A 57,305-nucleotide genomic window follows, 5' to 3' on the forward strand; every position below is an offset into this window, starting at 1 on the left:
ATTCAACAAAATTGTTTAATGATTCTGTGGAGGAGGAACACCATGCAGAAACCTGACATCGTGTCCGCGGCCGAATGGGATGCCGCCTGGCAGAAGATGCTGGTCGCTGAGAAGGAATGGACCCGTCAACGCGACCAGTTGGCGGCGATGCGGCGCCGCATGCCGTGGACGCCGGTCACCAAGGACTACAGGTTCGTCGGCCCCGACGGTGAGCTGAGCCTGACCGACATGTTCGGTGGGCGAAGGCAACTCGTCATCTACCGCGCGTTCTTCGAGGAAGGGGTGCAGGGCTGGCCTGAGCATGCGTGCCGCGGTTGTTCGATGATCGCCGACAACGTCGGGCACGTCGCGCACCTCAACGCCCGCGATACCACCCTGGCGTTCGCCTCACGCGCGCCGCAACCCGACATCGCGCGGATGACGGCGCGGATGGGTTGGGAAATGCCCTGGTACACCATCACCGACGACTTCGACGTCGACTTCGGTGTCCACGAGTGGCACGGCACCAACGCCTTCATCCGCGACGGGGACACCGTCTACCGCACGTACTTCATCAACAACCGCGGTGACGAAGCACTGGGTACGTCGTGGAGCTATCTCGACATGACGGCGCTCGGTCGCCAGGAGACGTGGGAGGACTCCCCGCCCGGGTACCCGCAGGACCCGCCGTACGAATGGTGGGACTGGCACGACACCTACGGTGAGCATCAGCCGTCGCGCTGGTTCGGTGACCCTGACCCCAGCAAGCCGGACGATCCGCGTCCGCCGCGCAAGGAAGGGTGCGCCTCCTGTGAGCGATGAACCTGATCTCGCGAATCTCTACCGGCAGACGATGGACCGCATCACCGAATTGGTCAGTGCACCAGATGTTTCAGTGGACACCGCGGTTGCCGCCTGCCCCGGCTGGTCGGTGCGGGATGTGCTGGCCCATATGGCCGCCGTCGCGCAGGACTGGGCGGCGGGCCGACGGGCCGCGCCACCGAACGATGAGCAGACGGCGGCGCAGGTGGCCCGGTTCGACGGGCGTGGCCTGAACGACATCCTGACCGCGTGGGCCGAGGCGGCGACCGAAATCCCGCGGCTCGCTCGGGAGGGCATCGCGCCGCCGCTCGGCGACATCGTCGTTCACGAGCACGACATCCGTGACGCGCTCGGCCGGCCAGGCGCGCGGGATTCGGCTGCGCTGCAGCGTGTTTCCGATCAACTGCTGCGCATGCTGGTCACGCCCGCACCGGTGCGGGTCATCGTCGAGGACGGTGAGTACCGCTGCGGTCCGGACGGGAACTCCGTGATCGATCTGAAGACCACGCGATTCGAAGCTGTCCGCTGGCGCACGGGCCGACGCAGCCGCAGTCAGATGGCCACCATGGCCTGGTCCGGTGATCCGGGGCCGGTGCTCGACTCCCTCTACATGTTCGGACCCGCAGCCGCCGATCTCATCGAGTGACTACGGCCGCGGCTGACTCAACAATGCGACGACGGCATCGGTCAGCGCCGCGCGGGCGACGTCGAGGTCGGAGGTGAAACCGATCTGCCGTTCGTTGCTGAGACCACGGATCGCGGCGGGAAGCAGGCACCGCACTCGGTGCAGCTGTTCGGGGTCGACGTCGAGCCCCTCCATCAGATAATCGAAACCCTGAATCCAGTCGAGTTCGCGGGCGGCGAAAGCTGCTGCGGTGCGTGGATATTCGGCGGCGATGTCGGAGCGTCGCGCCGGCAGTGACGTGCGCAGCGCGGTCAGGGCCCGGCCCTCGGTGGTATCCAGGTAGCGCCAGACGGATTCGATGGCCCCTTCCACCCGGTCCCGTAGGCTGCCGCTGCGCGGCGTGTCCGGTCCGGAAGACCAACTCCGTGAGTGGATTTCGGTGATGACCGCGACCCAGAGCCCGTCCAGGTCAGCAAACTGGTGCTGCACCGTGCCCCAGGTGACGCCGGCATCCTTGGCGATACGGTTGGCCGACACGGGCTCGCCACCGCTGTCGGCGAGGCAGCGGATGGCGACGTCGAGCAGGCGGGCCCTGGTTTCCAGGCCACGCTTGTTCAGCTTGGTGCCGGCACCCGACTCCGTGACGACGGCCTGCCACTGCTCCCGGGCAAGGGCGGCCTGCGGGGAGTCCCGGGCGGCGGGCTCAGGCAAATCGGCCCGGATTCGCCGCGACGGCCCGGTGCAGCGTCGGCCGGTCGGCGCGGTATGCCTCGACCACGGGCGCCAGTTCATGCGGGCTGGCGCCGTGCATGATCACCGAGTGCACGCCCAGATCATACTGGCGGGCAATGGTTTTCGCGCAGTCCTGCGGTGAGCCCTTGGCGACCGCGTCCAGCCATTCGGTGGGGATCAGCTCGGCGATCCGCTGCAGCGTCTCGAACGAAGCGCTGGCATCGATGGGTCCGGCGGTCGCCGCATCGGTGAACAGGTCGGACTGCCGGATGCGATCCCACGTCGTCCGATCCCAGCCGTTGGCCGAGACCAGGACATCCGGATATGCCTGCAGGTAGGTCGCAAGCCGGCCGACGCCACGCCGGATCCGGTCGTCCTCGGACAACGCGTCGGGCACTGTGGCCAGACAGGCCCAGATGCGGACGCTGTCGGGGTCGCGGCCGGCCTTCTCGGCGCCCCGGCGCACCGCCGCGACCGACTTCTCCGTCGCCTCGTCGGAGAAGAACGTATGCAGCACAACGAAATCGGCGATCTCGCCGGCGAGCTCCATGGTCTTGGGGCCTACCGCGACCAGGCCGATCGGCGGACCGTCCGCCAGACCGTTGACGTGGCGCAGCATGGGCCACTTACCGGCCGGGCCGTCGTGATCGAGGATCATCTCGCCGGCCCAGAGCCGGCGCAGGATGCCGAAGAAGTCACGCAACCGCGCCTCAGTGACGACGGGCAGGCCGATCGCCTGCCAGTATGGCCCCATCCCGCGGCCGAACGCCATGGCGAACCGGCCCTCGGTCATGGCGTGCATCGTCGACCCGATGGTCGCGGTGACGGTGGGGTGTCGCGTGTGGTGATTGGTCGACGGCGCGATGCCCAGGGTCGTGCTGGCACCCGCCACCGCGCCGCTGAGCACCCCGGCGTCCTTCATCGTGAAGCGCTCACCGATGTGGCACGAGCCCAAACCGAGCGCTTCGGCGTCCCGAGCCTCGGGCAGCACCACCCGGGCGTCCGCGGGATGCCGGGTGACGGCGTAGTAGCCGAGCTCGTTGAGCTGGTCCTGCGTGCTCATGGGTGCGCCTTTCATCGGAGACGCTTAGCACTGTTAACCATCTGGGGAGCAATTGTCAATGAGGGTTCTCAATAACTTGGGGCATCCGCCGATGTGCCCGCCGCATCGATGCTCGGGAACCTGGCGTGTAGGCGATCGATCAGGAACCGGGCCTCATCGAGGTCGCGCCGGAGCTCCCGGGCACGCCGGCGCATGGACCGCGCCCGCTCCGACCATGCGGTCGCATCGGGCAGCGACTCAACCCGGGCAAGTCGGGAGGCGAGGTCCCAGGCATGCCTGCGCAGCTCTGCGCGCAGCGCTCGGGCCTGTGCCACATCGGCGTCTTCGGTCACGCCGCTCATATTTACACGACGGTCAATTGGGTGCATGGCCAATTGGTTAGTTCGGCTTCGAATCGTGTCCTGGAGCGCGCGGATCACGCAGGGTTGGGGGACACCTTCTTGTGGCTTGATATCGACACCGTCAGGACGATGTCGACGATGGCGTCGAGGAACGTGTCGTCTATCGGTTCGCCCGTCACGATCACCCGATGGTGAATCGGGCCGACGAGCCACTCGGCCAGTGCGGCCACGTCGGTATCGGGGGGCAGCTCGTTGCGTTCGATCGCGCGAAGGAACGGTTTCTGGTCGCGAGTGCGCTGGTCGTCGAGGTAGCGGGAACGAAATGTCCGCGCCAATTCCGAATCGTGCTGGGCTTGTCCGATGAGCGCGCGGTAGACGACGCCCGCGTCGTCAGTGGTGAGGAAGTGCGCGGTGGCGCGCAGATGTGCGCGCAGATCGGAGCCCAGGTGGCCGGTATCGGGTGGCTCCAAGGCTGCGGCGGCATCTTCGAGGAACGCGTCCATGAGGACTTCCGTCTTGGAGCTCCACCAGCGATAGACGGTCTGCTTGGCGACCCCTGCCGCTTTGGCGATGCCTTCGATGGTGACGCCGGAAAAGCCCTTTTCGGCCAGCAGGTCATCAGCGGCGCGCAGGATGGCCTCCCGCGCAGCTTCGCTGCGACCGTGCCGGTTCCCGTGGTGTGGTTGCGCACCTGCCATGGCTCGATTGAACACCATCGTAGACCTACGGTAGACGCAACGGTGCGTCTACCGTAGGTCGCATGACCACAACTTTGAACCGACCGGAATACGCCGCGATCATCGATCGCCTGTTCGCCGATGCGCAGCTGGATGACCAACGGCGGCAAGGGCTTTCACCCGTCGACTACGACATTGCCGAACGTGCCGACATCTGCCAGGACTTCTACCTCTCGGTGGCTCCTGATTCGGGCCGGCTGCTTTACAGCCTGGTTCGCGCGCTGAAGCCCTCGACCATCGTGGAGTACGGGATGTCCTATGGCATCTCGACCCTGCACCTGGCTGCGGCAGTCCGGGACAACGGGGCCGGGCGGATCATCACCACGGAGATGAGTTCGCAGAAGATATCGGCCGCCCGCGCGACGTTCGCCGAGGCGGGAGTTGCTGATTTGATCACGATCCTCGAAGGGGACGCCCGCGAAACCCTGGAGACCGTCACGGGCCCAGTGCAATTCGTGCTGCTCGACGGCTGGCCCGATCTGGACTTGCCGGTGCTGAAGATCCTGGAGCCGGTGTTGGCGCCGGGCGCACTGATTCTCGGCGACAACGTCAGGCTCGACCCTGAACACGTCTACCGCGACTACGTCAACGCGCCGGCGAGCGGGTACGTCAGTGTCCCGATTCCCCTCGACAAGGGTATGGAATTGACCGTTCGGGTGTAGCAACGTGCCTGCCGCCGCGGCGAACCGTTTGACGTCCACCCCGACCTACAGCGCGCGGATCACCCGGGCCGGGGAGCCGACGGCCAGCACGCGCGGCGGCAGGTCGCGAGTGACAACCGAACCCGCACCTACGACGGTGTCGGCGCCGATCGTGATGCCGGGGCGCACGATGACGCCGCCGCCCAGCCACACGTTGTCGCCGATCGTGATCGGCTCGGCCGCTTCCCACTTGTCTCGGCGGGGGCCAGGCTCCAATGGGTGCGTGGCCGTCAACAACTGCACGTTGGGGCCGATCTGGACGTCGTCACCGATGGTGATCCGCGCGACGTCGAGCAGGATGAGCCCCCAGTTCGCGAACGTGCGTGCACCGATGGTGGTTTGGTAACCGTAGTCGCACTGCAGGGGCGGACGGATCTCACTCCCGTCGCCGAACGCGCCGAGGAGTTCGCGGAGCAATCGGTTTCGTTCCCCGATGTCGGTGGGGTCGAGCGCGTTGATCCGGTGGGTGAGCTGCTGCGCACGCTTCGAGTCGCGGATCAGTTCGGGGTCATCGGCGAGGTACAGGTCACCGGCGAGCATACGGTCGCGCATTGAACGAGCCATGACACCACGTTAGGTGCGTCCGGCTACATGAACCTTTTTGACGGCTGATTCGTTCAATTGATATGAGCATCATCGACTTCCGCCGCCGGCGCCCCACCGCGCCGACATTCGTGGTGGTCGACCGTCTGCACGGCCGGCGTGCCGAAGAGGTACCCGGGGAACAGATCGCCGCCACGGTGTCGTCGTGGCTCGCCGAAATGGGCGTGGAGAGCCCGCTGATCGATGCGCTGGAATCGGCCGCACAGAGTCAGGATTGGCCGACCGTCTATGCGCTCGGGGAGCGGCTGTCGGTCGACGTCATGGTCGCTTAGCTGAAATCGGCCCGCAGTCGTCCGCCGTCGCGCACAGTGGGTGCATGACAAAGTTGCGCATCGGGAATGCCTGTGCCGCACTCGGCTTGGCGATGTTGTCGGCGCCCGTCGCGGCGGCGACGCCGCCCGAGGGTGACGTCGTGCGGACCGACCTGGCGCGCGGCGACACCACGGCACCGGTTGAGATCGTCACCGGCGGCGCACCGTCGACCCTGATCGTGCAGGGCTTGAAACTGGCCCCGGGCGCGAGCAGTGGCTGGCACACCCATCCCGGGACCGAGTATTCGGCGATCAACACCGGTGGTGTCGTGCTGCAGACCGCCGACAACTGCGCGGGGGCCGAATTCGGCAGTGGCCAAGCAGTTTTCATTCCGGCCGGCGTACCGCACCGGGTTGCCAACGAGGACGCCGGTGCCGCCGAAATCGTCGTCACCTACACGGTGCCGGCGGACGTACCGCTGCGGATGGATGCCCCCGACGCCTGCGCCGGCTGAGGTCAGCCCAACGCCAGCTTCGTCGGCGCGCCGTCGATGCTCGACAGGTTCTTCTGCTGCCAGTACTCGGCGACGCCCTCGGCCCCCTTCTTCTCGGCCCAGGTGTCGAGCAGGACGCGCTCGGACTCGACCGACGTGAGGGGCACCCCGAAACCGCATGAGGTTTGGACGATGTCCACGCTCAGGTCATAGATCTGACGAGAGCTGATGTGGGGTGGGAACTGGCGGTAGAGCTCGTCCCAGTCCGCATCGCCGGGTGCGACCTCGCGGGCGGTGCCGTACAGGCGCAAGATCATGGGTTCGCGGTCGAACGAGCAGAACATCAACGTCATCCGCGGGTTGTCGAGCAGATGCGCCGACGTCTCGTTCCCGCTGCCGGTCAGGTTCAGCCAGGCCACGCGATGCGGCCCGAGGACGCGTAGCGAGTCCAACCCCTTCGGGGAGAGGTTCACCCGGCCGTCGCGCGCCGCCGTCGCCACGAAGTACATGCTCTGCGCGGCGATGAAGGTGCGGAACCGATCGTTGATCTCCGGGAACTGCTTGGCCATGTGGGCATGCTTGCACGCCGGAGAGGCCGCGGGCGAGCGAGTTTCAGATGCCGGGACGGCCAGCGGTCCTCGGCTACGGAGCTGTGTTGGCGGCTGAGTCGTGATGCATCTGGACCGCGGGCGCGACCCAGCGGCGGAGGAAGGCCCGTAGCTCCGCGCCGTGTCGATCGGGACCGCCGGGATCCAGGATGAACGACTGCAGGGTGCGCAGCATGAACTCGACGAGTTCGTCGAGTTGCCGGCCGCTGAATCCGGCTGCGGGCCAATCGACTTGGAAACGTTCGAGGATCGATCGACCGAATGAGATCGCCGTCTCGGAGGTGACGCCCGCAGCGAACGCGCTCGCCCTGCCGGGCTGCATGACCAAGCTCAGGTAGCGGTCGTTCGGGAGCTGTTCCAAGGTGTAGGCGATGCCTTCGATCACGGCGTCGGTGGGGTCCGTGATCGACTGCAGGTCGTCGGCCAAGCGGTCCAGGAAACCTTCGACTGCCGACAAGGCGGTGCCCGCCATCAGTGCGTCGAGCGTCGGGAAATAGCGATACACGGTCTGCCGGGTGACCCCGAGTTCACTGGCCACATCGGACACGCTCACCGAACCGCGCGCGTCGATCGATGAGCGCGCGGCACTGACGATGCGGCGAACCGCCTCCTCGTCGTCGACGGGGATGTCACCAGACCAGCCATGTCTGCGCATCACCGCATACTTCCATCCCGCTGCGATACGGAGGGCGCCACCAACTCTTGACCATACATAGCACCACTGATGTATGGTCCGAATATTCCCGAACGTGAAATGAGGTCAGCATGACGGCGATCGCCGAAGGACCGGTCAGCAATCAGGACGTGGAACTGACCAGGCGCGCCTTGCGTCACGCCGTCGACAAGACGACGGACATGGCCGACCGTGAGCTGCGGGTACCGCTGCACTACTACCGCGATCCGAAGATCACCGAGATCGAGGAGTCGCAGGTGCTGCGCCGCGTTCCGCTGGCGATCCTGCCGTCGGCCCAAATCCCCAACGTCAACGACTATGTCGTGCGCTCGGTGCTGGGTGATTCGCTACTGGTGACCCGCGACCGTGACGGCATCAGTCACGTGTTGCTCAACTACTGCCGGCATCGCGGCGCGAAGCCGGCCTGCGGGGCCGGTAACGCGGCCCGGTTCACGTGCCCGTACCACGCGTGGAGCTACAAGAACACCGGCGAACTGTTCACCGTTCCCGGCAAGGCGGGATTCGATTCGATGAACAAGGCCGACTACGGACTGGTCGAGCTGCCGAGTCAGGAACGGCATGGCTTCATCTGGGCCGTGCTGACTGCCGGCGCCGACATCGACGTCGATGGCCATCTCGGGGCGATCGGGCCGGAACTCAAGCTGATGAACTACGCCTCGTACGGCTATCACACGGAGAAGGAGTTCCAGTCCCAGGTGTCGTGGAAGGGTGCCCTGGAAGCGTTCGCCGAGGGCTATCACTTCCCATTTGTCCACGGCGAGAGCGTGATCGGGCAGAACACCCTGTCCAACACCGGGGTTTACGACGAGTATGGCAAGCACCATCGCATCGGCTTCCCCTTCAACTGGGTCGCCAATCTCGCGGACGACCCGACGGGGTCGTGGGACCCGCACCAGAACATGGGCGTCATCTACTGGATCTATCCCAACCTCATCCTGGCGAACAGCCCGATCGGGGTGGAGATCATCGACATCCTGCCGGCCGGCGCACCGACCCGATGCTCGGTGCGGCACAGTTGGATGGGACGGGTGCCGGCCACCGACGACGAGATGCGTGCGGTCTATGACCAGGTGTACGACAACGTCCACGCCGCAGTTGTCGACGAGGACTTCGCCATGCTGCCTCAGTGCGGCGAAGGTGTCAGGCGCGGCCAGCACGACCACATGATCATCGGCCGCAACGAGATTGGTGTGCAGCACATGATCAGGGTGTTCGCCGATGAGCTCGGTGTGGCGCTCGGATAAGTACGCGCAATCCGCCGTCCTGCGCGCTTCCGAGCGCTAGATTCGGTGCCAAACCCGGACCGAAGAAGGTGCCCATGCCGAACTCTCGCGGCCTGCTGCTCAACCCGAACGACTTCGACCCCCAGAAATTCGACCCCGAGACGCGGCGTCAGCTACGGGCGCTGATCGAGTGGTTCGAGGATCGCGGCAAAGTGCGCTTGCTGCGCGACGACCTGGATGCGACGTGGGTCGCCGACTTTCTCGAATTCATCAAGCGGGAGCGCGTTTTCGCGACGTTCCTGACGCCGTCCGAGTTCGCCGACGGTGACTCGAACAAGCGCTGGGACACCTCACGCAACGCCGTGCTGAGCGAGATTCTCGGGTTCTACGGGCTCGCGTACTGGTACGCCGAACAGGTCACCATCCTCGGCCTCGGCCCCATCTGGCAGAGCGACAACATCAAGGCCAAGGAGCGGGCTGCCGCGCAGCTCGAGGCCGGCGGCGTCATGGCGTTCGCCCTGTCCGAGCGTGAGCACGGCGCCGACATCTACAACACCGACATGCTGCTGACACCGACCACCGACGAGGGGGTGGTGTTCCGGGCATCGGGGGAGAAGTACTACATCGGCAACGGCAACGTGGCGGGCATGGTGTCGGTGTTCTCGCGCCGCACCGACGTCGACGGACCCGAGGGCTACGTCTGGTTCGTCGCGGACAGCGGCCATGAGAACTACGAACTGATCGACAACGTCGTGCACGGCCAGATGTTCGTCAGCACCTTCCGGCTCAACGACTATCCCGTGCACGAGGAAGACATTCTCTGCACCGGTCCCGAGGCGTTCTCGGCGGCGCTCAACACCGTCAACGTCGGCAAGTTCAACCTGTGCAGCGGCTCGATCGGGATGTGCGAGCACGCGTTCTACGAGGCGATCACGCACGCCAACAACCGGATTCTCTACGGCAACCCCGTCACCGACTTCCCGCACGTGCGTGCGTCATTCGTCGACGTCTACGCCCGGTTGATCGCGATGAAGCTGTTCAGCGACCGCGCCATCGACTACTTCCGCAGCGCCGGCCTCGAAGACCGCCGCTACCTGCTGTTCAACCCCGTGACCAAGTCGAAGGTCACCTCCGAGGGTGAACGGGTCATCACCCTGCTGTGGGATGTGCTGGCCGCCAAGGGGTTTGAGAAGAACACCTACTTCAACGAGGTCAACCGGCTGATCGGCGCGCTGCCCCGGCTCGAGGGCACGGTGCACGTCAACGTCGCGCAGATCCTGAAGTTCATGCCGAACTACATGTTCAACCCGGCGAGCTACCCCGAGATCGGCACCCGCGACGACGCGGCCGACGACGTCTTCTTCTGGGCACAGGGGCCCGCGCGAGGCGCATCGAAAGTGCAGTTCGCGGACTGGGCGCCGGTCTACGAGCGGAACCTCGAGGTCCCGAACGTGGCTCGCTTCTACGAACAGGTGCAGGCCTTCAAGGACCTGTTGCTGACCGCGGCACCCGACGCCGACCAGCAGCGCGACCTCGACTTCGTTCTCGTCGTCGGGCACCTGTTCACGCTCGTCGTCTACGGACAGTTGATCCTCGAGCAGGCCGAACTGACCGGGCTCGACCACGACCTGCTGGATCAGATCTTCGACTTCCAGATCCGTGACTTCTCGTCGTATGCCGTTGCGCTGCACGGCAAGCCGAGCTCGACGGTGGCGCAACAGGAGTGGGCGTTGTCGGCGATCCGCAAGCCGGTTGCCGACGTGGGACGGTTCGACCGGGTCTGGGAACAGGTGGCGGCCTACGACGGTGCTTACGAGATGCGGCCTTAAGGCAGCGGGCGGAACACTGGCAGCGCCCGGTACCGCACGGTGAAGCTGGCCTCGCTGAGCGCCTCACCGACCTCGCCGTCGTAGGCGACGGTGGTCGGTCCGTCGACGGCGGTGAAGCGGAACTCCGGCACCTGCAGCTCGTGATACAGGGGGCTGCGCTCGAGCCGTCCCAAGAGGACGGCTGTCGCGATGCGCAGCCGGCTGAACCGTCGCCCGGTTTCCAGGATGCGCACGTCGATCAGGCCGTCGTCGAGGCGCGGCCGCACCGACGGGGCGAACCCGGACGGGAAGTACGTCGAGTTGCCGAGGAAGAAGAGTTCGGTCTCAAGTGTCTTGTCGTCGTAGTTGATTCGCACGGGCGCTTCCTTGCGCAACGTCAGGTACAGCGCGTACATCCCGGCCAGGCGTTTGCCCATCCGGCGCTCGAGCTTCTCGCGCGTCCGCACGTAGTTCGGGTAGGCGCCGATGCTGGCGGTGTTGATCACCATGCGTTTCTCGTTGAGGCACACCAGATCTACGTAGGCCGCGGAGCCTTGGGCGATCGCCTCGACGGTTCGGGCCACCGAATCACAGCCGATGTCCTTGGCGAAATGGTTGAACGTGCCGCCCGGGAACACCGCCAGCGGCACACCCTTCTCGACGGCGATGGCCGCCGCGCATGCCACCGTCCCGTCGCCGCCACCGACCGCGAGAACGTCGGCGCGTTCGGCCGTCTGCCGCAACACCGCCTCGATGTCGTCGTCGTCGCCGAGCTCGACGATCTCCATGCGCGGCAATGCTTTTCGGGCCGCATCGATGATCCGTTGGCCCGTCCCGTCAGCGGAGGCCGGGTTGATCACCAGCGCCACGCCTTCGCCCTCTGGCCGGGGCTCGGTCCGGTACCGCAGTGGATCCGACGTCGGCAGCGTGGTGGCCGGAATGGTCGGGACGATGCCGGCGCCCAGGACGGCGATCGCGGCACCGATGCCGAAGCCGGCGAACACGTCGCCGGGGTAGTGCGCTCCGGTGGCCACCCGCGACAGCCCGACCAGTCCGGCGAGCAGCGCCAGCGGCAGACCGGCCGGCGCGGATTCGAGGCCGACGCCCACGGCGAACGCTGCGGCGCTCGCGGAGTGTCCTGATGGGAGGGAATTGGAGGTGGGCACGCGCTTGCTCCGCCGGACAAGCGGGATGAGGGTGCGGTCCGGGCGCGGCCGGACCCAGATTCGTTTGGCGAGCTGGTTGGTGACCAGGCTGGTGACCGCGAGGCTGACGACGCCGCGTGCGGCGCCGCGGCGTACTGACTGGCTGCCGAACGCACCCATGCCGGCGGCGATGGCGAACCACAGCTTGGAATGGTCGGCAGCCCTGGTCAGCCGCGGCATCGCGGCGTCCAGCAGCGGGCTCGGTGACTCGGCGACCGCCTCGAAGACCTCTCGGTCCAGACTGCCCAGGCCCTTGCCGATCGCGCGCACATCCATGGGGCCCAAAGTATCCGTTGTGGCGGAGATTCAACCTTCGTGGAGCCGATGACGGGAATCGAACCCGCGTATTCAGCTTGGGAAGCTGATGTTCTGCCATTGAACTACATCGGCATGGTGCCGCTGCAGGATATCAACCCGGGCCGATAGGCTCCCCACGTGCTCCTCTCAGATCGCGATCTTCGGGCTGAAATCGCTGCTGGACGTCTCGGCATCGACCCGTTCGATGACTCGATGGTGCAGCCCTCCAGCGTCGACGTCCGGCTGGACAGCCTGTTCCGGGTCTTCAACAACACCCGCTACACGCACATCGACCCGGCGCAGCAGCAGGACGAGCTGACCACCCTGGTCGAGCCCGCCGAAGGCGAGCCCTTCGTCCTGCACCCGGGTGAGTTCGTGCTGGGCTCGACCCTCGAAACCTGCACGCTCCCACACGATCTGGCGGGCCGCCTCGAAGGTAAGAGCTCATTGGGCCGGCTCGGCCTGCTGACGCATTCGACCGCGGGCTTCATCGACCCGGGCTTCTCCGGCCACATCACGCTGGAGCTGTCGAACGTCGCCAACCTGCCGATCACGCTGTGGCCCGGCATGAAGATCGGCCAGCTGTGCTTGCTCCGCCTCACCAGCCCGGCCGAGCACCCCTACGGCAGCGACAAGGTCGGCTCCAAGTACCAGGGCCAGCGCGGGCCGACGCCCTCGCGGTCGTACCTCAACTTCGTCAAGCCCTGAGCGCAGGCTCAATTCGCTCTGCGGTGAGGGTGCCGGCTACTCGGCCTTTGTCGCCCTGGTTGCAGGCTCAACGCCCGCGGGCCGCTTGCGGACGTTGACCCTGTAACCAGGGCCCTGGTTACTCGCAATTTTGCGCCACCAGCGCAGCGTCAACGGGAACTGGGGATTGGGTCTGCGGTAGCGACGCTCGCTACTCGGTGTTTCCCGCCGCAGGCGCAGGATCAACGCACACGGGCTGCTCGCCGACGTTGACCCTGTATCCAGGGCGCCGCCTACTCGGCCTTTTGCGCCCTCGTTGCAGGGTCAACGGAAACCCAGACTCAGCCACCCGGCATCGGGTTCACCGGCGCGACCGGGCTGGTGGGGATCGTGGTGGTCGTCGTCGCCACAGTGGTCGAGGTCGTGGTCGTCGACGGAGTAGTGGACGACGGCGTCGTGGAAGTCGGCGACACCGTGGTCGAAGACGTCACCGGCGGCGCCACCGGCACGCCCGTCGTCTCGGTGACCGTGGCGGTCGACGTCGAAGTAGACGGAGACGACGTAGAAGAAGCACCAGCCGGGGCAAGCACCGCACAGGCCACGCGCCCGCCGGCGTCACCGGTCGCGAGGGTCTCGGCGTCCGGGCCCGGCGTCCCGTTGTGGGTGTAGCGCGGCGGGATGTTGGCGAAGTTGTCCGGCCCCTGGTGGATGATCAGCGCACTGCCTTCGGGCCCCTTCAGACCCGCTTCGGTGAATGCGTCGGTCGTCGCGACGACCTTCCCGGTGCCATCGCCGCGGATGTTCAGCGGCGTCAGGTCACCGCTCGACGGATGCCCGGTGTGCCCAGCGACCTGCAGATGGCCGCCGGCTGAGGTGAAGTCGCCCTCGCACTTGCCGACGGAGTGAATGTGCATGCCGTGGCTACCCGGGGCGAGGATGCCGCCGCCAGTGGTCTCCACGGTCACGGTGGCGTAGCCGTCGGTGAAGTCGATCGAGGCATTGGCGACGGGCCTGCCGTCGGACGTCTTCAGCACGACGTTCAGCGCGGACGGGTTGGCCTGGGTCCAGGTCGTCGGCGGCGCAGACGTCGACGGCTTCGAGCCGTTCTGGTTGGAATTGCAGGCGGCCAGCACAAAGACCGGTGCGGTGAGCAGAGCAGCAGCTGCAGTGGCGCGATTCAACATGAACACCCTGATACCCGGAACCACCAGCGTCTAACCGCCACTTGTTTCACGGGGAACCAAGCCCGAACACGCATGTGAGGCTGGTGTAACACGTCGGAAACGCAGTCGCCGCGCGCCGGAAACGCCGCCGATACATCCTCGTCAAGATTGTCGAAGGAGTCCCACGTGCAAGGCATCGATCCCGCCGCCACCGCCTGGCTGCTCGCCAGCACCGCCCTCGTCCTGCTGATGACCCCGGGCCTGGCCATCTTCTACGGCGGCATGGTCCGCACGACCGGCGTGCTCAACATGATCATGATGAGCTTCATCTCGATTCCGCTGGTCACGGTGGCGTGGCTGGTGCTCGGGTACACGCTGGCCTTCTCGGATGGCGACGGCTTCCTCGGCAACCTCGAACACATCGGCATGCTCGGCATCAGCCCCAGCACCACGCACGGCACCGTCCCTGAGCTGCTCTTCGCCACGTTCCAGCTGACGTTCGCCATCATCACCGCGGCCCTGATCAGCGGCGCGATCGCCGACCGCGCCAAGTTCTCGGCCTGGATGGTCTTCGTGCCGATCTGGGCGATCGTGGTCTACAGCGTCATCGCGCACTGGGTCTGGGGTCCGGACGGCTGGCTCGCCAAGCTGGGCGCGCTGGACTACGCGGGTGGTCTGGTCGTCGAGATCGCATCGGGCGCCTCGGCGCTGGCGCTCGCCATCGTGCTGGGCCCGCGCATCGGCTTCAAGCAGGACGCCATGCGCCCGCACAATCTGCCGTTCGTTCTCCTCGGTGTGGGTCTGCTGTGGTTCGGCTGGTTCGGCTTCAACGCCGGCTCGGCGCTCGCAGCCAACGGCACCGCCGCCGCGATCTTCCTGAACACCCTGGTCGCCGGCTGTCTCGGCATGCTCGGCTGGCTCACCGTCGAGCAGGTGCGTGACGGCAAGCCGACGACGTTCGGTGCGGCGTCCGGCGTCGTCGCCGGCCTGGTCGCGATCACGCCGTCGTGCGGCACGGTCAACACGCTGGGCGCGCTCGTCGTCGGGCTGCTGGCCGGTGTCATCTGCTCCTTCGCGGTCGGTCTGAAGTTCAAGCTCAACTACGACGACTCGCTCGACGTCGTCGGCGTGCACTTCGTCGGCGGCGTCGTCGGCGTCGTGCTGATCGGCCTGCTCGCGACGGACGTCATGACGGGCGGCGCGCGCGGCCTGTTCTACGGCGGCGGATTCGCCCAGCTCGGCAAGCAGCTGCTGGCCATGGCCGTCGTCGCGGTATACGCCTTCACCGCGACGTTCGTGCTCGGCAAGATCATCGACAAGGTGATGGGCTTCCGGCTCAGCGCCGAGGACGAGACTGCCGGCGTCGACTTCACGCAGCACGCCGAAACTGCCTACGCGGAGGGCGTGCACGGTCACCTGGGCACCCGCCGGCCGTCGGGTTCGACCTCACTGACCGACCTGTTGAAGCAGCCCCGCCCGGACGCCGAGGACGCCTGAAACTGCTTAGGTCATCTACGCCGAACGCGGGTAGGGTTGAACCACCGGCATTGGCGGGACTGTGTCAGCCAGCGCCGCGGCAAGAACTGCATCGCGGCTCGATGAGCTGGGGGAATCGGTAACGACTCCACCGTTCGCTGCGATGAAGTATCTGGTTGTGGCCTGCTCGGCAGGGGTTTCCCGGTGGCGGCCTAGATAGCGTAGCGAACACTATTGGAGGGTCAGTGGACATCGTTCTGGGTGTGTCTATGACGCCAACCACGGTGCGTATGGCGCTGGTTGAGGGTGACAAGGCCGACGGTGAAATCGTCGACCACGATATTTTCGAAACGCAGACGGCGGACGATTCAGCAACGCCGGTCGAGCAGGTCGTCAGCGCCATCCTGGGCACCCGGGAGAGCGCCGAGGAAGGCGGCCACCACCTGAAATCGGTGGGCGTCGCCTGGAGCGACCACGACGCTGCCGCGCGGTTGCGCGACGCGCTGGACGCCGCCGGCGTCAAGGACGTCATGATGGTCTCCGAGCTGCACGCCGCGGGATCGCTGGCGCAGGCCGCCGGCCAGGCGGTCGGCTACTCGAGCACCGGTCTGCTGTTCGTCGACCGCGACACCGCCACCATGTCCGTCGTCGATTCCGACGGCGCCATCTCGAAGGTCCTGAGCCGCAGCCTGCACAGCACCGACGCCATGGCCGTCCTCGGCGACATGGCCGCCGCCGTCGCCAGTGCCGATACGTCGCCGCAGGGCATGTTCGTCGTCGGCTCCGGTGTCGACGTCACGGCCGTGCAGGCCCACCTGGCCGAACTGCTCGACATCCCCGTGAACGCCCCGGGCGATGCCGAGCTGGCGCTGGCCCGTGGTGCCGCCCTCGCGTCCGCGACTGCACCGATGTTCGACGCCGCCACCGCCGGCCTGGCGTACTCGGCCGCGCCGGGTGGTGCCGTTGCCGCGGCGCCGCTGGCGGCCCCGCTGCTGACGGCCGACGAGTTCGGTTTCGACGAGCTGGGCGACGCCCCCGTGGTCGCCGATCAGGGCCGCAAGCCCTTCCTGCTGGTCGGTAGCGCGCTCACCTCGATCTTCGTCGTCGGTGTTGTGGCCCTTGCCATTTCGCTTGCGGTGAGCATCCGGCCGACGGTCGATCAACGGCCGGCGCCCGCGCAGGCCGCCGCCGCACCGGCCGCCGCCCCGGCGCCGCCGCCGGCTGCCGTCCCGCCGCCCGCCGCACCGGCCGCCGCCCCGGAACCGGCGCCCGAAGCTGTCGCCCCGGCGCCGCGTCACGTCGAAGCGCCGCAGGTCGTCAAGGAATCGGCACCGCAGGTGCACGTCCCCGCGCCCGCCCCGGAGGCCCCCGCGCCGGCTCCGGCACCCGTCCCGGTATCGATGCCCGACGTGCCGGCCGCACCGGTCGAGCCCCCGCCCGCGGCGGTACCGGCCCCGGCGCCGGTGGTGCTGCCGCCGCCGGTCATCGCGATCCCCGGCCCGCAGCCGCCCGCCTGGAATCCCTGGGTGCCGCGTCCGCAGCAGCCGCAGTGGAACCCGGGCAACAACTACCCGGACTACCCGAGTCGCGGCGGCCGCGGTCACGACGACGATGGCTACCCGGGCAACTACCCCGGCAACGGCTACCCCGGAAACCAGTACCCCGGCAACGGATACCCGGGCAGCCAGTACCCGGGCGGCTCGAACGGGTACCCGGGCGACTACCCCGGTGACTCCGGCAAGAAGCCGAAGCAGCCCAAGCAGACCTGCTTCCTGATCTTCTGCCAGAAGAACTGACGCCCGTCAGGCCGGCGGCTGTTTGTCATCTGCCGTTGGCCTGACGCTCAGTGTCGCGTAGCGATGCGCTCATCGCGGCTGCCTATCAAGGCAGTATGAGATGCACCGTGTTCGGTACCGGCTACCTCGGAGCGACGCATGCCGCCGGCATGGCGGAGCTCGGCCATGAGGTCCTCGGCGTCGACATCGACCCCGGCAAGATCGCGAAGCTGGCGGCCGGTGACATCCCGTTCTACGAGCCAGGGCTGCGGAAGATGCTGCGCGACAACATCGAAGCCGGGCGGCTGCACTTCACCACCGACTATGACGAGGCCGCCGAATTCGGTGACGTGCACTTCCTCGGCGTGGGCACCCCGCAGAAGAAGGGGGAGTACGCCGCCGACCTGCGGTACGTGCGGTCCGTCATCGACACCCTGGTGCCGCGGCTGCGCCGGCCCACGGTGATCGTCGGCAAGTCCACCGTCCCGGTGGGCACCGCGGCCGAACTCGGGGCCCGGGCCCGCGAGCTCGCGCCGGCGGGCATCGACGTCGAGGTGGCGTGGAATCCGGAGTTCCTGCGCGAAGGGTTCGCCGTCAAGGACACCCTGCACCCGGACCGCATCGTCCTTGGCGTGCAAGCGGATTCGCAGCGCGCCGAGGCGGCGATCCGGGAGCTGTACGCGCGCATCCTGGAGCGCGGCGTGCCGTTCCTGCTGACCGACCTACAGACCGCGGAACTGGTCAAGGTCTCCGCGAACGCCTTCCTGGCCACCAAGATCTCGTTCATCAACGCCATCGCCGAGGTGTGCGAAGCGACCAACGCCGACGTCACCGTCCTGGCCGACGCACTGGGCTATGACCCCCGCATCGGCCGGCGATTCCTCAACGCCGGCTTGGGTTTTGGTGGTGGCTGCCTGCCCAAGGACATCCGCGCCTTCATGGCCCGCGCCGGTGAACTCGGCGCCGACCCCGCGCTGACCTTCCTGCGTGAGGTGGACAGCATCAATATGCGCCGGCGCACCCGCATGGTGGAGCTGACCACCAAGGCGTGCGGCGGCACGCTGTTGGGCGCCAACATCGCGGTGCTGGGTGCGGCGTTCAAGCCCGAGTCCGACGACGTGCGTGACTCGCCCGCACTGAACGTGGCCGGCATGCTGCAGCTCAACGGCGCCGCCGTCAACGTCTACGACCCCAAGGCGATGGACAACTCCCGCCGGGTCTTCCCGACGCTGAACTACTCCACGTCCGTCATCGAGGCCTGTGATCGCGCCGACGCCGTGCTGGTCCTGACCGAATGGCAGGAGTTCCTGGACCTGGACCCCGAACAGCTCGCGACCACCGTCCGCGTGAAAGTGATTGTCGACGGCCGCAATTGCCTCGACGTCGCGAAGTGGCAGGCCGCGGGCTGGCGGGTGCACGCGCTGGGCCGCAATCTGACCCCCTGATTTCCGACTGCAGTATGTAGCCCGACGCTGCCGGGCGTGCCTAAGCTCGGCGTCATGACGCTGAGGCAACGTCTCAACTGGTTCGCACTGCACGCCGTCATCCGCAAGCTCGCCGCATACGGCGCGCGGCATGGCGACCTCCAAGGCCGGCTCATCGCCGACCCGTCGGTGCGCGCCGACCCCGGCGCGTTCGCCGACGAACTGCGCAGCCGAGGCCGGATGTACCGCGGCCGGGCAGCCTGGATCACCGCGGATCACGCTCTCGTGCACCAGATTCTGCGGTCCGATGATTTCACCGTCACGCAGATCGGCGGGACGCTGCCCGGCGCACTCGGTTGGCTGGAGGGCAAGACCACCGTCAAGGGCCGGTTGCATCCCCTGCTGCCGCCCTCGCTGCTGTCGGTCGACGGCGAGCAGCACACGCGCTACCGCAAGACCGTCTCGGCGGTGTTCACCACGCGGGCCGTCGCGGCATTGCGGGAACGCGTACAGCAGGCCGCGACCGGGCTCATCGACGACCTGACGGCGGGTGCCACCGTCGATGTCGTGCAGAGCTACTGCTCGCAACTGCCCGTCACGGTGATCGCGGACATCCTCGGGGTGCCCGAGCATGACCGGTCGCGCATCCTCGAATTCGGCGAACTGGCCGCACCCAGCCTGGACATCGGGCTGACGTGGCAGCAGTACCTCAGCGTCGAAGACGGGCTGGACGGTTTCAACACCTGGCTGAGCACCCACATCCGCGAGCTGCGGGCCAATCCCGGCGACAACCTGATGAGCCAGTTGATCGAGGCCAGCGACGGGGGCGCCCGGCTCAACGACGAAGAACTGCGCGCCACCGCGGGACTGGTTCTGGCGGCCGGGTTCGAGACCACGGTGAATCTGCTGGGCAACGGCATCCGAATGTTGTTGCAGCATCCCGATCAACTGGCCCTGTTGCTGGCACAGCCCGACCTCTGGCCCACCGCCGTCGAAGAGATTCTGCGGCTCGACTCGCCGGTCCAGCTGTCGGCCCGCATCGCCAAGGTCGACGTCGACCTCGCGGGGTACCACGTGCAGGCGGGCGAGCCCGTCGTCGTCTACCTGGCGGGCGCCAACCGCGACCCGGCCGTCTTCCCCGACCCGCACCGCTTCGACGTCGCCAGGGACAACGCGGGCAAGCACCATTCGTTCTCCGGCGGACGGCACTTCTGCCTCGGTGCGGCGCTGGCCCGATCGGAGGGCGAAGTGGGCCTGCGGACGTTCTTCGAGCGGTTCCCCGACGCGCAGCTGGCGGGTCCCGGCACCCGCCGCGACACCAGGGTGCTGCGCGGCTGGGCGGCATTGCCGATCGCACTCGGGCAGGCGCGCGCAGCGGTACCGTCGTGAAATGGCCTTCCGCGCAGCCCTGATCGAGGAAACCGCCGCTTTCGGCGACATCATCCGCACTGCCGATCTCGACACCCCGGTGCCCGCCTGTCCGGGGTGGACGCTCAAGCAGCTGTTGAAGCACGTCGGTCGCGGTAACCGCTGGTGCGCCCAGATCGTCGCCGAACACCGTAGGGAACCGCTCGATCCTCGCGAGGTGCGCGACGGGAAACCGCCGGAGGACCTCGACGGCGCCATCGACTGGCTCAACGCCGGTGCACAGGCCCTCATCGATGCCGTCGAACACGTCGGCTCGGATGCGAAGGTGTGGACGTTCATCGGGCCGAAGCCCGCCGGCTGGTGGATCCGGCGCCGGCTCCACGAGCAGACCGTGCACCGTGCCGATGCGCTTCTGGCGCTGGGCCTTCCGTTCGTGCTCGATCCCGAGCTGGCCGCCGACGGGGTGACCGAGACGCTGGAACGCGTCGCGATGATGGCCCCGGCCGGCGATCCGCCGCTGGAGCGCGGCCGGTCGCTGCACCTGCACGCCGCGGAATCCGAGCTGGGCCCCACCGGTGAGTGGCTGGTGGTCAACGACGAGGACGGCCTCGGCTGGTCACATCAGCACGCCAAAGGCGATGCGGCAGTGCGAGGTCCGGCGACCGGGCTGCTGCTCGCGGTCAATCGCCGGCAGACGGTCGAGGAGGCCGGCCTGGAGCTGATCGGCGACGCGGCCGTGTGGCAGCGCTGGGTGGATCACTCGGCTTTCTGAGGGGGTAGGTTTCAGTCATGACGACTTCCGAGATCGCCACGGTTCTGGCGTGGATCGACGCCCTCAACGACCGGGACCTGGACACCCTGGACAAGCTGTCGAGCGGTGACATCGAGATCGGTGACGCGAACGGCGCCACCCAGGGGCGGAATGCGTTGCGGGCCTGGGCAACCGATCTCGACGAGAAGTCGACGCCCGGCCGGATGTTCGTGCACGACGGTGTTGTGGTGGTGGAGCAGACGATCACGGGCGGCGGTGCCGATCGCGCGGCCGCGACGGCGTTCCGCGTGGTGCACGACCACGTCACCTCGGCGTTCCGGCACGACGACCTGGCCTCGGCGCTGGCGGCTACGGAGTTGATCGAGTCGGACGCGGTGTAGCCAGCACCGCCGCGATCGCGGTGGTCAGCGGGACCGACAGCGCCAGCGCGATACCGCCGACCGCCGACCGGGCGATCTCGATCGCCACGCTCTCGCTGGTCAGCACGTCGCCCAGCGACCGGTTGGCCACGCTGAACAACAGCAGCAGTGGCAGCGCGCTGCCGGCGTAGGCGAGGACCAGCGTGTAGACGGTGCTGGCGATGTGGTCGCGCCCCACCCGCATGGCGCCGGTGAAGATGGCGCGCCGGGACGCGCCGTGTTCGGCCAGTTCGAAAGCTGTCGCCGCCTGCGTGACGGTGACGTCGTTGAGCACGCCCAGCGAGCCGATGATGAAGCCCGCGAGCAACAGCCCGGTGATCGACACCGACCCCATATAGGCCGCGATCTCGTTGTTCTGGTCTTCGGACAGCCCGGTGAGGTGCGCCAATTCGATTGCACCCCAGGACAACACCGAAGACAGCAGCAGCGCGCTCAGGGTGCCGAGCAGGGCGGCGCTGGTACGCAGGCTGACGCCGTGCGCCAGGTAGATCACCGCGTACAGGATCACCGACGACGCGACGAGCGCCACCGGGATGGCCGGGCCGCCGTCGCGCAGTGCCGGAAGCAGGAACACCGTCAGCACGACGAACGCCACGGCGATGCCGACCAGCGCCCGCAACCCGCGCCAGCGGGCGACTGCGACGACCACGACGGCGAAGACGGCAGCCAGCGCGACGAGCGGCCACGTGCGCTCGAAGTCGAAGAAGGCATAGGTGGTGGTGCCGGAGTCGTCGACCTGCCGCGTCACCCGGATGTGGTCACCGGCGGCAAGGTGCGGCTGACCGGGGCCGGTGCTGAACTCCAGCAGGGTGTTGGCGCCGGAATTGGGCCCGGAGTCGATGCCGATCAACGACTGCACGCAGCTGCCCGCGCCGGGCGCCGCGGCGACGGGGGCGGAGGTCAGCACCGCGCCCACCGACGGGCTGCCGCAGTTGTTCATGCCGGTCGACACGACGTGCCCGGCCTCGGTGCTGACGGCACCGCCGTGGGCGTTCTGGAACGGCAGGGGGATGTCGACGGCCTTGCCGTGCGGCCACAGCAGGACGGCGCCGATCACGGTCGTCAGCCCGATCACCGCCAGGAGTCCGACGACGATCTTCGCGGCCAGCGGGCTGAGCGGAGCCGGGCCGGAACTGTGCGAGTGGGTATGGGAGTGCGCCACCCGAGCCAGCCTAGGGGGTCGGCCTGAGAGCTTCCCCGCCGTTCCGCCTCGATCACCAGCTTGGCCGACAACGTCGTCAGCACGTACTTGACCACCGCGCGGTAACCCAGACCGACGACGCGCCAAGGGCTTTCGAAGGTGCCGTGCCAGTCGACGCGGGTGCCGTCCGGCTCGGGCGTGAAGGTGACCTGGGCCTGGTAGTTCCGCACGGGAGTCTTCGAGATGATGGTGTAGCCGTGCCGCCGGCCGGGCTCGTGGATCGTCGTCTGCTCGCGCGCGGGAAATCGTGGCGTACCGACGGCGCGGATTGCCCCGACGCCGCCGTCGTCGGCGGGCCCGCGGGTCTCCCAGGTCGAGTAGTTGATCAGGGGCCGCGCCCACTCCGACCAGCGGGACCCGTCGGCCACCACGTCGAACAGCGTGCTCGGCGTGGCCCGCGCATGGCGGGTGACCAGGACTTCGTAGTGGTGTGTCATATTGACCAAGCTAACGGAACGGTGTTCTATTAAGCAATGGATCGGTCGGATTCCCCAGCGGCGCTGTCGTTTGCGCGGGCCCGCAGCCCGCAGCAGCGGGAGGACCGCCTGCGTCGTCTGACGGAGGTCACCCGGGCGCTGTTGGACGACACCCGGGCCAGTGAGCTGACGCTGGGGGAGATCGCCGCCGCGGCGGGCCTGGCCAAATCGGGCGTGCTGCGGTACGCCGGTTCGCGGGAGGCGCTGCTGCTCTCGGTGATGTACCACGAGCACCTGGGCTGGCTGGCGGACCTGCGGACCCAGCTCTACGACGAACGGCGCACGCCGGCAAAGGCTTTGGCGCACACCCTCGCACAGCGCCAGGTGCTCTGCGACCTGATCAGTGCCGCGCCGGTGCTGATGAATCGGCTGACTCCCGAAGCAGCCGAGACTGTGCGTACTCAGGCACGTGACGTCGAGGACCGGCTACGCGAGACCCTCGAGCCCCGGCTGGCGCTGGACCGTCAGCACCTGGTGCTGCTGACCGCCGCGATCCACGCCTTCGTCGGCGCGGTATGGGGTTGGGCGGCAATCGATTCCGTCAAGCAGCCCGAACCCGGCACCGAGCTCGAGAACACCCTCGCCGCGCTGCTACGGACCTTCATCGCGGGTCTGAAGGAGTGATTCGTGCACGATTTTCCGCGGTAGCCGCGGAAAATCGTGCACAAATCCCGAGGGATTACTGGCGGTAGCTCGCCAGGAAGTTGCCGAGGCGCTCGATGGCGGCGGCCAGGTCGCGGGCCCACGGCAGCGTCACGATGCGCAGGTGATCCGGTGTGGGCCAATTGAATCCGGTGCCCTGCGTGAGCAGGATCTTCTCCTGCAGCAGCAGGTCGAGAACCAGCTGCTCGTCGTCCCGGATCTCGTGCACCTCGGGGTCCAGCCGCGGGAACGCGTACAGCGCACCCTCGGGCTTGACGCAGGAGACGCCGGGAATCTCGTTCAGCTTCTGCCACGCGACGTCGCGCTGCTCGAGCAGCCGGCCGCCGGGCAGGATCAGGTCCTCGATGCTCTGGTGTCCGCCGAGCGCCACCTGAATGGCATGCTGCGCAGGCACATTCGGGCACAGCCGCATGTTCGACAGCAGGCTGATGCCCTCCAGGAAGCTGGATGCATGCTCTTTGGGGCCGGTGATGGCGAGCCAGCCGGACCGGTAGCCCGCCACGCGGTACGCCTTGGACAGGCCGTTGAACGTCAGGCACAGCATGTCGGGCGCCACCGAGGCCATCGGGATGTGCTTGGCCTCGTCGTAGAGGATCTTGTCGTAGATCTCGTCGGCCAGCAGCAGCAGCTGGTGCTTGCGCGCCAGGTTCGCGATGGACTCCAGCGTCTCGCGGCTGTACACCGCGCCGGTGGGGTTGTTCGGGTTGATCACGACGATCGCCTTGGTGCGGTCGGTGATCTTCGACTCGAGGTCGGCGATGTCAGGGTTCCAGCCCTGCGTCTCGTCGCACAGGTAGTGCACCGGGGTACCGCCGGCCAGCGCCGTCGACGCCGTCCACAGCGGGTAGTCCGGGGCCGGGATCAGCACCTGGTCGCCGTTGTCGAGCAGTGCCTGCAGCGTCATCGTGATGAGCTCGGAGACGCCGTTGCCCAGGAAGACGTCGTCGACGTCGAACCGGGGGAAGCCCTCGACCAGCTCGTAGCGGGTGACCACCGCGCGGCGCGCGGACACGATGCCCTTGGAGTCGGAGTAGCCCTGGGCGTGGGGGAGGGCGGCGATCATGTCGCGCATGATCACGTCGGGCGCCTCGAAGCCGAACGGCGCCGGGTTACCGATGTTGAGCTTGAGGATCCGGTGGCCCTCGGCCTCGAGCCGGGAGGCCTGCTCGTGTACCGGGCCGCGGATCTCGTAGAGGACGTCCTGCAGTTTGGTCGACTGCGCAAACGTCCGCTGATTACGCGGATGGCCGCTGTGCCATGTGCGGTCAGCGGGTACCTGGTGGGTGGTCACGGGTTCCATGCTCTCATCGGTGTCGAATTCTTTTGCCCATCTGCGATCAGGGCCACATATGCCAATGGCCAGCTACGACGCTCCTCGCGGCGGTCGTAGCTGGCCATTGCGGTGTACTTCGCGTTACCGCTTACCGGGGCGCTTCGCGCCCGGACGCATGCCCAGTCCGACGACCGGCGGTTCCGGCTTGGCCTCTGCCGCCGGAGCAGCGGGTGCCTCTGCGGCGGGTGCCTCGGCGGCCGGCTCAGCCGCCGGAGCCTCAGCAGCCGGAGCGGCGGGGGCCGCCGGAGCTGCCGGAGCAGCCGCCTTCTTGGCGCCGGGGCGACGCGCGCCCGCGGCCAGGCCCAGACCCTTCACCGGAGCCGCGGGAGCGGCCGGTGCGGCGGGAGCCTCGGCGGCGGGAGCAGCCTCGGCGGCCGGGGCCGGAGCGGCAGCGGCAGCCGGAGCGGCAGCCTTCTTGGCACCCGGACGCTTGGCGCCCGCAGCCAGACCCAGACCCTTGGCCGGGGCCGCGGCAGCCGGAGCCTCAGCGGCGGGAGCAGCCTCGGCGGCCGGAGCGGCAGCAGCCGGGGCGGCAGCCTTCTTCGCGCCCGGACGCTTGGCAGCCATACCCAGGCCGGTGACCGGCTTGGCGGCGGCGGGAGCGGCAGCAGGTGCCTCGGCGGCCGGAGCGGCCTCGGCAGCGGGAGCCGGAGCGGCCGGAGCCGGCTTCGGGGCCTCCTTGGCCTTCTTTTCCGCGAGTGCCGCGGAAGCCTTTGCCGCCGTGCCCTTTTCGGGCAGCGTCACCTTGCTGGTGTCGAGCGAGTTCAGCAGCAGCTGCGCGACGTCGAGCACCTCGGTCTTGTCGATGCTGCGGGTCGCGGCCACGTCGTCGACGCCGTCGCTCATCATCACGCGGCAGAACGGGCAGCCGGTCGCGATCGCCGAGGCGCCGGTGTCGACGGCCTCTTCGGCACGCTCGGTGTTGATGCGCTTACCGATGTGCTCTTCCATCCACATGCGGGCACCACCGGCGCCACAGCACAGGCCGCGGTCGGCGTGGCGGGGCATCTCGGTGAGCTTCGCGCCGGCAGCGCCGACCAGCTCACGCGGGGCCTCGTACTCCTTGTTGTGGCGACCGAGGAAGCAGGGGTCGTGGTAGGTGACCTCTTGGCTGGCCGACGACACCGGGATCAGCTTCTTGTCCCGCACCAGGCGGTTCAGCAGCTGCGTGTGGTGCACGACGGTGTAGTTGGCGCCCAGCTGCGGGTACTCGCGGCCGATGGTGTTGAAGCAGTGCGGGCAGGTGACGACGATCTTGCGCTTGTCGGGGTCCACACCCTCGAACAGCTCGTTGATGGTCTCGACGTTCTGCGCGGCGAGCTGCTGGAACAGGAACTCGTTACCGGCGCGGCGGGCCGAGTCACCGGTACAGGTCTCGCCGGTGCCCAGCACCAGGAACTTCACACCCGCGGTGGCGAGCAGTTCGGCGACGGCCTTGGTGGTCTTCTTGGCGCGGTCCTCGTAGGCGCCGGCGCAGCCGACCCAGAACAGGTACTCGAAGCCGTCGAAGCTCTCGACGTCCTGGCCGTAGACCGGGATGTCGAAGTCCAGCTCGTCGATCCAGGTGGTGCGTTCCTTGGCGTTCTGGCCCCAGGGGTTGCCCTTGAGTTCCAGGTTCTTGAACAGCACGCCGAGCTCGCCGGGGAAGTCGGACTCGACCATGACCTGGTAGCGGCGCATGTCGACGATGTGGTCGATGTGCTCGATGTCCACCGGGCACTGCTCGACGCAGGCACCACAGTTGGTGCAGGACCACAGCACGTCGGGGTCGATGACGCCGCCCTGCTCAGCGGTGCCGACCAGCGGGCGGAGCGCCTGCTCGGGGCCGGAACCCTCGATGCGCGCGAAGCCGTCCTCGGGGACGCCGTGTCCGTGCAGGCTGTCACCCAGCTTGGCGAAGTCGACCGAGCCCTCCTCGGGCATCGGCTTGCCCTCGATGATGTAGGGCGCCTTGGCGAACAGGTGGTCGCGCAGGTTCATCATCACGAGCTTGGGGGACAACGGCTTACCGGTGTTCCAGGCGGGGCACTGCGACTGGCAACGACCGCACTCGGTGCAGGTCGCCATGTCGAGGTTGGCCTTCCAGGTGAAGTCCTCGATCTTGCCGCGGCCGAACACCGCGTCCTCGGCCGGATCGTCGAAGTCGATCTTCTCGCCCTTGTACTCCATGGGCAGCAGCGGGCCGAGGCCGTCGGGCAGCCGCTTGAAGGTGACGTTGATCGGGGCCAGACCGATGTGCAGGTGCTTGGAGTGCAGCACGATCAGCAGGAAGACCAGCATGACGCCGATGTGCGACAGCAGCGCGATGGTCTCGATCCAGACGTTGGCGGTGTGGCCCAGCGGAGCCAGCAGCGCGGCCATGCCGTCGGAGAAGAAGGCGCCGTTCTGGTACGGGAAGTGCTCGCCCAGGACGTTGACGGCGGCACCGCGGAAGATCGCGTAGGTCAGGATGACCAGGAAGATCATGATGAGGATCTCCCACGCGCCACCGTTGTGCGATCCGTAGAACCGCGACTCACGACCGATGTTGTCGGGGTTCTTGGTCAGGCGGATGATCGCGAAGACGACGATGCCGGCCAGCACGGCCAGGGCGAAGAAGTCCTGCAGGAAGCCCAGGATGGCCCAGTGTCCGACGAACGGGATGGCGAACTTCGGATCGAACAGGACGCCATAGGCTTCCAGGTACACCGATGCGAGGACGAAGAAGCCCCACATGGTGAAGAAGTGCGCGATGCCGGGGATGGACCACTTGAGGAGCTTCGACTGGGCGAAGACTTCCTTGTTCTGGTTCAGGAAGCGGCGGACGAGATCGTCCTTGCGGCCACGTTCGTCACCGAGCTTCTGCCCGGAGCTGATCAGCTTGGTCAGCCACAGGATGCGCTTGGCGGCGAACCCCAGGACGACGACCGTTGCCAACAGCCCGATGACCAGTCTGGCCACGTCGAGCGTGTGTTCGAGATTCTCCACCGCGCCTCTCCCAGTTATGTAGCTACCGGCTGGTAACTTATTGAGGTTACCAACGGGTAACTTAAGCTAGATGCCTGCTCATAGTCGCATCCTGGGCAGAACGCACGCTAGCAAGGCTGTCCTAACTTGAGCTGCGACTACGCGCTCGCTTCCTTACCCAGAATCGGCCCCGTTCAAGCGCCGGCCACGCGCTTCCTTATATAAGGACGCGTTCAGGCTTTCTCGACGAGCAGCGCCCGCAGCATCGACAACATCTCCGACCGTGATTCGGCCCCCAACCTGCGGCGAATGCGGGCGACGTGGTGTTCGACGGTCTTCGCTGAGATGAGCAGCCGGGCTCCGATATCGCGGTACGGCATGCCCTGCAGCACCAACTCGGCGACCTCACGTTCGCGGTCGGACAGCCGGGTCCAGGCGGGCGTTGCGGCAGCTGTGGCCCGAGCGTCACCCGAGGCAGGAGGTGGTGTGGTGTTGCGCACATCCGTGCCGGAAACGGGCTCACGCGGAATAGCGGGAGCCGCGGGCCCGATGGGATCAGCCGCGGCTTCGAGGGCCGCGTCCTGCTTGAGGTCGCGCGCCAGCTGCAGCATGGCACCGGAGATCCGGCCGTCCGCCGAATGCAACGCGGCCTGACTGGCCAGGCGGGTGGCATCCCATGTCAGCCCGAAGCGGGCCAGCCCGCGGGCGGCCGCCGTCACCTCCGCGGCGTCGACGCCGTCGGCCAGCACCCGCAGCCAGGCGCGGCCCGCGGCGGCGAGCGCGGTGGCGTAGGCGCCGTGTGCGCCCTCGGCCCGGCTGGCGGCGGCCAGGGCCTGCCCGTGTGGTGCGACGGCCTCGGGCGCATTGGCCAGGATGCCGGCGTGCACGCCCGCCCAGTGCAGCGGCACCGCCCAGAGGGCCGGGTTGCCGGCGGTCCGCAACAGCCCGAACGCCTCGGCCAGCGGTTGGCGGAGCTGGTCCAGCTGCTGCAACCGGGCGGCCGCGACCCACAACTCGCCGAGCGGCAGCAGTGCGAACAGGTCCAGGGAGTATTCGGCCAGCACCTCCATGGCCGCGTACCAATGTTTCTGCAGCGCGCCGGTGTCGCCGCTGCGCCGTGCGACCGCGGTCTGCAGCGCGGTGAACCACAGCGCGTCGCGGCGGTGCAGGTCGGCGATCTCGGGGGCGCCCAAAGCCGGCACCGCGGAATCGAGTTGGCCATCGAGCATGCGGATCCAGCCGAGCAGCAGCCGGTGGCGCAGACCGGTGAAACCCGCGTCGCCGCCACCGGTGCGGATGGCCCGGCCGATGACGCTGCGCGCGCGGACGGCGTCACCGCCGTGCAGGGCCACAAGGCCCAGTAGTGCGGCGGGGCTGTCCGGTGCGACCGAGTGGACACCGTTGGTGGACCCGAGGGCCTGCGTGAGGCGTGCCATCGCGACGGCGAACGGCTGGTCGAGCGTCAGCAGCATGCCTTCTGCCATGCCGCGCGCCGCACGCGCGGAAGACGTTGGCGGATTTGAGTTCTCGGCCTGCAGGCAAGCCCGGGCCAGGTCCGCGTCGGCGGTGGCGACACCGACCACGGCGCCCGCGGCGGCGACGAACGGATCGGCATCCGGGCCGAGCCAGCGGAACAGGTCCGCGGCGTGTGCGGCGGCACCGTCGTGCATGGCGACACTGGCGGCGATACGCACGGCCTGGGCGCGGACGGCGGCGTCGTCGGCGGTGAGCAGTTCGTCGGCCAGGGTGCCGGCGGTGGTGCAGTCGCCGGTGACGGCGAGGGCGTCGGCGAGGTGGACGTCGGCCGGGGCGGTGCCGGCGCGGGCCGCGGCGCGGTACAGGCGCGCTGCCTGACGCGGCGCGGCGGACCCGGCGCGGTGGATGAGATCGGCCGCCAGCAGATCATCGACGGTGCCGTGCTCGGCCAGCTTCAGTGCCAATTCGGTTGACAGCGTGGCAGATTCGATCTGCGAGCGCAGCAGTCGGCATTCGGTCTCGCGATGCCGCGCGGCACCGACCAGTCGGGTGAGGCTGCGGTGCAGCGTGTCGATGAATCGCGGATGCAGCGACGCGGACAGCAGGCCACTGGCGCGGGCCCGGTCCATCAGCACGGCCGCGTCGTCGCCGGGCAGCTGCAGGGCGGCGGCGATGTCGTCGGGCCCCAGTTCGGGGCTGAGCGAACACAACAACAACGTGTCCAGCAGGTGTTCGTCCAGCCGGCGCAGCCGCTCGCTCAATGCGACGGACGCGGCCCGGACCGGATCCGCGCCCGAGGCCAGGGCCGACAGCGCCGAGTACACCAGCAGCGGGATGCCGCCGGTCCCGGCGATCAGGGCGGGCACCTGGGTGCCGGGGACATCGGCGCGGGCCAGCGCCTCGTTGATGTCGCGGGGCGTCATCGGCGCCAGCTGGATCGGCGGGTGCTGCCGGCTCAGCGTGGTGGTGAGGGCGTTGAGCGCGGGCTCGTGCGCCCACGGCTCGGCGCTGACCACAACGGTGCGGGCCGGGTCGCCGGCCAGCTCGGTCAGCGTGTCCAGCTCTGCCGGGGACAGCAGCTGGGCATCGTCGATGACGATGGCCGCATCCGGCGCCTCACCGGGCTTGGGTACCCGCGCGAGCATCGTCGTGCCATTGGCCCGCAACGTCTTTCGTACCGCTTCCAGAGCGGTGGTCTTGCCGCTGCCGATTCCGCCGAGCACCAGCGACGTGCCGGCCGCTGCGGTCATTGGCTGGTCGATGCCGAGGGTTGCGCAGTGATGGGCGCCGACGCGGTGGCCACCGATGCCGATGGGGCCGACGCGGTTTCCGCCGACACCGACGCCGTCTTGGGGGGCTGCTCCACCGTGGGCTGCGAACTTGGCGCCTGGGTCGACGGCGCAGCCGTCGGAGTCTGCGTGCTGGGCGGCTGCGTCGTCGGCGGCTTCGTCGTGGTCGGCGGCGCCTGCGTGGTGGTGGGCGGTTGCGTCGTCGTCGGCGGTTGCGTGGTGGTGGGCGGCTGCGTGGTGGTCGTGGTCGGCGGTGGCGTCGTGGTCGTGGTGGTCGTCGTCGACGGCGTGGTCGTGGTCGTGGTGGTCGTGGCGGTGGTGGTCGTGGTGGTCGTCGTCGAGCTGGTGGTCGACGGATCGGTGGTGGTCGTGGTGACCGGTGCGTCGGTGGTGGTGACCGGGTTGGTCACGGTCGAGGTCTCCACCTGGCCGTTCGGATTCGTCTGTGTGACAACGGACTTGGTGGCCTTGTAGGTGCTCGTGGTGATGGAGCCGTCGGGGCCGGTGATGGTGGTGGTGACGTCGACGGTCACGGGGCCGGACGGGGTGTCGTTGCTGGTGAGCCCGACCGCGGCCCAGCTGCCACCGGCGACCAGGAACGCCGCGGCGGCCGCGCCGAAGATCAGCGGTGGGCGCCGGTACCAGGGGACCGGCGCCACGTCGGGCAGGTTGTCCTCTTCTTCGTGGGCGAAGTCCATCACCGGACGCGCGGTGGTCTCGCCGTAGGGCGCTGCCTCGGCGTAGCCGGTGGAGAAATCGGTGGGATATTCGCCGCCGACCGCGGCGCCCGGGTCCTCGTCGTCGGACCAGGCCAGCGACGGCCCGACGGTCGAAGACGGGTTCGCGTCCACGGGCGGCACCGGTGCCGCCATGGTTTCGGGACCGCCTGCCCAGCCTGCCGGGCCGGCGGCCCAGCCCATGGTGGGGGCCATGCCTGTTGGGGCGTCGGCGCTCATGGTGCGCTGATCAACGAGCGGGGCGCCGCCGGCGGCGGTGAGCGCCGGTTGCGGCGAGGTCACGACCGGAACCCGGAAGTGCTCGGAAAGTCGTTGGGTGACAATCGGAATCGATGCACCGCCACCGGCAGTGGCCACGGCGGTCAGGACGCCGGCCGGAATCTGGTTGCGCTGCAGGGATTCCTGCACGACGGCGAGCAGCCCCGCCAGTGCCGGTTCGAGCAGCCGCTCCAACTCGGGACGGGTGATGCGCAGCGCCGATGCGAAGCCGGGCAGGTTGGCGCTGACCGACGTTGCCGTCTCTGACGAGAGGCGCTCCTTGGCCTGCCGGCACTGGTCGCGCAGCTGGGACAGCGAGCCGACGGCCGCGGTGCCGGCCGGATCCGCGTCGGACGACTCGCTGATGCCGGCGATGACGTGGTTCAGCAGGGCCTGGTCCACCAGGTCGCCGGAGAACTCCGGGTAACGGACGGTCTCGCCGATCTGGCTGAGTGTCGCGGCGTCGGCGATGGTCACGCTGGTGCCGCTGCCACCGAAATCGCAGAGTGCCACCACGCCGTGATCGGGCAGTCCGGACCCGGCCTTGAGGCCGGCCAGGGCCGCGGCGGCGTCGGAGACCACGGGTGCGGCGGCCAAACCCGGTTTTCCGCGCAGCGCCGCGGACAGTGCGCCGATGGTGGACATGCCCCAGTGCGCGGGGGCGGCGATGACGATCGGGGCGCCGCCACCGGCGGTGCGGGCCATGGAGTCGAGAGCCTCGGCCAGGACGGCTTCGCCGCGATGCGCCGAACCGTCCGGGGCGATCAGGGGGATCGGGTCGCCGACGCGCTCGACGAACCCGGTCAGCACCAGGCCGCCCGGCTGGGTGGGGATGCCGACTTCGGCGGGCCGGTCCGGGTACAGGGCCAGGATCGCGCGACGGCTCAGCGGCGGTCGCCCGGCCGGCACGGCCACCAGATTGGTCTGGCCGATCGACAAACCGAGGCTCATAAACGTCCACTCCTTTGATGCGCTACCGGACTCAGGCCACCCTATGCGCTGGCGGCCTGGGGGTGGGACACAATCCCCTAACGATTGGCGAATCCCTAATGGGAGTGCCCCTAACGGATGACGTCGGGTGTTGGGGTCAGCACCGATCTCCAGGTGCTTTATCGGCGATAGCATCGAAATAGTTATCAACGGGTCCCCAGAAAGGAGCAGGTGCCATGGCAAATCCGCTACTGGATTTCGTCATGTCGGTCGTCCGTGACCCCGACGTGGCTGCCCACTACGCCGCCGACCCCGCGGGTGCCATCGCCGACGCCAACCTTACTGGCGTCACCACGGCGGATGTCGCGCACCTGATCCCGGTGGTGTCCGAATCTCTGGGCACGGTGTCGTCCGCAGCGGGTGGCGTGCCGACCGCCGGTTTCGACGATCCCGGCGTCAACGTCTGGACCAGCGGTGCCGCCACCGCGGCGTTCGATGCGTTCGACGCCTTCGACACACATGTGCCGACAGTGGTGTCGCCGCAGGTGATTTCCGACCCTGACCTGGGTGGATTCGATAGCGGCCCGGTCCTGCCGGCCCGCGACGCCGTGCCGGACCTGGCGGTGTCCGACGATCTGGGCCTGCACAGCGACGTCCCGGTCGTCGATGCCGGGCAGCTCTCGGATCCGGGTGCGCTCGACTGGCACCCCGTCGATACCGCAGACCCGTCGGCCGGTGTCGAGCATCATCAGGACTTCGACTTCTTCAGCTGACCAGCTCATCCCCGAAACGCCGGTGGCCGCCATGGCCACCGGCGTTTTGTGTTCTCGCACCGCATATTCAGCAAACGCCCTAGCCATCCCCTAATCCCCTAATAGGGGGAGCGTGGATACCCCACTACGTTTCGTTGGGGGTAGGGGTGGTTGCCCCGTTTGCACGGCTCTCGACGGCCCCTAACGTTGTTCTCAGTTCGCCGGACAGCGGCGAGAGAACTTCCCCAGAGCAACACCCAACGAAAGGGACTCCAATGACCAGCCTGATCGAATTCATCATCGACCTGTTCCGCTTCCCGACCGTCGCGAGCTCGTTCGTCGCGAACCCCGAGCAGACCATGCGCGACGCCGGCCTCGCCGGTGTCACCTCCGCGCAGCTCGCCTCGGTCGCCGCGAGTGCCGTCCCCGCCGGCGTCGTGCTCGGTGGCGGCGACCCGGTCGTCGGCCTGCAGAACGCGGTCTCGGACTACTACAGCATGTCCTCGCCGTTCTCCCCGCAGACCGCCTTCGCCCCGAACACCGAGTTCGCCAGCCGCAACCAGACCGACTTCGCCAGCCACAACAACGTGCCGATCGCCAGCGGCAACGACATCCCGGTGCTGAGCCCCGACCAGCACGCCGGCGCCAACGCCCAGCAGGGTGCCTTCAACCTGGGCTTCGGTGACATCACCCTCGGTGGCAGCCACGTCCAGCAGGGCGACGGCGGCGTCAACATCGCGGGCAACAACCACGGTGACATCGCCAGCGGCAAGGGCGCCGTGCAGGGTGACGGCAACACCGTCACCAACGGCGACATCCTGACCGGCAGCCACTCCCCGGTGATCGTCGGCACGGGCAACCACGCGACCGACAACTCGCAGACCGCGGGCGGCCACATCATCCAGGGCAACTCGGGTCCGGTGGTCAACGACGTCAACACCGGTGGCGGCAACGGCGGCGGCGCCAGCGCCGGCGGCGGCCTGATCGGTGGCGGCCACGCCAGCGGCGGCAGCGGTGGCAGCGGCGGCAACATCGTCATCAACGACGGCAACACCTCGTCGACGCACGTCGGTGGCAACCAGACCACGGTCGGTGGCGACCTGGGCAGCGGCAACAAGAGCGTCATCGACGACTCGTCGCACTCCTCGACGGTGAACACCAGCCTGAACAGCGGGAACACGGCCAACACCAGCATCGGTAGCGGCAACAGCACCCACACCAACATCGGCAGCGGGAACACCACCCACACCGACCTGAGCGCCGACAACTCGGTGCACAGCACGGTTGCCGACAGCTCGGTGCACGAGGCCAGCATGAACACCTACGCACCGACCGAAACCCACACCACCACCGACATGAGCCACACCACCCACATCGATCCGCACATGCACTGATCGATCGCGACAAACTCCTCCGGCGGGGCCACCTACAGGCCCCGCCGGATGTTTGCGCATACCGTTAGACAGTGACAATGCAGTCGAGGAGAGCCCAGTGACGCAGCCGAACGAGGCGAACCCGCGCCCGGTCGCGGTGATCGTCGAGTTGATCGACCACACCAGCCGGATCGCAGGCCTCAACGACCGCGAAGACCTGGCGCAGCGGTTGCTGGCGGCCAAGACCCGGATCAGCGATCCGCAGATCCGGGTGGTGATCGCCGGGCAGCTCAAGCAGGGCAAGAGCCAGTTGCTGAACTCGTTGCTGAACATGCCGGTCGCGCGCGTCGGCGATGACGAGAGCACGGTGCTCACCACCGTCGTCCACTACGGGGACGCGGCGGCCGCCGAACTCGTCCTCGCCCCGGCCCAGGAAGGGGGCGATCCGTCCGTCGTCGCCATCCCGCCCAACCAGCTGTCGACCGATCTGCGCCACGCCCCGCAGGCCCAGGGTCGCCAGGTGCTGCGCGTCGAGGTGGCGGCGCCGAGCCCGATGCTCAAGGGCGGCCTCACCTTTGTCGACACCCCCGGCGTGGGCGGGCTGGGGCAGCCGCACCTGTCGGCCACTCTCGGCCTGCTGCCCGACGCCGACGCCCTCCTGATGATCAGTGACACCAGCCAGGAGTTCACCGAGCCGGAGCTCACGTTCATCCGGCAGGCCCTCGAAATCTGCCCGGTGGCAACGATTGTCGCCACCAAGACCGACCTCTATCCGCACTGGCGCGAGATCGTCGCGGCCAATGGCGCGCATCTGCAGCGCGCGCGGCTGAACGTCCCCGTGGTTCCCGTTTCTTCCGCGCTGCGCACCCACGCGCTGGCACTGAACGACAAGGAACTCAACGACGAGTCGAACTTCCCGGCGATCATCAAGTTCCTCACCGACAAGGTGCTCAGTCGGGAGAACGACCGCATCAAGGATCAGGTGGTCACCGAAATCCACGCGGCCGCCGAACATCTCACCCTGGCCGTGTCCACCGAGCTGGCCGCGATCAACGACCCCGAGAAGATCGAGCGCATCAAGGCCGAGCTGGAGCAGAAGAAGGAAGACGCCCAGAATGCGTTGCAGCAGACCGCATTGTGGCAACAGGTGCTCAACGACGGCATCGCCGACCTGACCGCCGACGTCGACCACGACCTGCGTAACCGGTTCCGCAACATCACCGCGCACACCGAGCGCGTCATCGACGGCTGCGATCCCACGCAGCATTGGGCCGAGATCGGCGCCGAGTTGGAGAACGTCGTCGCGACCGCGGTCGGCGACAACTTCGTCTGGGCGCATCAGCGCGCCGAGGCGCTCGCCGCGGAGGTGGCCCGCACGTTCGTCGAGGCCGGGCTGGATTCGGTCGAACTGGCCGAGGTCAGGGCCCGCGACATGGGCGCGGGCCTGGGCGAGTTCAACCCTGTGGCGCGATTGGAGTCCGAGCCGATCCGGGCCGGGCACAAGGTGATCACCGGGATGCGCGGGTCCTACGGTGGTGTGCTGATGTTCGGCATGCTGACCTCGTTCGCCGGGCTGGGCATGTTCAACCCGCTGTCGTTGGGCGCCGGACTTGTGCTGGGCCGCAAGGCCTACAAGGAAGACATGGAGAATCGCATGCTGCGGGTGCGCGGCGAGGCGAAGATGAACGTCCGCCGGTTCGTCGACGACGTGTCGTTCGCCGTCGGCAAGGAGTCGCGTGACCGGCTGCGAAACATCCAGCGCCACTTGCGCGATCACTACCGGGGCATCGCCAACCAGACCACCCGCTCGCTCAACGAGTCGCTGCAGGCGACACTCGCCGCGGCGCAGATCGAAGCCGGCGAGCGCGACAACCGCGTGCGGGAACTGGAGCGGCAGTTGAACATTCTGCGCCAGGTCATCGACAACGCGGTGAAACTCACTCCGGCCCTGGCGCAGTGAGCACAAGCGCACGCGTCCGCGCCATCCTGGGCGGCGTCATCTCGGCCTACCGGTCCGACCCCGTCTACCAGCACCGGCCGCAGGCCCTGGCCGAACTGGACTGGATCGGCCGCCGGCTCGATCAGCCGATCCGCATCGCCCTCGCCGGCACCCTCAAGGCCGGCAAGTCGACGCTCGTGAATGCGCTTGTGGGCGAAGAGATTGCGCCCACCGACGCCACCGAGGCCACCCGCCTGGTCACCTGGTTCCGGCATGGCATGACGCCCCGCGTCACCGCCAACCATCGGGACGGCCGCCGTACCGACGTGCCGATCACCCGCGGTGACGGCCTGACCTTCGACCTCGCGCGGTATTCCGGCGCGCCCGCAAACGACATCGTCGACCTCGATGTGCAGTGGCCCGCAGCCGAATTGGAACAGACGACCATCATCGACACACCGGGGACGTCGTCGCTGTCGCGTGACGTCTCCGACCGCACGCTCCAACTCCTGGTGCCACGAGACGGCGTGCCGCGCGTGGACGCCGTGGTGTTCCTGCTGCGCACCCTCAACGCGCCGGACATCGCGCTGCTCAAGCAGATCGGGGAACTCGTCGGCAGTGGCTCGGGTGCCCTCGGCGTCATCGGGGTCGCGTCGCGCGCCGACGAGATCGGGGCCGGACGCATCGACGCGATGATGTCGGCCCGTGAAGTGGCCACGCGTTTCACCGCAGAGCTGGACCGCACCGGCGTCTGCCAGGCCGTCGTCCCGGTGTCGGGGCTGCTGGCGCTGACCGCGCGCACCTTGCAGCAGAGTGAGTTCACGGCCCTGCAGAAGCTCGCGGCCCTCGACGGTGACGGCGCCACCGCCCTGACCAAGGCCATGTTGTCGGCGGATCGCTTTGCCCGGCAGGATGATTCGCTGCCGGTGGACGCCATCACCCGGGCCGCGCTGCTGGACCGGTTCGGCATGTTCGGCATCCGGATCGCGATCGCGGTGCTGCGCGCCGGCGTCACCGACTCACAGGGTCTGGCCGACGAACTGCTGGACCGCAGCGGGCTGGTGGCCCTGCGCGACGTCATCGATCAGCAGTTCGCGCAGCGCGCCGACATGCTCAAGGCACACACCGCACTGCGCTCGCTGCGGCGCTTCGTGGAGGCCAATCCCATCTACGCGACGCCGTTCATCCTGGCGGACATCGACCCGCTGCTGGCCGACACGCACGCGTTCGAGGAATTGCGGTTGCTCGGTCAATTACGTTCCCGGCCAACCACATTGAACGACGACGAGATGGCCTCCCTGCGCCGCATCATCGGCGGCTCCGGAACCGACGCGGCGAGCCGGCTGGGGCTGAGCAGCGACGCGCCGTACGACGGTCCGCGGGCGGCCTTCGCGGCGGTGCAGCGGTGGCGCCGCCGGGCCGATCACCCGCTCAACGACCCCTTCACCGCACGCGCCTGCCGGGCCGCCGTGCGCAGCGCCGAGGCCCTGGTCGCGGACTATGCCGCGCAGGGAAGGTGAGATATTCGAGATCGTTGGCAATTGGTGCCCCGCGCGGCTACCGTTTGCGGGTGGCTCAATCGTTTGATCCCTTCGGCCTGGTAGGACGCGCGGTGGACGCCGCTCGACTCGGTCTGGACGTCTACAGCTGGACCGAGCAGCAGATCGTCGGCGCCCTGCGCAAAGGCCTCAACGAACTGGAACCCGAGGACGGTGCCGACGACGTCGTCGCCGCCGCCGACGCGCCGAAACCGGCCGCCGGCGACGAGACGCTCAACTCCAAGATGAGCCAGCTGCTCAACCGGGCGCTCGACCAGAACACCGCGGGCAGCCAGACCGAGCTGTACCACCATCTGCTCGATCAGTTGGTGGCCGACGAGGCCCGCATCGTCGGCGCGCTGTCCGACGGCTCCGTCTCACCCTTGGTCAACGTGTACGACCGGACCCGCAAGGCGGTCCTGGAGAACGCGGCACTGGTCGGCCGGACCGCCAACGTCGCGCTCCCACAGATGACGCCGCAGTACGTCGGGCATTTGCTGGCGCTGCGCCTCGTGGAGATCGGTCCGGAGGATTCTGCGCTGAAAACCGAGTACGAGGTGTTGATGGCTGAGACCATCGTCCTCAACGCGATCAAGGCCGCGTCGAAGGGTCCGCTGCCCGCCAAGGTGGAGAAGCTGACGTTGACGCTGTCGCCGCTGGGCCGATCGCTGTGGGCCGCCGCCACCGCGGAGGACGACCAGAACGGGTGGCGCTGATGTCCTTGACCGAGATCCTTCTCGACTTCCGCGCGCACTGGGTCATCTACTTCTCCATGCCGCTGGTGGCCGCCTTCGTCGGCTGGAGCACCAAGATCGTCGCGATGGAGATGATCTACCGGCCGCTTGAGTTCAAGGGCATCGGTCCCATCGGCTGGCAGGGCATCATCCCGCGCCGGGCCGGCAAGGTCGGCTCCACGACGATCGAGCTGCTCACCGCGAATCTGCTCAAACCCGAGGAGCTGCTGTCGCGGATCGACGCCAAAGAGGCCGTCGAGGTGCTGCGCGAGCCGTTGGCGGCGTCGATCAACGACATCGCCCGCGACGTCGCCGAGGAGATCCGCCCGGGCCTGTGGGACTCCCTGCCCGAGGCCGGCCGCCAGGCCATCCTGAACCGCATCCATTCCCAGGCGCCCCGCATCACCGAGAAGATGCTGGGTGAGATGCAGTCGGACCTGAGCCGGTTCGTCGACCTGCAGTTCCTCTCGGTCACCACGCTGGTGCGCAACAAGGAGAAGCTCAACAAGCTCATGCGCGGCCTGTCCGACGACGCCATGGCGTTCGTCCGGCGCAGCGGCATCTACTTCGGCTTGATCATCGGTACCGCGCAGATGTTCGTCTGGGCCATCTTCAAACTGCCGTGGATCATGCCGGCCTTCGGTTTCGGTATCGGCCTGGTCAGCGACTACATCGCGCTCAACATGCTGTTCCGGCCCATCAAGCCCACGAAGTACCTGGGCTTCATCAAGTTCCAGGGGCTACTACACGCGCAGCGCGAGAAGATCACCGCGGACTACGCCCGCATCCTGGCGGAGGACCTGTTCGCGCCGGACATCCTGTTCGACGGCATCCTCAAGGGCCCGGGTGCCGACAAGCTCTTCTCGATGGTCGCCCGTGAGGTCGAGCTCGCGATCGACAACGAGGTCGGTGGCTTCACCGGCACGGTCGTGAAGTTCGCGGTCGGCACGTCGAAGTACAACGCGCTGAAGGACAGAGTCGTCGACCTGGTGGTCGAGCGGCTGCCCGCCACGCTGCTGGACGCGCAGGACTACGCCATGAGCAAGATCGACCTCGAGCGCACGATCATCGACAAGATGAATCAGCTCTCCAATGAGGAGTACGAGTCGATTCTGCGGCCGGTGTTCAAGGACGACGAACCGTTGATGATCGCCATCGGCGCCATCCTCGGTGGCTGCGTCGGTGAACTCCAGGTGCTGATGATCGAGTTCTTCACGCACTAGTGCGGTCGCGGCCCCGGCGGGTGGGTGCGCCTCGACTGCGTGATCGACGTCGACGTCGGCGGGGTACGGCTGGTCGTCGTGCTGTCGCCCCGCGGGGTGGATGTCTCGGACGTGGTGTCCGTCGTCTGCGTCGGGGGCGGCACCTCGATGTCGGTCGTCGACGGGGTCACCGACGTGTAGCTGGTCGACGTCGTGGTGGTCGTGACCGCCGCGGTCGACGAGTGGACCGGGTCATTCACGATGACGGGCACCGGCGGCGGCTGTGGCTGGTTGTAGTGCCGCGTCAACCATGCCCCGGCGAAGTACAGCAACGCGATGGCCGCGAGCGCCGCGATGCTGGCACCCACGAGATGAGGGGTGCGCTCATGCCACGGCCGCTCGGTCATGGCCGGTCAGCGTAGCTGTGGAATGACTTCCGTGCTGAAGAACTCGAGGTGGTCGAGATCGGCCATGTCCAGCACCTGCAGGTAGATGCGCTCGACGCCGGCCGCGATGAACGGCGCCAGCTTGTCGACGATCTCGGCCGGGGTGCCGACGGTGGGGGAGTTGCCGCGCATCTCGTCGACCTCGCGGCCGATGGCGGCGGCCCGCCGGGCGATCTCCGCCTCATCTTTGCCCGCGCACAGCACGAAAGCCGCCGAGTACGTGATGCTTTCGGGTGCACGGCCGGCTGCGTCGACGGCCGCCCGAACCCGGCCGAACTGAGTGGTCAGGGTGTCGATGTCGACGAACGGGATGTTGAACTCGGCGGCGAACTTGGCGGCCAGCGCCGGGGTCCGCTTGGCGCCGCCGCCACCGATGATCACCGGCGGGTGGGCCTGCGCCGGCTTGGGCAGGGCCGGGGAGTTCTTGACGGTGTAGTGCTTGCCCGCGAAGTCGAAGTGCTCGCCGAGCGGGGTGTCCCAGAAGCCCGTGATGATCTGCAGTTGTTCTTCCAGCCGGTCGAAGCGTTCGCCCAGGGCCGGGAACGGGATGGCGTACGCTTCGTGCTCTTCGGCGAACCACCCGGCGCCGAGGCCCAATTCCACACGGCCACCGCTCATTTCGTCGACCTGCGCGACGGCGATGGCGAGCGGCCCGGGGTACCGGAACGTCGCCGAGGTGACCATGGTGCCGAGCCGGATGGTGCTGGTCTCGCGGGCGATGCCGCCGAGCGTCACCCACGAGTCGGTGGGCCCGGGCAGCCCGTCGCCGGCCATGGCCAGGTAGTGGTCGGATCGGAAAAACGCTGAGTAGCCGAGCCTTTCGGCGGCCTGAGCGACGGCGAGCTGGTCGGCGTAGGTGGCACCCTGTTGCGGTTCGACGAATACCCGGAAGTCCATGCCGCCCAGCCTAATGAATCAGAAGGCCTTCACGCCCGCCGTCGAGACGAACATCCCGTGGCCGGTGCCGGCATTGGTGAAGCGTGTGCCCTCGGCGCCGGCGAGGATCGTCCAACCCACCGCCGAGTAGGTCTGGTAGTCGATCGTCACGGTCGGGATCGCGCCGAGATTGCCCAGGCCCCAGGACAATTTGCCATCGGCGGTGACCCGTACGCCGCGCGCGGTCTCCCCGTTCACCTGCGGCGCGTTGGCGAAGTCCGACTCGCAGTCGACGGCGGCCGCGTTGAGCTGGCACCGCGTCTGGCCGGACTTGGTCGCAATGAAGACGTAGCCGTTCTGCGGGGCGAGGGCCTGTGCGGTCGGCGGCACGGCGCTCGGTACCGGGATGGGGCTGACGGGAACCGGGCGGATCGCCTTCTCGCTCGGCGTCGGTGTGCTCGCCGCGGACGTTTCCCCGCTGGGCAGTCCCGACTTCGGGCTTCCTGGGGTGGTGCTGTCGCAGCCGGCGAGCAGTGCCACCGCCAGCGCGGCGGTGGCAGACATGGTGAGCCGTGTGTGGTTCATCGGCAATCAGGCTACGGGAGATCTGATCGCGCTGATCCAGACCGCTGCCCCGGCGCGTCCTCCTGCCTAACGTCGAACTTCCGTAGTGAACAGAGGTGGCGATGAGCAGAAAACACATATCCCCGCTCGGTGTGGTCGGCGTCGTCGCCATCGCGGTGGCCGGAGTTCTGATCGGGTTCAAGAACATTCACGGTCCGTCGCCGGATGCCCTGCTGAACGTGTCGTACGACCCGACACGCGAGCTGTATGCCGCGCTGGACCCGCAGTTCGTCGCGCAGTACCGCAAGCAGACCGGCGTCACCGTCGACATCAGCCAGTCGCACGGCGGGTCCGGCCGACAGGCGCGCAACGTCATCGACGGGACGTCGAAAGCCGGTGTGGTGTCACTGGCCTTGGTCAGTGACGTCGACAGGCTGGCCAAGCGCGGGCTGATCGCCAAGGACTGGCAGCACCGGCTGCCCAACAACTCGGTCCCCTATACGTCGACCATCGTGTTCGTGGTCCGCAAGGACAACCCGAAGAACATCCACGACTGGCCCGACCTGGTGAAGGGCGACGTCTCGGTGGTGACCCCGGACCCGCGGACGTCGGGCAACGGCAAGCTCAGCGTGCTGGCCGGGTGGGGATCGGTGACCACTCGCGGCGGCACCGAGGCAGCGGCCCACGACTACCTGGCGGCGTTGTTCAAGCACGTCGCCGTCGCCGACGAGGGCGCGCGCGGCGCGGCCACCAGCTTCGCCGTGCAGAAGATCGGCGATGTGCACCTGACGTGGGAGAACGAAGCCATCCGGGAAGTGGCCGCGGCGCCGGGCGAGCTGCAGATCGTGTATCCGCCAGTGAGTATCAAGGCCGAGCCCGCGGTGGCCTGGGTCGATGCGAACGTGGCCGGCAAGAAGACCGAGGCCTACGCGAAGGCCTACCTGAACTACCTGTTCACCGACCCGGCCCAGGATGTCATCGCGAAGTACGGGTACCGCTCGATCAACCCGCAGATCCAGGCCAGGTATCGGGCTCAGTTGCCGGATATCTCGCTGTTCCCGGTGACCGCGATCGCCAAGGACTGGGACGACGCCGCCGAAAAGTTCTTCGGCGACAACGGAATCGTCGACACCATTCATATCCCTGCGCAGCGAACGGTGGTGGGATCGTGAGCCTGCTTTCGAACCTGAAACTCAACTACGACCGCACCCTCGCCCGGCGTGATCTCATCGCCGGCCTGACGGTGGCCGCCATCGCGCTGCCGCAGGGCATGGCCTATGCCCTGATCGCCGGTGTCGACCCCAAATACGGCGTCTTCTCCGCCATCGTGGTGACGCTCGTCGCTTCAATATTCGGTTCGTCGTCACACCTGATCAACGGACCCACCAGCGCCATCTCGCTGTTGGTGTTCAGCTCATTGGCGTTCATCGATCCGGAGAACCGCACCGAACTGTTCGAGGCGCTGTTCGTACTCGGGGTGCTGGTGGGCACCATTCAGATCCTGATCTCGGTGTTCAAACTGGGTGACCTGACCCGCTACATATCGGAGTCGGTGATCGTCGGGTTCATGGCGGCAGCCGCGTTCCTACTTGCCTTGGGCCAGTTGGGAAATGCGGTCGGGGTCAAGGACCGGGGCAACGGCAACATGCAGGTGCTGTACCGCACCTACCTCACGCTGTTCCACGGCGACGCGATCAACTACCGAGCCGTCGTCCTGAGTGGCACCGCTGTCGTCGCCGCCGTCGTGCTCCGAAAGTTGGTGCAGCGCTATGGCTTGCCGCAGCTCGACATGCTTGCCGTGCTGGTCCTCGCGGCTCTGATCGCCTACTTCTCGGGCTGGTCGACGCCCGGCCACGGGGGTAAGACCGCGGTGTCGATCACCGGGAAGATTCCCGCCAGCCTGCCCGACTTCCACATTCCGGTGGTGCATTGGGAGTGGCTGCCGCATCTGTCGGAGGGCGCGTTGGCGGTCGCTTTCATCGGCTTGATCGAGGCGCTGTCGATCGCGAAAGCCATTGCGCACCAGACGCAGCAGAAGATCGACTACAACCGGCAGATCGTGGCGGAAGGGCTGGCCAACCTCGCCGGCGGCTTCTTCCAGAGCCTGCCCGGTTCGGGTTCGCTGTCGCGGTCGGCGATCAACTTCCAGGCGGGCGCGGCCACCCGGTTCTCCGGCGTCATCGCGTCGGCGGCGGTGGCCGGCGCACTGCTGTTGTTCGCGCCCCTGCTGAGCTACATCCCGAAGGCGGCGCTGGCCGGCTTGTTGCTCGTCACCGCAGTGCGTCTGGTCGATTTCCATCGACTGGTGCGCACGGTCAAAGCATCTCGCTACGACGCCGGTCTGGTGATCGTCACGGCGATCACCGGTGTGGTCATCGACCTGGACAAGGCAGTGCTGCTCGGCGTTGCGCTGTCGATCCTGCTGTTCGTGCCGCGGGCCTCGAAGCTCAAGATCGCCGAGTTGGTGGTCACGCCCGAACGCGTGGTCCGGGAGCGGGTCGGCGATGAGCCCGACAACCCGGCGGTGTTGATCTACGACATCGAAGGCGAGCTGTTCTTCGGTGCCGCACCGGAAATCGAGCACGCCCTGGACGCACTCACCGAGCGGGTCAAGGCCGAAGGCACCCAGTTCGTCGTGCTCCGTCTCAAACGGGCCCGCAACCCCGACGCGGTCGGCATCGAGCGGGTCGAGCGGTTCCTGCATGACCTGGCGGAGCTGGGCGTCACCGTCCTGCTGGCCGGCGTCCGGCCCGACATCCTGGACCTCCTCAGCAATGTCGGGCTGCGTGAGTGGTTCCCGGACGAGCGCATCTTCCCCGAAGAGGACAAGGAGTTCTCGGCAACGCTCAAGGCAGTCCGCTACGCGGAGTCACGGCTGGTTCCCGGTGGCGTCCGCAGCGGCGACGAGCTGTACTACCTCGTCTGAGGCGACTACTGCGGCAGCAGCGGCGGACGGCAGATGTTGTTGATCGGGTCCCACCACGCGCCGTCGCGGCAGTCGAGCGGCGTCGTCGAGACCGGCGGCCGGCAGCTGTTGATGTTCGGGTCCCACCAGCCGCCTGGGCAGTTCTGCACCAGCGGGGCCTGGCACCGGTTCTGCACCGGGTCCCACCAGGTGCCGTTGTCGCAGTCGGCATTGCTCACGGCCGGAGCGATCGCGGCGGTGATGGCCATGGGCGCCAAGGCGGCCGCGGCGATGACGGCGGCACGCTGCAGTGACTTGTGCATGCCGCCAGCCTAAAGGGCCTCAGTTACAAGGCAAGTCGCCCGGCGTGTAGTAGGGGACCCCGGCCGGGGTGTAGCACGGCGGCCGGCCTGCGGCGGCCTGCGCGGCGGCGTCCTCGGGAGCCGCCGCGGCCACCGCCGCGTCGCCGGCGATGTTCGTGCAGCCACCGGCACTGACGTGGCGGCCGCCGACGCTGCCGCACACATCGGCGTGCGCGGCCGGGGCGCCGACGGCCGGCACGGCCGCGGACACCAGCAGGAACAGCACTGCAGCAACGGATTTCTTCATGAGAAGAGTATTGACGACTTCGTCAGTGCGGCGTCAGCTTTCCTTGTAACTGCCGTCGTCTGTCCGGGTGAAGTAGCGACCGGGCGGGGGCAGCGGGTCGCGGCGCAGCGGCCCGGCGACCGGGCGGTGCCACGGCGTCATCGGCACCTCGTCGACGACGCGGACGAACGCCGGCCGTTGCGCGGCCGGCAGGCTCGCGAGCGCCTCGTCCAGGTCGGCGGCAGAGACGTCCTGCCCGTCGACCAGGGACAGTGCCGCGACCGCCACTTCCGCGTCGTCGGCAGCGACGCCGTAGGTGTGCACCAGGTCGACGGCCGGCAGCTTGCCGATGGCCGCGGTGATGGGCAGGGACGCCACCACACCGTCGGCGGTGCGGATCTGGGTGTCGACGGAGTCGATCAGCCAGTAGTCGCCGTCGGCGTCCCGGTTGACCAGGCTGCCGCTGGAGAACCAGGCGTCGCCGGCCTCGAACAGGTTGCGTAACGGCGGCGCCGACGCGGTCGTGGCCGAACTGATCTTCACCAGCAGCAGGCCGGTCTCGTCGGCCGCACACCGGATGGCGTAGCCGTCGGCGCCCGAAACGACTTGCTGCGCTTCGGGATCCCATCGGACCACAGCCACCGTCGCGCTGCCGGGCAGTGGCCGGCCCAGCGACCCGGGCTTTGTCGGGTTGATGTTGGCCAGGATGGCCTCGCCCTCACTGGTGGTCCAGAAGTCCAGGACACCGGCGGGTGCGAAACGATCCAGCACTCGGCGCCACAGACCGCGCGGCATGCCGGAGCCGACGAACAGTCGTACGGAGTGATTGCGTTCGGCGGGCTGCGGCGCGGCATTGACCAGCGGTCGCAGTTGCGCCCACGTGTAGCAGACGATGGTGACGCCATAGCGGCGTACTTCGGTCCAGAACGTCGCCGGGTCGAGGTCGGTTGCCATGGCCAGGCGGCTGCCACCAGCGACCGCACCGCCGATACCGGTGAGCAGGCCGGACGTGTGGTAGATCGGGTTGATGCAGTAGACGGTGTCGGAGTTGGTCAACTCCGCAGAGGTTGCGGTGCCGTAAGCCGATAATCCGAAGCGGCCGTTGGTGACTCGGATGGGTCGGGGGTCGCCGTCGGGGCCGCCGAAGAAGATGAAAGCGAGCTCACCGGCGCGGCCCGGGTTGGGGCGGTACCAGTCCGGGATGCGCACGGCGTTGGTCTCGCCGATCTCGAGTGCGGTGAGGGTGCGGTCGCGATGCAGGTAGGGCGTATCGAGCAGGAAGGTGTGCAGCGGGCGCCCGGCGAAGTCGGCCTCGGAATGTTCGGGGTCGGCAATCACCCTGTTCACCTTGCCGAGCTCGACTTCCCGCGCGGTGTCGGCGTCGGGCCGCAGCATCACCACGACGGCACCGATGCGGTTCAGTGCGACCACCACGGCCAGTGCAGAGGGGCGGGTGCCCATCATGACGCCCACATGCTCGCCGGCCCGCACTCCCGCTGCGAGCAGTCCACGAACCACGGCGTCGATGCGGACCTTGTTCTCACCGTAGGTGTAGCTGCGGTCCTCGTACATGAAGCTGACGTCGTTGGGCGCATGCTGGGCCTGCTCATCGAACAAGAGCGCCAACGAGATTCGCGAATGGGCCTCGAGGCTGCGAATGCGCGCCAAGCGTGGCATCTGGCGTGACACCGTGCCGAACACGCCGCGCATGTTGTCCACCGAGCGGGCCACCGAACCGGCAACCGTGCGGCCGACATCGATCAGGGCCTGGACGCCCTCACCCGGCCCTGCGGGTGCGGTCTCGGGGATGGCGGTGGAGGTGTCGACCTTGACGACATGCTCGGGCAACGGGCCGAGGCCCTCTGCGTACCGCATCCAGTCGGCCACCAACGGCCAGGTGTGGTTGGTTGCGGTGCTACCCACTACCAGCCCGAAATGCCCTGCGTGCAAGGTGCTTTCGAAAATCTCGGTGCGCGGTGCGGCGCCCACGATCCCACGGACCGATGCGGGAGGGGCGATTTCGTCGACTTCCCCGACGAACGCGAGGATCGGCGAGGTGATGTCTGCGAGCGTGACCGGGCGTCCCGCGATGCTGAATCCACCCGTCAACATCCGGTTGTGGACCAGGAACTGCTGCAAGAACTCAGCGAGGGCAGGCCCGGGCCACGCCACCCAGCCGTCGTTCATCAAATAGCGACGCTGGCCCTCACGGGGCAACAGCGCGTCGCGGTCGTGCAATGCCAACAGGAACTGCAGCTGCCCGGTCACGGCCTTCACCGGGTCGAGCATCTGGAAACCCAACCGGGTCGCCCAGCCCGGCACCGACCGGCCGCGCAGCACGTTCTCCATGATGAACCCCATCCCGGGGATGGCGACTTCCGCGGGTACCCCCATCGGGGCCGTTTTGCTCAGATCCACCGGGCTGCCGAACGTCACTACGCTGCCGATGCCAACGCTCCGCCGGTACGCCGAAGTCTGGTAGCAGAACATGCCACCCTGCGAATAGCCGGCGAGGTGCACCTTGGTTCCGGTGGTGGCGACGATCTCGTCGATGGCCGCGTCGATGGCCAGAACGTGATCGGCCAGCGTGCGCTTGAGCCCGCCGGGTTCCTGTTCCGGCGAACCGAAGTCGATGACCCACGGATCGATGCCGTGCTCGATCAAGGTGCGTACGCCGCTGGCCTGCGGTGACACGTCGAACACGTCGGCGGTGAGCATCAGGGGAGGCACCAGCAGCACCTGGGGACGGCCCGCCTCACCCGCGGTGCGGTACCGCCGCAGCTTGTGGATCCGGCCCTGGGCGACGACGTCGAACGGCGCCGGTTCTTCACCCGTCTCCAACCCGCCGTAGCGGGCCACTTCCAGCCAGTTACGAGTCGTTGCTACAACCCTGTCGAAGATCACGGTCCGCCCTTTCGATCAACACTCGGTGCAGATCATGCCAAGCGGACGCGTTCACCACGGCAGTTTGACCGCCAGTCGCGGTGCCGGCGGGTTGGTCGACCGCAAATGCACGTCGGTCGAACGGATCGGATCGAGGACGCGGGTCAGGAAGGTGACTTCGTCGGCGAGGGCCGCCTCGAAGCTGGGGCCGTCGTAGAAATCGAAATGGTCGGCGGGGTATGCGACCAGATGGGCCAGGTAGCCGGCCTTCTTCGCGGCTTTCTTGGCCGCATCCGGCGGAGCGATGCGGTCGTTTGTCCCGATCTGCATCAGCAACGGGCACTCCAGCTGACTGGCGTGGACGGTCGGCCGGTTGAATGCGATTTCCAGCACCGTGCGGGCGGCGAACTCGTTGCGCCAGGTGGGGCCGGCGAGCGCGAGGTAGGACTCCTCGGAACCGGGAGTGCTGAGCGGCGCGGCGCTGCCCGGCTGTCCGGCGAGTGGCAGGTAGTGCGGGCTGCGGCCGAGCCGTGCCCCCGCGGCATCGAACAGGCCGTGCGCCACCAGGCGCGCCATGTGTCCGGCGCTCGCCTCCCGAACTCCTTGCACCAGGGCGGCCAGCCCGTCGGTGGCGGGACATACGGATACCACCGCGGCCACTCGCTGGTCCGTGGCGGCGACGGCGATGACGTGTCCGCCCGAGTACGACGTGCCCCACAGCGCGATGCGGTCGCGGTCGACGCCCGGCAGATTCCTCGCGGCGTCGATGGCGGCGTGGTAGTCCTGCCGCTGCTTCTTGACCGAAACATCCTGGCGCGGCTCACCTTCGGAATCGCCGAAGCCCCGGTAGTCGAACAGCACCACGTCCATCCCGGCGGCCGCGAACGGCTCGGCGAACGCCATCAGTCCGGAGTCGCGGGTGCCGCCGAAGCCGTGGGCCATGACCACACACGGCCGACCGCTCTGTCCGGTCAGCGCGTCACTGTCTGCGGTCAGATGCCAGGCGGCGCAACGCTCGCCGTGGCTGATGAAAACGAACTCGGTTGTCATGATCGCTCCTTCGGTCAGACCACGGACAGCGGTGCGGCGGCGGGCGTGAAGACGAGGGCGGGATCCTCGATGGGGCCGTTGCGCAGCCGCTCCTGATCCATTTCGTAGGCATGCTTGAACGCCCACGGGCCGTAGGTGCCGCCACGGGGGAACTTCGCGACGGCCCGCTGGACGTAGCCGGAGGTCATGTCCAACAACGGAACTCGCTCCATGGTCCCGTCTTCCAGGATCGGGACCACCTTGCCGTAGCCGTGCTCGTCCATGTAGTCGAGCATGCGGCAGAAGTGCTCGCACACCAGGTCGACCTTGAGGGTCCAGGCGATGTTGGTGTAACCGACGGCGAACGCGAAATTGGGCACGCCCGACAGCATCATGGCCTTGTAGACCGTGAGGTCGGGGAGATGGAGCAGGTGCCCGTCGACGCTCAGCTCGATCTTGCCGAAGGGGATCATGTTCAATCCGGTCGCCGAGATGATGATGTCGGCGGCCAGCTCCTGCCCGGATTTCAGCAGGATGCCGTGCTTGGTGAACCGCTCGATATGGTCGGTGACGATCGAGGCCTTGCCTGACGAGACCATCTTGAACAGGTCGCCGTCGGGCACCATGGCCAGGCGCTGCTGCCACGGGTTGTACTTGGGCGTGAAGTGCGTGTCGACATCGAAATTCTTGGGCAGCTGCCGAGCCACATTGGCGATCAACAACTTTCGCATCACCTTCGGGTAGCGCATGCACATCTTGAACAGCCCGCGATTGAGCGAGATGTTCTTGCGCCGCACGATCTTGTACGCCCGCTCATGGCCCAGCACCTTGTTCAGCACGTTGGCGATCGGGTCGGACGCCGGTATCGAGAACACGTAACTCGGCGACCGCTGCAGCATGGTGACGTGCGCGGCCTTGTCGGCCATGTTCGGGATCAGCGTGACGGCGGTGGCGCCACTGCCGATGACGACGACGTTCTTACCGGTGTAGTCCAGATCCTTCGGCCACAGTTGGGGGTGGATCACCGGACCCTCGAAATCGTCGCGGCCGGGGAAGTCGGGGATATACGGGTTCTCGTAGTCGTAGTACCCGGTGCCCAGGAACAGGAAGCGCGAGGTGAAGGTCTCGGGGTGTCCGTCGTGGGTGGTGTTGACGGTCCAAAGTCCTTGCCGGGAATCGAAATTCGCCGAGTCCACGTGGTGGCCGAACCGGATGTGGCCGGCCAGGTCGTTCTCCTCGACGGTCTGTTGCAGGTAGTCGAGGATGATGTGCCCGTCGGCGATGGACTTGCGATGCGTCCACGGCTTGAAGCCGAAGCCGAAGGTCGGCATGTCCGAGTCCGAGCGGATGCCCGGGTACTGGTGCAGGCTCCAGGTGCCGCCGATCGCGTCTCGTCCCTCGAGCACCGCAAACGACGTGTCCGGGCGAAGAGTCTTGAGGTGATACGCCATTCCGATGCCGGAGATCCCGGCGCCGATGACCAGGACGTCGATGGGAGCGGTGGTTGTCATGGGCACTCCTTTGCCGGTCCGGCGGGTGTACCTGCGACGTTAGTAGCGCGGCGACGCGTCCACGCCGGGTTTTGCAGACTTGCCGCGCTTACCGCGTCCACTGCGAGTTTCGGCCCGGCCGGCGTCACCGGGCGGGGTCGCTGTCCATTGACGCCGGCACGGATCGTCGACGGTTAGGTGTGCTCGTAGTTCTTGCCGATCTGACCCGACGAGGGGCACTCGCTCCCTTCGATCCTCGCTGCGATCCTCAACGGTTAGGTCGCCTAATCACTGTCGGTCGCCTGACCGTCGCGGGCCGGGGAGTGGTCGGCCGGCGCGTCGCGCCGGCGCCGGCTTCACCTGCCGGGTGGATAGCCGAGCTAAGCGTCGACGATCCCCGCTCGCGCTGCCTGCCCCTTCCAATCCCGCTGCGGCCCTTGTGTTTAGCTGCCCTAACCGTCGACGATACCCAGTGGTCGCGATCGCCGATTCTTGTCAGTGGGCGAGCGTATGTTCGAACGTATGAGCGAATCAGATAGTGATCCCCACGCCGCGGCCGCGGCGGTCGACGCGATCACCCTGGCCACCCGGGAAGAGAACGCCGCCGGCGCCCGCCGCCTGGATGCGATCGGTGACCTGTGGGCGCTGCGAGCCCCCGACGACGACATCGAGAAACGCTATTGGGCGATCGACGGCTATGCCGGCCTGGTCGTCGAGGTCGCCGCCGCCCTGGGGGTGTCCCGCAAGCGGGCCCAAGCGCAGGTGGACCGGGCGGTGATGCTGCGCACCCGCCTGCCCAAGGTAGCGGCCATCTACGCCAAAGGCCTGATCGACGCGGTGATGGTCGCGATGATCGTCGCCCGCACCGACCTGATCATCGACGACGACGTCGCCGGCCAGGTCGACGCCGACCTGGCCGCCAAGATCGTGGCCTGGGGCCGGTTGTCGAAACCGAAAATGGAACAACGCATCGACGCCATCATCGCCGCGTCCGATCAGGCCGGGGTCCACCCACCCAAGCCCCCGTCGCAGGCCCGCTACCTGGATGTTCGTGCGTCCGGCCCGGGGTGCGCGAGCATCTGCGGCACCGTGGACGCGGCGACCGCGGCCGTGCTGGACGCCGCCATCGACGACCTCGCCAAGGGGGTGTGCCGTAACGATCCGCGCAGCCATGATCAGCGCCGCGCCGCCGCTATCGATGCCCTGGCCCGCGGGCAGCGCCTGGCATGCCGATGCGGACAGGACGACTGCCCAGCGGACACCGGCGAGCTGCCGGCCCAGACCGTCGGGACCCGCGCGGTCATCCACGTCATCGCCACACCGGAGGCAGTGAACGGGCAGGCCCCAGGATTCCTGCCCGGGTACGGACAGATCCCCGCCGAGCAGGTCGCCCACCTCGCCGAGGGCGCGATCATCCGTCAGGTGGAGATCCCGCCCGATGCGGCCGAGTCGCGGTACCGGCCCTCGGCCAAACTGGCCGAGTTCGTCCGCTGCCGGGATTTGACCTGCCGGTTCCCGGGCTGTGACCGGCCTGCGCAGGCGTGCGACCTCGACCACACCGTGCCGTACCCGGCCGGGCCGACGCACCCGTCAGACCTCAAATGCCTGTGCCGGTTCCACCACCTACTCAAAACATTCCACGGCTGGACCGACCACCAATACCCCGACGGCACCGTCGTCTGGGTGGCCCCCACCGGGCACACCTACATCACCAAACCCGAAGGCGCCCACTGGTATCCCCAACTGGCCACACCCACCGGCACACCCGAGATCAGCGAGGAACCGCCACGAACCCCTGGCCGCGGTCACTGCATGCCCAAACGCAAACGCACCCGCGCCCAAGAACGCCAACAACTCGTCAACCAAGCACGCATGCTCAACGAAGAAACCATCGCAGCCGAGGAATGGCGCCGCTGCCGCGAACTCGAAATGGCCCTCGCGGCAGAAGCCTGGGATGAACCCGCACCGTTCTAGACGGCCATCGCGGCATACCCGTCGGCGAGGGCTCGCAATTGAGCAGCACCATCGCCGGTATAGGACGAACCGTGCATGAGGGCAAGCGTCGAGGGGTTCAACGCTGCGAGTTGCTCGAGCGTCGGAGCGAGGTTCGTCGTCAGCCCGGTGGCGTGGAAGATGGCTTCTGCCTCGAGCGCCGGGGCCACGCAATCGGATTCGGTCAGCGCCGGGCAGTGTCCGGTGTGGGTGAAGAGGTCACCGGCGAGCAGGGTGGAGGTCGTTTCGTCGAACCACAGCCCGGCCTCCCAATTATGCGGAACATGCGGTGTGGCAATGAATCTGAGTCGGTGGCCGCCGATGTCCAGTGCCGTGTCCGGGGCGGGGACGGGAGGGCGGTCGCACATGTCGACCAACGACAGCATCAGAGCCAAGCCGCCGTGCACGACCTCGGCATGCGGTGCCGCTGCCAGCATGAGGTTCATCGCGCCGCACTCGTCGGCTTCGAGGTGTCCGAACGAGATCCAGCGCAGCGTGGGCAGTGGGATGACCCGGCTGATGGCGTCCGAGACGAGTGGGAACAGTTGTCGCTGCCCGCAATGGAAGAGGAACGGCTCATCGCCGGTCAGGAGGAACTGGTTGAACGTGAAGCCGTTCTCGGTGATGTCCGGAATCCAGGTGGAGAGCCGGTAGATGTCGGGGGCAATCTCGTCGACTGCCGTTTGCGGGTCGGCATTCATCTCACCATGGTGCGCCCTGGGTGAGAGCCGCAGCAGTGCATTCGGCGAAGAGCCTCGCGGTCGAGCGGTCGATCTGCGCGAAATTGACTGCGATGCCGTTTATCTCGGAACGCGGTTGCTGAGGAAAGTTCGACAGTGGCGAGACGAGCAGGCCATCGGCGCGGAGCAATTCGGCAACGTCGAGATCGGGGCGGCTATCGGGCAGCAGGATGGCGACGTGCAACCCCGCCTGGACGCCGAGCACTCCCAGTCCGGGGCAGTGCGCTTCGAGTTCGGTGATGAGAATGTCTCGGCGGCAACGGTATTCGCGGCTTGCGCGCGCCAGGTGCCGCTGCAGCTCGCCGCCCGTGATCAGGGCGGTGAGGGCGATGCGTGTGATGGTGGAGACCGCGATGCGGTGCTCGCGAAGGTAAGTCTGGACGGCGTCGTGCAGGGGCAGTGGCGGCACCAGCCAGGCGGCGCCCAGGCTCGGCGCCAGCATCTTGGACGCGGTGCCGACGTAGGCGACGTGTTCTCCGGCGCCCGGAATCGACCGGATGGCGGGCAGTGGCGCGACGCCGTAGCGGAACTCTCCGTCGTAGTCGTCTTCGATGACGATCGACCCGGTCCGCTTGGCCCACGCAACGAGTTCGGCCCGCCGGTTCACCGAGAGCCGGTGTCCGAGCGGGTACTGGTGCGCCGGTGTGGTGTAGACGATGCCGGGTTCGTCACCGAGGCTGTCGACGCACAGCCCGTCGTGGTCGACGGGGACGAAAACCAGATCCAAGCCGGCGCGGCTGAATTCGTCAGCGGCGGCGGGGTAGCAGGGCGATTCGAGATAACAGCGCGTGAGGCCACTGACGGCCGCCAGTGTCTGAAAGGCCGCGGTCGATCCGGGAACGTCGAAAACCGTGTCGGTGTCGATACCCCGATTGGTGCGCAGGTGGCGCGACATGGCGGCGGTGAAGGCGTCGTCGGTGTCCTGCCACGGTGAGAGCGTCGTCGGTCGGGTCGACGCCGCGGCCCGCCACGCGCGGGCCCATGCCCGCATGTCGATCAGGCCGGTGTCCGGGGTGCCCGGACGGAGATCGACGGCATCAGTTTGGTGCGCCGTGACATGCGCTGCCGGTACGACGTTCGTCTTCTCCAGGCGCGGTGCGCGGCTGGATAGCCCGGCGCGGGCGGCTGCGGTGGCTCCGACGGTTGTCCGGGTTCCAGCACCGGGCACGCCCTCGAGAAATCCGGCGGCGACCAATTCGTCGTAGGCGGACGCGACCATCGTTCGCGAGGCGCCGAGTTCGTGGGCGAGCGCGCGAGTCGACGGCAGCCAGTCGCCGTCGCCGACCTGCCCGGCGGCGATCAGCCCCACCAGTTGGCTCGCGATCGCTCTGGCACTGAGTTCGGTGGTGTCGAGGGGCAGGTGTACTGCCCGTGTGTGCCGCGCCACCCAGTCAGAATACTGGCCTGTCAAAATACGGTATTTCTGGCTATTTCAACCAGGCCGCAATCATGGTGATCTTGAAGCATGGAAAAGGTCACCCGTAAGTACGGTCGGCAGTCCACGGTGCGCGCCGCTCTGGATGAGTTCCTCGATGGGCAGTGGTGGGGTGTGCTCAGCGTCGGCGATGTGGCCCGTCCGAACGGCAAGGTTCGGCCCCTTGCGGTGCCGACGCTGTTCGTCCGTCACAAGGATCGGATTCTCATCCACGGCTCGACCGGCGCGGGCACGCTGGGTGTCAAGGGGGCGGGGAGGCAGGTTGCCTTCTGCGTGACGGCCATGGATGCACTTGTGTTGGCGCACAGCACTTTTGACTCCTCGGTGCACTACCGTTCCGCAGTTGTCTACGGCGAAGTGCAACCCGCCGAACGCGAGGATCGGGCAGCGCTGCTCGAGCGCTTCAGTGAGTTGCTGATCCCCGGCCGTACCGCCGAGGTGCGCGCGATGCTGCCGAAGGAGGTCGCGGCGACCAACGTCATCTCCCTGCCGATCGTCGACGGCGACTGGGTGTACAAGGTCAACGGCGGTCCGCTGGCCGAACCGGACGAGGAAACCACCGCCTGGGCGGGCATCGTGCCCTTCTCGGTCACCTACGGGGAGCCGCGGCGGGCGGAGTGGTCGACGGCCGAATTGCCGGACTCGGTGCGGGCAATGGTCGCTGCGGGAGGTGCCTGACCAGCGTTGATGGCCCCTGATGGACATTTTTGGGGAATCGGGAATAGATCGCGAACTGCCCAGGTTGGACTCACCGACAACAAGTTGAGTGCAACAGACTCAAGTTCGGCTTGACAGACGGCCTCGTCCGGTAGCAAGCTTGAGCGCAGTTCGCTCAGATCACCCATCAATGTCTATCAGGAGGCATCACTATGGCTCGTGCGGTCGGTATCGACCTCGGGACCACCAACTCTTGCGTCGCGGTGCTGGAGGGCGGCGACCCCGTAGTCGTTGCAAACTCAGAGGGCTCCCGGACCACCCCGTCGGTCGTCGCGTTCGCGCGTAACGGCGAGGTGCTGGTCGGCCAGCCCGCCAAGAACCAGGCAGTGACCAACGTCGACCGGACCATCCGTTCGGTGAAGCGGCACATCGGCACTGACTGGACCATCGACATCGACGGCAAGCAGTACACCTCGCAGGAGATCAGCGCGCGCACGCTGCAGAAGCTGAAGCGCGACGCGGAGGCGTACCTCGGTGAGGACATCACCGACGCCGTGATCACCGTCCCGGCCTACTTCAACGACGCTCAGCGTCAGGCCACCAAGGAAGCCGGCCAGATCGCCGGCCTCAACGTGCTCCGCATCGTCAACGAGCCGACCGCGGCCGCCCTGGCCTACGGCCTGGACAAGGGCGAGAAGGAACAGACCATCCTGGTCTTCGACCTCGGTGGCGGCACCTTCGACGTCTCGCTGCTGGAAATCGGTGAGGGCGTCGTCGAGGTCAAGGCGACCTCCGGTGACAACCACCTCGGTGGCGACGACTGGGACGAGCGCATCGTGCAGTGGCTGGTCGACAAGTTCAAGGGCACCAGCGGCATCGACCTGACCAAGGACAAGATGGCGATGCAGCGTCTGCGTGAGGCTGCGGAGAAGGCCAAGATCGAACTGAGCTCGAGCCAGAGCACCTCGATCAACCTGCCGTACATCACCGTCGACGCCGACAAGAACCCGCTGTTCCTCGACGAGCAGCTGACCCGTGCCGAGTTCCAGCGCATCACGCAGGACCTGCTGGACCGGACCCGTCAGCCGTTCCAGTCGGTGATCAAGGACGCCGGCATCTCGGTCTCCGACATCGACCACGTGGTCCTCGTCGGTGGCTCGACCCGTATGCCCGCCGTCACCGAACTGGTCAAGGAACTGACCGGTGGCAAGGAGCCCAACAAGGGCGTCAACCCGGACGAGGTCGTGGCCGTCGGCGCCGCGCTGCAGGCCGGTGTGCTCAAGGGTGAGGTGAAAGACGTTCTGCTGCTTGACGTCACCCCGCTGTCCCTCGGTATCGAGACCAAGGGTGGCGTGATGACCAAGCTGATCGAGCGCAACACCACCATCCCGACCAAGCGGTCCGAGACCTTCACCACGGCCGACGACAACCAGCCGTCGGTGCAGATTCAGGTCTTCCAGGGTGAGCGTGAGATCGCGGCGCACAACAAGCTGCTCGGCAGCTTCGAGCTGACCGGCATCCCGCCGGCCCCGCGTGGCGTGCCGCAGATCGAGGTCACCTTCGACATCGACGTCAACGGCATCGTG

51 protein-coding genes and 1 tRNA gene (1 of these 52 cut by a window edge) are annotated in these 57,305 nt (G+C 67.6%); 26 read left to right on the top strand and 26 right to left on the bottom strand.

What is annotated here, in order from left to right; all coding sequences use genetic code 11:
• Positions 1-42: 42 nt before the first annotated feature.
• Positions 43-801, top strand: a complete 759-nt coding sequence (locus ACJEIK_RS01810) for a DUF899 domain-containing protein (protein ID WP_409430935.1) — start codon at positions 43-45, stop codon at positions 799-801.
• Positions 791-1,447: a maleylpyruvate isomerase family mycothiol-dependent enzyme gene (locus ACJEIK_RS01815; RefSeq protein ID WP_205848945.1), complete on the top strand. Its 657-nt coding sequence runs from the start codon at positions 791-793 to the stop codon at positions 1,445-1,447. The genes ACJEIK_RS01810 and ACJEIK_RS01815 overlap by 11 nt, the downstream gene beginning before the upstream one ends.
• On the opposite strand, the gene ACJEIK_RS01820 is transcribed toward ACJEIK_RS01815, so the two are convergent.
• The 4 genes from ACJEIK_RS01820 to ACJEIK_RS01835 form a co-directional block, all read right to left on the bottom strand.
• Positions 1,448-2,137 (bottom strand): TetR/AcrR family transcriptional regulator, encoded by a 690-nt coding sequence (locus ACJEIK_RS01820; RefSeq protein ID WP_409430936.1) that lies wholly within the window; start codon positions 2,135-2,137, stop codon positions 1,448-1,450. It abuts the gene before it with no gap.
• Positions 2,130-3,221 (bottom strand): TIGR03857 family LLM class F420-dependent oxidoreductase, encoded by a 1,092-nt coding sequence (locus tag ACJEIK_RS01825; RefSeq protein ID WP_409430937.1) that lies wholly within the window; start codon positions 3,219-3,221, stop codon positions 2,130-2,132. The genes ACJEIK_RS01820 and ACJEIK_RS01825 overlap by 8 nt, the downstream gene beginning before the upstream one ends.
• Positions 3,222-3,289: 68 nt before the next feature.
• On the bottom strand, positions 3,290-3,553 hold the full coding sequence (locus ACJEIK_RS01830) for a hypothetical protein (RefSeq protein ID WP_318984704.1): 264 nt from the start codon (positions 3,551-3,553) through the stop codon (positions 3,290-3,292).
• A gap of 83 nt (positions 3,554-3,636) precedes the next feature.
• Positions 3,637-4,260 carry a TetR/AcrR family transcriptional regulator gene (locus ACJEIK_RS01835; RefSeq protein ID WP_409430938.1) on the bottom strand — a complete coding sequence of 208 codons (624 nt, stop codon included), beginning with the start codon at positions 4,258-4,260 and terminating at the stop codon, positions 3,637-3,639.
• A 62-nt stretch (positions 4,261-4,322) separates the two neighbouring features.
• On the opposite strand from ACJEIK_RS01835, the gene ACJEIK_RS01840 reads away from it, so the two are divergent.
• Entirely contained in the window at positions 4,323-4,961 is a 639-nt protein-coding gene (locus ACJEIK_RS01840) for an O-methyltransferase (protein WP_409430939.1), read from the top strand.
• A 45-nt stretch (positions 4,962-5,006) separates the two neighbouring features.
• Here the strand turns inward: ACJEIK_RS01840 and ACJEIK_RS01845 are convergent, their stop codons facing one another.
• Positions 5,007-5,564, bottom strand: coding sequence for a sugar O-acetyltransferase (locus ACJEIK_RS01845; protein WP_064859785.1), 558 nt, complete (start codon positions 5,562-5,564; stop codon positions 5,007-5,009).
• 62 nt (positions 5,565-5,626) lie between these two features.
• Here ACJEIK_RS01845 and ACJEIK_RS01850 point away from each other — a divergent pair, with 62 nt between their 5' ends.
• Both ACJEIK_RS01850 and ACJEIK_RS01855 read left to right on the top strand, forming a co-directional pair.
• A complete protein-coding gene (locus tag ACJEIK_RS01850) occupies positions 5,627-5,875 on the top strand; it encodes a hypothetical protein (RefSeq protein WP_064859786.1) in 249 nt (82 codons plus the stop codon).
• Positions 5,876-5,919: 44 nt separating this feature from the next.
• Complete coding sequence (locus tag ACJEIK_RS01855) at positions 5,920-6,369, top strand: cupin domain-containing protein (protein WP_133428429.1); 450 nt, start codon at positions 5,920-5,922, stop codon at positions 6,367-6,369.
• A gap of 2 nt (positions 6,370-6,371) precedes the next feature.
• On the opposite strand, the gene ACJEIK_RS01860 is transcribed toward ACJEIK_RS01855, so the two are convergent.
• Positions 6,372-6,917 carry a pyridoxamine 5'-phosphate oxidase family protein gene (locus ACJEIK_RS01860; protein WP_409430940.1) on the bottom strand — a complete coding sequence of 182 codons (546 nt, stop codon included), beginning with the start codon at positions 6,915-6,917 and terminating at the stop codon, positions 6,372-6,374.
• A 73-nt stretch (positions 6,918-6,990) separates the two neighbouring features.
• Complete coding sequence (locus ACJEIK_RS01865; protein WP_133428438.1) at positions 6,991-7,611, bottom strand: TetR/AcrR family transcriptional regulator; 621 nt, start codon at positions 7,609-7,611, stop codon at positions 6,991-6,993.
• 110 nt (positions 7,612-7,721) lie between these two features.
• Here ACJEIK_RS01865 and ACJEIK_RS01870 point away from each other — a divergent pair, with 110 nt between their 5' ends.
• Both ACJEIK_RS01870 and ACJEIK_RS01875 read left to right on the top strand, forming a co-directional pair.
• On the top strand, positions 7,722-8,894 hold the full coding sequence (locus ACJEIK_RS01870; RefSeq protein ID WP_064859789.1) for an aromatic ring-hydroxylating oxygenase subunit alpha: 1,173 nt from the start codon (positions 7,722-7,724) through the stop codon (positions 8,892-8,894).
• A 74-nt stretch (positions 8,895-8,968) separates the two neighbouring features.
• On the top strand, positions 8,969-10,702 hold the full coding sequence (locus tag ACJEIK_RS01875) for an acyl-CoA dehydrogenase family protein (RefSeq protein ID WP_133428427.1): 1,734 nt from the start codon (positions 8,969-8,971) through the stop codon (positions 10,700-10,702).
• Here ACJEIK_RS01875 and ACJEIK_RS01880 read toward each other — a convergent pair.
• Both ACJEIK_RS01880 and ACJEIK_RS01885 read right to left on the bottom strand, forming a co-directional pair.
• Entirely contained in the window at positions 10,699-12,162 is a 1,464-nt protein-coding gene (locus ACJEIK_RS01880) for a bifunctional phosphatase PAP2/diacylglycerol kinase family protein (RefSeq protein WP_133428426.1), read from the bottom strand. The two genes, ACJEIK_RS01875 and ACJEIK_RS01880, sit on opposite strands and share 4 nt — an antisense overlap.
• Positions 12,163-12,202: 40 nt before the next feature.
• Positions 12,203-12,276 (bottom strand) — tRNA-Gly (locus ACJEIK_RS01885).
• Between the two features lie 45 nt (positions 12,277-12,321).
• Here ACJEIK_RS01885 and dcd point away from each other — a divergent pair.
• On the top strand, positions 12,322-12,891 hold the full coding sequence (gene dcd / locus ACJEIK_RS01890) for a dCTP deaminase (protein ID WP_133428252.1): 570 nt from the start codon (positions 12,322-12,324) through the stop codon (positions 12,889-12,891).
• Between the two features lie 320 nt (positions 12,892-13,211).
• Here dcd and ACJEIK_RS01895 read toward each other — a convergent pair whose 3' ends face one another.
• On the bottom strand, positions 13,212-14,054 hold the full coding sequence (locus ACJEIK_RS01895) for a superoxide dismutase family protein (protein WP_205848928.1): 843 nt from the start codon (positions 14,052-14,054) through the stop codon (positions 13,212-13,214).
• Between the two features lie 165 nt (positions 14,055-14,219).
• Here ACJEIK_RS01895 and ACJEIK_RS01900 point away from each other — a divergent pair, with 165 nt between their 5' ends.
• The 6 genes from ACJEIK_RS01900 to ACJEIK_RS01925 all read left to right on the top strand — a co-directional run bounded on the left by ACJEIK_RS01900 (position 14,220) and on the right by ACJEIK_RS01925 (position 21,228).
• Entirely contained in the window at positions 14,220-15,530 is a 1,311-nt protein-coding gene (locus ACJEIK_RS01900) for an ammonium transporter (RefSeq protein WP_135356161.1), read from the top strand.
• Positions 15,531-15,778: 248 nt separating this feature from the next.
• Positions 15,779-17,305, top strand: coding sequence for a hypothetical protein (locus ACJEIK_RS01905; RefSeq protein ID WP_409430941.1), 1,527 nt, complete (start codon positions 15,779-15,781; stop codon positions 17,303-17,305).
• A 95-nt stretch (positions 17,306-17,400) separates the two neighbouring features.
• The gene (locus ACJEIK_RS01910) at positions 17,401-18,729 is read left to right on the top strand and encodes a UDP-glucose dehydrogenase family protein (protein ID WP_409430942.1); all 1,329 of its coding nucleotides are present in this window, start codon (positions 17,401-17,403) and stop codon (positions 18,727-18,729) included.
• 60 nt (positions 18,730-18,789) lie between these two features.
• Complete coding sequence (locus ACJEIK_RS01915) at positions 18,790-20,097, top strand: cytochrome P450 (protein WP_204158589.1); 1,308 nt, start codon at positions 18,790-18,792, stop codon at positions 20,095-20,097.
• Position 20,098: 1 nt separating this feature from the next.
• Positions 20,099-20,848, top strand: coding sequence for a maleylpyruvate isomerase family mycothiol-dependent enzyme (locus tag ACJEIK_RS01920; protein ID WP_406802254.1), 750 nt, complete (start codon positions 20,099-20,101; stop codon positions 20,846-20,848).
• Between the two features lie 17 nt (positions 20,849-20,865).
• Positions 20,866-21,228: a nuclear transport factor 2 family protein gene (locus tag ACJEIK_RS01925; protein ID WP_061007081.1), complete on the top strand. Its 363-nt coding sequence runs from the start codon at positions 20,866-20,868 to the stop codon at positions 21,226-21,228.
• On the opposite strand, the gene ACJEIK_RS01930 is transcribed toward ACJEIK_RS01925, so the two are convergent.
• Both ACJEIK_RS01930 and ACJEIK_RS01935 read right to left on the bottom strand, forming a co-directional pair.
• Complete coding sequence (locus tag ACJEIK_RS01930) at positions 21,197-22,429, bottom strand: YibE/F family protein (RefSeq protein WP_409430943.1); 1,233 nt, start codon at positions 22,427-22,429, stop codon at positions 21,197-21,199. The genes ACJEIK_RS01925 and ACJEIK_RS01930 overlap by 32 nt on opposite strands.
• Entirely contained in the window at positions 22,339-22,905 is a 567-nt protein-coding gene (locus ACJEIK_RS01935; protein ID WP_409430944.1) for an SRPBCC family protein, read from the bottom strand. Before ACJEIK_RS01935 ends, ACJEIK_RS01930 begins: the two co-directional genes overlap by 91 nt.
• A gap of 36 nt (positions 22,906-22,941) precedes the next feature.
• Here ACJEIK_RS01935 and ACJEIK_RS01940 point away from each other — a divergent pair, with 36 nt between their 5' ends.
• On the top strand, positions 22,942-23,568 hold the full coding sequence (locus tag ACJEIK_RS01940; RefSeq protein WP_061007084.1) for a TetR family transcriptional regulator: 627 nt from the start codon (positions 22,942-22,944) through the stop codon (positions 23,566-23,568).
• Positions 23,569-23,623: 55 nt separating this feature from the next.
• Here the strand turns inward: ACJEIK_RS01940 and ACJEIK_RS01945 are convergent, their stop codons facing one another.
• From ACJEIK_RS01945 to ACJEIK_RS01960, 4 genes are all read right to left on the bottom strand, one after another.
• Positions 23,624-24,907: a pyridoxal phosphate-dependent aminotransferase gene (locus tag ACJEIK_RS01945; RefSeq protein WP_061007085.1), complete on the bottom strand. Its 1,284-nt coding sequence runs from the start codon at positions 24,905-24,907 to the stop codon at positions 23,624-23,626.
• Between the two features lie 114 nt (positions 24,908-25,021).
• A complete protein-coding gene (locus ACJEIK_RS01950) occupies positions 25,022-27,907 on the bottom strand; it encodes a heterodisulfide reductase-related iron-sulfur binding cluster (protein WP_135356353.1) in 2,886 nt (961 codons plus the stop codon).
• A 212-nt stretch (positions 27,908-28,119) separates the two neighbouring features.
• Positions 28,120-30,612, bottom strand: a complete 2,493-nt coding sequence (gene iniR, locus ACJEIK_RS01955) for an isoniazid response ATPase/transcriptional regulator IniR (protein WP_267324558.1) — start codon at positions 30,610-30,612, stop codon at positions 28,120-28,122.
• Entirely contained in the window at positions 30,609-32,597 is a 1,989-nt protein-coding gene (locus ACJEIK_RS01960) for an Hsp70 family protein (RefSeq protein ID WP_226520496.1), read from the bottom strand. Before ACJEIK_RS01960 ends, iniR begins: the two co-directional genes overlap by 4 nt.
• Before the next feature lie 215 nt (positions 32,598-32,812).
• Between ACJEIK_RS01960 and ACJEIK_RS01965 the strand changes: the two genes are divergently transcribed.
• The 6 genes from ACJEIK_RS01965 to ACJEIK_RS01990 all read left to right on the top strand — a co-directional run bounded on the left by ACJEIK_RS01965 (position 32,813) and on the right by ACJEIK_RS01990 (position 40,135).
• Entirely contained in the window at positions 32,813-33,349 is a 537-nt protein-coding gene (locus tag ACJEIK_RS01965) for an Rv0340 family IniB-related protein (protein ID WP_191260185.1), read from the top strand.
• 254 nt (positions 33,350-33,603) lie between these two features.
• Complete coding sequence (locus tag ACJEIK_RS01970) at positions 33,604-34,722, top strand: IniB N-terminal domain-containing protein (protein ID WP_406802260.1); 1,119 nt, start codon at positions 33,604-33,606, stop codon at positions 34,720-34,722.
• A 97-nt stretch (positions 34,723-34,819) separates the two neighbouring features.
• A complete protein-coding gene (locus ACJEIK_RS01975) occupies positions 34,820-36,661 on the top strand; it encodes a dynamin family protein (protein WP_409430945.1) in 1,842 nt (613 codons plus the stop codon).
• The gene (locus ACJEIK_RS01980; protein WP_133428263.1) at positions 36,658-38,160 is read left to right on the top strand and encodes a dynamin-like GTPase family protein; all 1,503 of its coding nucleotides are present in this window, start codon (positions 36,658-36,660) and stop codon (positions 38,158-38,160) included. The genes ACJEIK_RS01975 and ACJEIK_RS01980 overlap by 4 nt, the downstream gene beginning before the upstream one ends.
• Before the next feature lie 50 nt (positions 38,161-38,210).
• Complete coding sequence (locus ACJEIK_RS01985) at positions 38,211-38,894, top strand: Abi-alpha family protein (RefSeq protein ID WP_138247786.1); 684 nt, start codon at positions 38,211-38,213, stop codon at positions 38,892-38,894.
• The gene (locus ACJEIK_RS01990) at positions 38,894-40,135 is read left to right on the top strand and encodes a DUF445 domain-containing protein (protein WP_409430946.1); all 1,242 of its coding nucleotides are present in this window, start codon (positions 38,894-38,896) and stop codon (positions 40,133-40,135) included. Before ACJEIK_RS01985 ends, ACJEIK_RS01990 begins: the two co-directional genes overlap by 1 nt.
• On the opposite strand, the gene ACJEIK_RS01995 is transcribed toward ACJEIK_RS01990, so the two are convergent.
• The 3 genes from ACJEIK_RS01995 to ACJEIK_RS02005 are packed head-to-tail and all read right to left on the bottom strand — an operon-like array spanning position 40,132 to position 42,021.
• On the bottom strand, positions 40,132-40,521 hold the full coding sequence (locus tag ACJEIK_RS01995) for a hypothetical protein (RefSeq protein WP_409430947.1): 390 nt from the start codon (positions 40,519-40,521) through the stop codon (positions 40,132-40,134). The two genes, ACJEIK_RS01990 and ACJEIK_RS01995, sit on opposite strands and share 4 nt — an antisense overlap.
• A gap of 6 nt (positions 40,522-40,527) precedes the next feature.
• Positions 40,528-41,457, bottom strand: coding sequence for an LLM class F420-dependent oxidoreductase (locus tag ACJEIK_RS02000; protein ID WP_135357224.1), 930 nt, complete (start codon positions 41,455-41,457; stop codon positions 40,528-40,530).
• A gap of 18 nt (positions 41,458-41,475) precedes the next feature.
• Positions 41,476-42,021: a hypothetical protein gene (locus ACJEIK_RS02005; protein WP_135357223.1), complete on the bottom strand. Its 546-nt coding sequence runs from the start codon at positions 42,019-42,021 to the stop codon at positions 41,476-41,478.
• Positions 42,022-42,122: 101 nt separating this feature from the next.
• On the opposite strand from ACJEIK_RS02005, the gene ACJEIK_RS02010 reads away from it, so the two are divergent.
• Both ACJEIK_RS02010 and ACJEIK_RS02015 read left to right on the top strand, forming a co-directional pair.
• Positions 42,123-43,172 (top strand): sulfate ABC transporter substrate-binding protein, encoded by a 1,050-nt coding sequence (locus tag ACJEIK_RS02010; RefSeq protein ID WP_167838061.1) that lies wholly within the window; start codon positions 42,123-42,125, stop codon positions 43,170-43,172.
• Positions 43,169-44,926, top strand: a complete 1,758-nt coding sequence (locus tag ACJEIK_RS02015; protein ID WP_409430948.1) for a SulP family inorganic anion transporter — start codon at positions 43,169-43,171, stop codon at positions 44,924-44,926. The genes ACJEIK_RS02010 and ACJEIK_RS02015 overlap by 4 nt, the downstream gene beginning before the upstream one ends.
• Before the next feature lie 5 nt (positions 44,927-44,931).
• On the opposite strand, the gene ACJEIK_RS02020 is transcribed toward ACJEIK_RS02015, so the two are convergent.
• From ACJEIK_RS02020 to ACJEIK_RS02040, 5 genes are read right to left on the bottom strand one after another with little or no spacing between them, the layout of a single operon-like run.
• Positions 44,932-45,228 carry a hypothetical protein gene (locus tag ACJEIK_RS02020; protein WP_020103971.1) on the bottom strand — a complete coding sequence of 99 codons (297 nt, stop codon included), beginning with the start codon at positions 45,226-45,228 and terminating at the stop codon, positions 44,932-44,934.
• A gap of 19 nt (positions 45,229-45,247) precedes the next feature.
• Positions 45,248-45,514 carry a hypothetical protein gene (locus tag ACJEIK_RS02025; protein ID WP_064857510.1) on the bottom strand — a complete coding sequence of 89 codons (267 nt, stop codon included), beginning with the start codon at positions 45,512-45,514 and terminating at the stop codon, positions 45,248-45,250.
• A gap of 33 nt (positions 45,515-45,547) precedes the next feature.
• Positions 45,548-48,397: an AMP-binding protein gene (locus tag ACJEIK_RS02030; RefSeq protein ID WP_409430949.1), complete on the bottom strand. Its 2,850-nt coding sequence runs from the start codon at positions 48,395-48,397 to the stop codon at positions 45,548-45,550.
• A 51-nt stretch (positions 48,398-48,448) separates the two neighbouring features.
• Entirely contained in the window at positions 48,449-49,426 is a 978-nt protein-coding gene (locus tag ACJEIK_RS02035) for an alpha/beta hydrolase (RefSeq protein ID WP_409430950.1), read from the bottom strand.
• 14 nt (positions 49,427-49,440) lie between these two features.
• Positions 49,441-50,916: a flavin-containing monooxygenase gene (locus ACJEIK_RS02040; protein WP_133428268.1), complete on the bottom strand. Its 1,476-nt coding sequence runs from the start codon at positions 50,914-50,916 to the stop codon at positions 49,441-49,443.
• A 501-nt stretch (positions 50,917-51,417) separates the two neighbouring features.
• Here ACJEIK_RS02040 and ACJEIK_RS02045 point away from each other — a divergent pair.
• Positions 51,418-52,869 (top strand): HNH endonuclease signature motif containing protein, encoded by a 1,452-nt coding sequence (locus ACJEIK_RS02045; RefSeq protein ID WP_234789541.1) that lies wholly within the window; start codon positions 51,418-51,420, stop codon positions 52,867-52,869.
• Here ACJEIK_RS02045 and ACJEIK_RS02050 read toward each other — a convergent pair.
• Both ACJEIK_RS02050 and ACJEIK_RS02055 read right to left on the bottom strand, forming a co-directional pair.
• Positions 52,866-53,588 (bottom strand): MBL fold metallo-hydrolase, encoded by a 723-nt coding sequence (locus ACJEIK_RS02050; RefSeq protein WP_409430951.1) that lies wholly within the window; start codon positions 53,586-53,588, stop codon positions 52,866-52,868. The two genes, ACJEIK_RS02045 and ACJEIK_RS02050, sit on opposite strands and share 4 nt — an antisense overlap.
• A 1-nt stretch (position 53,589) precedes the next feature.
• Positions 53,590-55,014, bottom strand: a complete 1,425-nt coding sequence (locus ACJEIK_RS02055; RefSeq protein ID WP_409430952.1) for a PLP-dependent aminotransferase family protein — start codon at positions 55,012-55,014, stop codon at positions 53,590-53,592.
• A gap of 78 nt (positions 55,015-55,092) precedes the next feature.
• Between ACJEIK_RS02055 and ACJEIK_RS02060 the strand changes: the two genes are divergently transcribed.
• Positions 55,093-55,740 carry a pyridoxamine 5'-phosphate oxidase family protein gene (locus tag ACJEIK_RS02060; protein WP_409430953.1) on the top strand — a complete coding sequence of 216 codons (648 nt, stop codon included), beginning with the start codon at positions 55,093-55,095 and terminating at the stop codon, positions 55,738-55,740.
• A gap of 191 nt (positions 55,741-55,931) precedes the next feature.
• Positions 55,932-57,305, top strand: partial view of a molecular chaperone DnaK gene (dnaK, locus tag ACJEIK_RS02065; RefSeq protein ID WP_064857517.1) — the 5' portion only. 489 nt of this gene lie beyond the right edge of the window; the window shows 1,374 of its 1,863 coding nt (coding positions 1-1,374); the start codon lies at positions 55,932-55,934; its stop codon lies beyond the right edge, outside the window.

It is taken from the genome of Mycobacterium sp. SMC-16, assembly GCF_046250085.1.
Lineage (GTDB): Bacteria > Actinomycetota > Actinomycetes > Mycobacteriales > Mycobacteriaceae > Mycobacterium > Mycobacterium phocaicum.

Coding starts and splice junctions, on each gene's coding strand:
- ACJEIK_RS01925 (WP_061007081.1), top strand. CDS start 20,866: ATGACGACTTCCGAGATCGCCACGGTTCTGGCGTGGATCGACGCCCTC.
- ACJEIK_RS01910 (WP_409430942.1), top strand. CDS start 17,401: ATGAGATGCACCGTGTTCGGTACCGGCTACCTCGGAGCGACGCATGCC.
- ACJEIK_RS01840 (WP_409430939.1), top strand. CDS start 4,323: ATGACCACAACTTTGAACCGACCGGAATACGCCGCGATCATCGATCGC.
- ACJEIK_RS01990 (WP_409430946.1), top strand. CDS start 38,894: ATGTCCTTGACCGAGATCCTTCTCGACTTCCGCGCGCACTGGGTCATC.
- iniR (WP_267324558.1), bottom strand. CDS start 30,612: ATGACCGCAGCGGCCGGCACGTCGCTGGTGCTCGGCGGAATCGGCAGC.
- ACJEIK_RS01995 (WP_409430947.1), bottom strand. CDS start 40,521: ATGACCGAGCGGCCGTGGCATGAGCGCACCCCTCATCTCGTGGGTGCC.
- ACJEIK_RS01960 (WP_226520496.1), bottom strand. CDS start 32,597: ATGAGCCTCGGTTTGTCGATCGGCCAGACCAATCTGGTGGCCGTGCCG.
- ACJEIK_RS02005 (WP_135357223.1), bottom strand. CDS start 42,021: ATGAACCACACACGGCTCACCATGTCTGCCACCGCCGCGCTGGCGGTG.
- ACJEIK_RS01865 (WP_133428438.1), bottom strand. CDS start 7,611: ATGCGCAGACATGGCTGGTCTGGTGACATCCCCGTCGACGACGAGGAG.
- ACJEIK_RS01935 (WP_409430944.1), bottom strand. CDS start 22,905: ATGACACACCACTACGAAGTCCTGGTCACCCGCCATGCGCGGGCCACG.
- ACJEIK_RS01845 (WP_064859785.1), bottom strand. CDS start 5,564: ATGGCTCGTTCAATGCGCGACCGTATGCTCGCCGGTGACCTGTACCTC.
- ACJEIK_RS02000 (WP_135357224.1), bottom strand. CDS start 41,457: ATGGACTTCCGGGTATTCGTCGAACCGCAACAGGGTGCCACCTACGCC.
- ACJEIK_RS01945 (WP_061007085.1), bottom strand. CDS start 24,907: ATGGAACCCGTGACCACCCACCAGGTACCCGCTGACCGCACATGGCAC.
- ACJEIK_RS02010 (WP_167838061.1), top strand. CDS start 42,123: ATGAGCAGAAAACACATATCCCCGCTCGGTGTGGTCGGCGTCGTCGCC.
- ACJEIK_RS01970 (WP_406802260.1), top strand. CDS start 33,604: ATGACCAGCCTGATCGAATTCATCATCGACCTGTTCCGCTTCCCGACC.
- ACJEIK_RS02025 (WP_064857510.1), bottom strand. CDS start 45,514: ATGAAGAAATCCGTTGCTGCAGTGCTGTTCCTGCTGGTGTCCGCGGCC.
- ACJEIK_RS01875 (WP_133428427.1), top strand. CDS start 8,969: ATGCCGAACTCTCGCGGCCTGCTGCTCAACCCGAACGACTTCGACCCC.
- ACJEIK_RS01860 (WP_409430940.1), bottom strand. CDS start 6,917: ATGGCCAAGCAGTTCCCGGAGATCAACGATCGGTTCCGCACCTTCATC.
- ACJEIK_RS01855 (WP_133428429.1), top strand. CDS start 5,920: ATGACAAAGTTGCGCATCGGGAATGCCTGTGCCGCACTCGGCTTGGCG.
- ACJEIK_RS01850 (WP_064859786.1), top strand. CDS start 5,627: ATGAGCATCATCGACTTCCGCCGCCGGCGCCCCACCGCGCCGACATTC.
- ACJEIK_RS01940 (WP_061007084.1), top strand. CDS start 22,942: ATGGATCGGTCGGATTCCCCAGCGGCGCTGTCGTTTGCGCGGGCCCGC.
- ACJEIK_RS01825 (WP_409430937.1), bottom strand. CDS start 3,221: ATGAGCACGCAGGACCAGCTCAACGAGCTCGGCTACTACGCCGTCACC.
- ACJEIK_RS01810 (WP_409430935.1), top strand. CDS start 43: ATGCAGAAACCTGACATCGTGTCCGCGGCCGAATGGGATGCCGCCTGG.
- ACJEIK_RS01895 (WP_205848928.1), bottom strand. CDS start 14,054: ATGTTGAATCGCGCCACTGCAGCTGCTGCTCTGCTCACCGCACCGGTC.
- ACJEIK_RS02050 (WP_409430951.1), bottom strand. CDS start 53,588: ATGAATGCCGACCCGCAAACGGCAGTCGACGAGATTGCCCCCGACATC.
- ACJEIK_RS01905 (WP_409430941.1), top strand. CDS start 15,779: ATGACGCCAACCACGGTGCGTATGGCGCTGGTTGAGGGTGACAAGGCC.
- ACJEIK_RS01965 (WP_191260185.1), top strand. CDS start 32,813: ATGGCAAATCCGCTACTGGATTTCGTCATGTCGGTCGTCCGTGACCCC.
- ACJEIK_RS01920 (WP_406802254.1), top strand. CDS start 20,099: ATGGCCTTCCGCGCAGCCCTGATCGAGGAAACCGCCGCTTTCGGCGAC.
- ACJEIK_RS02045 (WP_234789541.1), top strand. CDS start 51,418: ATGAGCGAATCAGATAGTGATCCCCACGCCGCGGCCGCGGCGGTCGAC.
- ACJEIK_RS01870 (WP_064859789.1), top strand. CDS start 7,722: ATGACGGCGATCGCCGAAGGACCGGTCAGCAATCAGGACGTGGAACTG.
- ACJEIK_RS02035 (WP_409430950.1), bottom strand. CDS start 49,426: ATGACAACCGAGTTCGTTTTCATCAGCCACGGCGAGCGTTGCGCCGCC.
- ACJEIK_RS01880 (WP_133428426.1), bottom strand. CDS start 12,162: ATGGATGTGCGCGCGATCGGCAAGGGCCTGGGCAGTCTGGACCGAGAG.
- ACJEIK_RS01835 (WP_409430938.1), bottom strand. CDS start 4,260: ATGGCAGGTGCGCAACCACACCACGGGAACCGGCACGGTCGCAGCGAA.
- ACJEIK_RS02060 (WP_409430953.1), top strand. CDS start 55,093: ATGGAAAAGGTCACCCGTAAGTACGGTCGGCAGTCCACGGTGCGCGCC.
- ACJEIK_RS02040 (WP_133428268.1), bottom strand. CDS start 50,916: ATGACAACCACCGCTCCCATCGACGTCCTGGTCATCGGCGCCGGGATC.
- ACJEIK_RS02020 (WP_020103971.1), bottom strand. CDS start 45,228: ATGCACAAGTCACTGCAGCGTGCCGCCGTCATCGCCGCGGCCGCCTTG.